The organism is Serratia sp. MF1(2023) (genome assembly GCF_030954545.1).
In the GTDB taxonomy this organism is placed as follows: domain Bacteria; phylum Pseudomonadota; class Gammaproteobacteria; order Enterobacterales; family Enterobacteriaceae; genus Serratia; species Serratia sarumanii.
In genome coordinates, this window is the sequence record NZ_JAVHUX010000035.1 from 1 (window position 1) to 55364 (window position 55364).

58 protein-coding genes (1 of these 58 running past the window's edge) are annotated in these 55364 nt (G+C 61.7%); 39 read left to right on the top strand and 19 right to left on the bottom strand.

All coding sequences use genetic code 11. The features are described from left to right. Positions 1-107, top strand: a 107-nt coding sequence (locus REA38_RS16575; RefSeq protein ID WP_308886054.1) for an IS3 family transposase, incomplete at its 5' end; no start/stop codon positions are given. 53 nt (positions 108-160) lie between these two features. Here the strand turns inward: REA38_RS16575 and cyaY are convergent. Then, a complete protein-coding gene (cyaY, locus tag REA38_RS16580; protein ID WP_197653124.1) occupies positions 161-481 on the bottom strand; it encodes an iron donor protein CyaY in 321 nt (106 codons plus the stop codon). A 78-nt stretch (positions 482-559) separates the two neighbouring features. Here cyaY and REA38_RS16585 point away from each other — a divergent pair, with 78 nt between their 5' ends. The 6 genes from REA38_RS16585 (at position 560) to uvrD (ending at position 6237) form a co-directional block, all read left to right on the top strand. After that, positions 560-766, top strand: a complete 207-nt coding sequence (locus REA38_RS16585; RefSeq protein WP_004934241.1) for a lipoprotein — start codon at positions 560-562, stop codon at positions 764-766. Between the two features lie 71 nt (positions 767-837). Further along, positions 838-1662 (top strand): diaminopimelate epimerase, encoded by an 825-nt coding sequence (dapF, locus tag REA38_RS16590; protein WP_004934244.1) that lies wholly within the window; start codon positions 838-840, stop codon positions 1660-1662. After that, on the top strand, positions 1659-2372 hold the full coding sequence (locus REA38_RS16595; protein WP_308886258.1) for a DUF484 domain-containing protein: 714 nt from the start codon (positions 1659-1661) through the stop codon (positions 2370-2372). The genes dapF and REA38_RS16595 overlap by 4 nt, the downstream gene beginning before the upstream one ends. Further along, positions 2369-3280 (top strand): tyrosine recombinase XerC, encoded by a 912-nt coding sequence (gene xerC / locus REA38_RS16600; RefSeq protein ID WP_016929495.1) that lies wholly within the window; start codon positions 2369-2371, stop codon positions 3278-3280. Before REA38_RS16595 ends, xerC begins: the two co-directional genes overlap by 4 nt. Continuing rightward, positions 3280-3996 carry a 5-amino-6-(5-phospho-D-ribitylamino)uracil phosphatase YigB gene (gene yigB / locus REA38_RS16605; protein ID WP_033649639.1) on the top strand — a complete coding sequence of 239 codons (717 nt, stop codon included), beginning with the start codon at positions 3280-3282 and terminating at the stop codon, positions 3994-3996. The genes xerC and yigB overlap by 1 nt, the downstream gene beginning before the upstream one ends. A gap of 78 nt (positions 3997-4074) precedes the next feature. Then, positions 4075-6237, top strand: a complete 2163-nt coding sequence (uvrD, locus tag REA38_RS16610; RefSeq protein ID WP_033649640.1) for a DNA helicase II — start codon at positions 4075-4077, stop codon at positions 6235-6237. 45 nt (positions 6238-6282) lie between these two features. On the opposite strand, the gene REA38_RS16615 is transcribed toward uvrD, so the two are convergent. Beyond that, on the bottom strand, positions 6283-6756 hold the full coding sequence (locus tag REA38_RS16615; protein ID WP_033636654.1) for a WbuC family cupin fold metalloprotein: 474 nt from the start codon (positions 6754-6756) through the stop codon (positions 6283-6285). A 445-nt stretch (positions 6757-7201) separates the two neighbouring features. On the opposite strand from REA38_RS16615, the gene corA reads away from it, so the two are divergent. Continuing rightward, positions 7202-8152, top strand: coding sequence for a magnesium/cobalt transporter CorA (gene corA, locus REA38_RS16620; RefSeq protein ID WP_004934262.1), 951 nt, complete (start codon positions 7202-7204; stop codon positions 8150-8152). A 16-nt stretch (positions 8153-8168) separates the two neighbouring features. Here the strand turns inward: corA and rarD are convergent, their stop codons facing one another. Both rarD and REA38_RS16630 read right to left on the bottom strand, forming a co-directional pair. Beyond that, positions 8169-9056, bottom strand: coding sequence for an EamA family transporter RarD (gene rarD / locus REA38_RS16625; protein WP_033636655.1), 888 nt, complete (start codon positions 9054-9056; stop codon positions 8169-8171). A 65-nt stretch (positions 9057-9121) separates the two neighbouring features. Then, positions 9122-9592, bottom strand: a complete 471-nt coding sequence (locus tag REA38_RS16630) for a thioesterase family protein (protein WP_033636656.1) — start codon at positions 9590-9592, stop codon at positions 9122-9124. A gap of 203 nt (positions 9593-9795) precedes the next feature. Here REA38_RS16630 and pldA point away from each other — a divergent pair, with 203 nt between their 5' ends. Genes pldA through rhtC form a run of 3 tightly spaced genes read left to right on the top strand, consistent with a single transcriptional unit; the run spans position 9796 to position 13183 of the window. After that, positions 9796-10674, top strand: a complete 879-nt coding sequence (pldA, locus tag REA38_RS16635) for a phospholipase A (RefSeq protein WP_033636657.1) — start codon at positions 9796-9798, stop codon at positions 10672-10674. Positions 10675-10717: 43 nt separating this feature from the next. Continuing rightward, complete coding sequence (gene recQ, locus REA38_RS16640) at positions 10718-12550, top strand: ATP-dependent DNA helicase RecQ (protein WP_033636658.1); 1833 nt, start codon at positions 10718-10720, stop codon at positions 12548-12550. Positions 12551-12562: 12 nt separating this feature from the next. Then, on the top strand, positions 12563-13183 hold the full coding sequence (gene rhtC / locus REA38_RS16645) for a threonine export protein RhtC (RefSeq protein WP_308886261.1): 621 nt from the start codon (positions 12563-12565) through the stop codon (positions 13181-13183). A 47-nt stretch (positions 13184-13230) separates the two neighbouring features. Here the strand turns inward: rhtC and rhtB are convergent, their stop codons facing one another. Then, a complete protein-coding gene (rhtB, locus tag REA38_RS16650; protein WP_025304879.1) occupies positions 13231-13851 on the bottom strand; it encodes a homoserine/homoserine lactone efflux protein in 621 nt (206 codons plus the stop codon). Positions 13852-13999: 148 nt separating this feature from the next. Between rhtB and pldB the strand changes: the two genes are divergently transcribed. Both pldB and yigL read left to right on the top strand, forming a co-directional pair. Then, positions 14000-15043 (top strand): lysophospholipase L2, encoded by a 1044-nt coding sequence (gene pldB / locus REA38_RS16655; protein ID WP_308886262.1) that lies wholly within the window; start codon positions 14000-14002, stop codon positions 15041-15043. Between the two features lie 4 nt (positions 15044-15047). Continuing rightward, positions 15048-15845 (top strand): sugar/pyridoxal phosphate phosphatase YigL, encoded by a 798-nt coding sequence (gene yigL / locus REA38_RS16660; RefSeq protein ID WP_033636660.1) that lies wholly within the window; start codon positions 15048-15050, stop codon positions 15843-15845. 54 nt (positions 15846-15899) lie between these two features. Here the strand turns inward: yigL and glpQ are convergent, their stop codons facing one another. Further along, positions 15900-16979 carry a glycerophosphodiester phosphodiesterase gene (glpQ, locus tag REA38_RS16665; RefSeq protein ID WP_033649644.1) on the bottom strand — a complete coding sequence of 360 codons (1080 nt, stop codon included), beginning with the start codon at positions 16977-16979 and terminating at the stop codon, positions 15900-15902. An 82-nt stretch (positions 16980-17061) separates the two neighbouring features. Beyond that, positions 17062-18417: a glycerol-3-phosphate transporter gene (gene glpT / locus REA38_RS16670; protein WP_033636663.1), complete on the bottom strand. Its 1356-nt coding sequence runs from the start codon at positions 18415-18417 to the stop codon at positions 17062-17064. A 364-nt stretch (positions 18418-18781) separates the two neighbouring features. On the opposite strand from glpT, the gene glpA reads away from it, so the two are divergent. Genes glpA through glpC form a run of 3 tightly spaced genes read left to right on the top strand, consistent with a single transcriptional unit; the run spans position 18782 to position 22885 of the window. After that, complete coding sequence (glpA, locus tag REA38_RS16675; RefSeq protein ID WP_308886263.1) at positions 18782-20431, top strand: anaerobic glycerol-3-phosphate dehydrogenase subunit A; 1650 nt, start codon at positions 18782-18784, stop codon at positions 20429-20431. Continuing rightward, on the top strand, positions 20421-21689 hold the full coding sequence (glpB, locus tag REA38_RS16680) for a glycerol-3-phosphate dehydrogenase subunit GlpB (protein ID WP_033654017.1): 1269 nt from the start codon (positions 20421-20423) through the stop codon (positions 21687-21689). The genes glpA and glpB overlap by 11 nt, the downstream gene beginning before the upstream one ends. After that, on the top strand, positions 21686-22885 hold the full coding sequence (gene glpC, locus REA38_RS16685; RefSeq protein WP_033636667.1) for an anaerobic glycerol-3-phosphate dehydrogenase subunit GlpC: 1200 nt from the start codon (positions 21686-21688) through the stop codon (positions 22883-22885). Before glpB ends, glpC begins: the two co-directional genes overlap by 4 nt. A gap of 35 nt (positions 22886-22920) precedes the next feature. Here the strand turns inward: glpC and REA38_RS16690 are convergent, their stop codons facing one another. The 3 genes from REA38_RS16690 to REA38_RS16700 form a co-directional block, all read right to left on the bottom strand. After that, a complete protein-coding gene (locus REA38_RS16690; protein ID WP_033636670.1) occupies positions 22921-23484 on the bottom strand; it encodes a DcrB family lipoprotein in 564 nt (187 codons plus the stop codon). An 80-nt stretch (positions 23485-23564) separates the two neighbouring features. Continuing rightward, positions 23565-23999 carry a GNAT family N-acetyltransferase gene (locus tag REA38_RS16695; RefSeq protein WP_164105553.1) on the bottom strand — a complete coding sequence of 145 codons (435 nt, stop codon included), beginning with the start codon at positions 23997-23999 and terminating at the stop codon, positions 23565-23567. A 41-nt stretch (positions 24000-24040) separates the two neighbouring features. After that, entirely contained in the window at positions 24041-24700 is a 660-nt protein-coding gene (locus REA38_RS16700; RefSeq protein ID WP_033636672.1) for a 7-cyano-7-deazaguanine/7-aminomethyl-7-deazaguanine transporter, read from the bottom strand. A gap of 219 nt (positions 24701-24919) precedes the next feature. Here REA38_RS16700 and tusA point away from each other — a divergent pair, with 219 nt between their 5' ends. The 3 genes from tusA (at position 24920) to REA38_RS16715 (ending at position 25699) form a co-directional block, all read left to right on the top strand. Beyond that, complete coding sequence (gene tusA, locus REA38_RS16705; RefSeq protein WP_025304890.1) at positions 24920-25165, top strand: sulfurtransferase TusA; 246 nt, start codon at positions 24920-24922, stop codon at positions 25163-25165. A gap of 61 nt (positions 25166-25226) precedes the next feature. Beyond that, on the top strand, positions 25227-25424 hold the full coding sequence (locus REA38_RS16710) for a hypothetical protein (protein ID WP_033649649.1): 198 nt from the start codon (positions 25227-25229) through the stop codon (positions 25422-25424). After that, entirely contained in the window at positions 25424-25699 is a 276-nt protein-coding gene (locus REA38_RS16715) for a type II toxin-antitoxin system RelE/ParE family toxin (protein WP_308886265.1), read from the top strand. The genes REA38_RS16710 and REA38_RS16715 overlap by 1 nt, the downstream gene beginning before the upstream one ends. A gap of 59 nt (positions 25700-25758) precedes the next feature. Here REA38_RS16715 and REA38_RS16720 read toward each other — a convergent pair whose 3' ends face one another. After that, entirely contained in the window at positions 25759-28077 is a 2319-nt protein-coding gene (locus REA38_RS16720; protein ID WP_308886266.1) for a zinc/cadmium/mercury/lead-transporting ATPase, read from the bottom strand. A gap of 681 nt (positions 28078-28758) precedes the next feature. Between REA38_RS16720 and REA38_RS16725 the strand changes: the two genes are divergently transcribed. Together REA38_RS16725 and REA38_RS16730 are read left to right on the top strand one after the other, a co-directional pair. Next, positions 28759-30222 (top strand): serralysin family metalloprotease, encoded by a 1464-nt coding sequence (locus REA38_RS16725; RefSeq protein WP_033636674.1) that lies wholly within the window; start codon positions 28759-28761, stop codon positions 30220-30222. Positions 30223-30277: 55 nt separating this feature from the next. Then, entirely contained in the window at positions 30278-30655 is a 378-nt protein-coding gene (locus REA38_RS16730; RefSeq protein WP_038874139.1) for an AprI/Inh family metalloprotease inhibitor, read from the top strand. 42 nt (positions 30656-30697) lie between these two features. Here REA38_RS16730 and REA38_RS16735 read toward each other — a convergent pair whose 3' ends face one another. Beyond that, positions 30698-31324: a lysoplasmalogenase gene (locus tag REA38_RS16735; protein ID WP_033636676.1), complete on the bottom strand. Its 627-nt coding sequence runs from the start codon at positions 31322-31324 to the stop codon at positions 30698-30700. Between the two features lie 159 nt (positions 31325-31483). Between REA38_RS16735 and REA38_RS16740 the strand changes: the two genes are divergently transcribed. After that, a complete protein-coding gene (locus REA38_RS16740) occupies positions 31484-31840 on the top strand; it encodes a DUF2500 domain-containing protein (RefSeq protein ID WP_308886267.1) in 357 nt (118 codons plus the stop codon). A gap of 3 nt (positions 31841-31843) precedes the next feature. Here REA38_RS16740 and REA38_RS16745 read toward each other — a convergent pair whose 3' ends face one another. Both REA38_RS16745 and rsmD read right to left on the bottom strand, forming a co-directional pair. Next, positions 31844-32116, bottom strand: a complete 273-nt coding sequence (locus REA38_RS16745) for a DUF1145 family protein (protein ID WP_004934327.1) — start codon at positions 32114-32116, stop codon at positions 31844-31846. After that, on the bottom strand, positions 32106-32726 hold the full coding sequence (rsmD, locus tag REA38_RS16750; RefSeq protein WP_308886268.1) for a 16S rRNA (guanine(966)-N(2))-methyltransferase: 621 nt from the start codon (positions 32724-32726) through the stop codon (positions 32106-32108). Before rsmD ends, REA38_RS16745 begins: the two co-directional genes overlap by 11 nt. A gap of 242 nt (positions 32727-32968) precedes the next feature. Between rsmD and ftsY the strand changes: the two genes are divergently transcribed. From ftsY to rpoH, 4 genes are all read left to right on the top strand, one after another. Next, positions 32969-34765 (top strand): signal recognition particle-docking protein FtsY, encoded by a 1797-nt coding sequence (gene ftsY, locus REA38_RS16755; RefSeq protein ID WP_308886269.1) that lies wholly within the window; start codon positions 32969-32971, stop codon positions 34763-34765. Between the two features lie 5 nt (positions 34766-34770). Next, positions 34771-35442, top strand: a complete 672-nt coding sequence (gene ftsE, locus REA38_RS16760) for a cell division ATP-binding protein FtsE (RefSeq protein WP_004934337.1) — start codon at positions 34771-34773, stop codon at positions 35440-35442. Beyond that, positions 35432-36385, top strand: coding sequence for a permease-like cell division protein FtsX (gene ftsX / locus REA38_RS16765; protein WP_033636680.1), 954 nt, complete (start codon positions 35432-35434; stop codon positions 36383-36385). Before ftsE ends, ftsX begins: the two co-directional genes overlap by 11 nt. A 317-nt stretch (positions 36386-36702) precedes the next feature. Next, positions 36703-37560 (top strand): RNA polymerase sigma factor RpoH, encoded by an 858-nt coding sequence (rpoH, locus tag REA38_RS16770; protein ID WP_004934345.1) that lies wholly within the window; start codon positions 36703-36705, stop codon positions 37558-37560. Between the two features lie 63 nt (positions 37561-37623). Here rpoH and REA38_RS16775 read toward each other — a convergent pair whose 3' ends face one another. From REA38_RS16775 to panM, 3 genes are read right to left on the bottom strand one after another with little or no spacing between them, the layout of a single operon-like run. Then, a complete protein-coding gene (locus REA38_RS16775) occupies positions 37624-39639 on the bottom strand; it encodes a hypothetical protein (protein WP_308886277.1) in 2016 nt (671 codons plus the stop codon). 43 nt (positions 39640-39682) lie between these two features. Next, positions 39683-40900, bottom strand: a complete 1218-nt coding sequence (locus REA38_RS16780; RefSeq protein ID WP_308886270.1) for a DUF3142 domain-containing protein — start codon at positions 40898-40900, stop codon at positions 39683-39685. Then, positions 40897-41289, bottom strand: a complete 393-nt coding sequence (panM, locus tag REA38_RS16785) for an aspartate 1-decarboxylase autocleavage activator PanM (RefSeq protein WP_033636683.1) — start codon at positions 41287-41289, stop codon at positions 40897-40899. Before panM ends, REA38_RS16780 begins: the two co-directional genes overlap by 4 nt. A 405-nt stretch (positions 41290-41694) precedes the next feature. On the opposite strand from panM, the gene REA38_RS16790 reads away from it, so the two are divergent. The 12 genes from REA38_RS16790 (at position 41695) to REA38_RS16845 (ending at position 53981) form a co-directional block, all read left to right on the top strand. Then, the gene (locus tag REA38_RS16790) at positions 41695-42810 is read left to right on the top strand and encodes a branched-chain amino acid ABC transporter substrate-binding protein (RefSeq protein ID WP_033636684.1); all 1116 of its coding nucleotides are present in this window, start codon (positions 41695-41697) and stop codon (positions 42808-42810) included. Positions 42811-42927: 117 nt separating this feature from the next. Then, on the top strand, positions 42928-43854 hold the full coding sequence (livH, locus tag REA38_RS16795) for a high-affinity branched-chain amino acid ABC transporter permease LivH (RefSeq protein ID WP_015376290.1): 927 nt from the start codon (positions 42928-42930) through the stop codon (positions 43852-43854). Beyond that, positions 43851-45134 carry a high-affinity branched-chain amino acid ABC transporter permease LivM gene (locus REA38_RS16800; RefSeq protein WP_308886271.1) on the top strand — a complete coding sequence of 428 codons (1284 nt, stop codon included), beginning with the start codon at positions 43851-43853 and terminating at the stop codon, positions 45132-45134. The genes livH and REA38_RS16800 overlap by 4 nt, the downstream gene beginning before the upstream one ends. Then, positions 45131-45901 carry a high-affinity branched-chain amino acid ABC transporter ATP-binding protein LivG gene (gene livG, locus REA38_RS16805; protein WP_043148327.1) on the top strand — a complete coding sequence of 257 codons (771 nt, stop codon included), beginning with the start codon at positions 45131-45133 and terminating at the stop codon, positions 45899-45901. Before REA38_RS16800 ends, livG begins: the two co-directional genes overlap by 4 nt. 1 nt (position 45902) lies before the next feature. Further along, positions 45903-46604: a high-affinity branched-chain amino acid ABC transporter ATP-binding protein LivF gene (livF, locus tag REA38_RS16810; protein WP_308886272.1), complete on the top strand. Its 702-nt coding sequence runs from the start codon at positions 45903-45905 to the stop codon at positions 46602-46604. Between the two features lie 44 nt (positions 46605-46648). Next, positions 46649-47836, top strand: coding sequence for a PLP-dependent aminotransferase family protein (locus REA38_RS16815; RefSeq protein WP_004934394.1), 1188 nt, complete (start codon positions 46649-46651; stop codon positions 47834-47836). A gap of 187 nt (positions 47837-48023) precedes the next feature. Continuing rightward, positions 48024-49343, top strand: a complete 1320-nt coding sequence (gene ugpB / locus REA38_RS16820) for a sn-glycerol-3-phosphate ABC transporter substrate-binding protein UgpB (RefSeq protein ID WP_308886273.1) — start codon at positions 48024-48026, stop codon at positions 49341-49343. Positions 49344-49421: 78 nt separating this feature from the next. Then, positions 49422-50309: a sn-glycerol-3-phosphate ABC transporter permease UgpA gene (gene ugpA, locus REA38_RS16825; protein WP_015376293.1), complete on the top strand. Its 888-nt coding sequence runs from the start codon at positions 49422-49424 to the stop codon at positions 50307-50309. Next, positions 50306-51151, top strand: coding sequence for a sn-glycerol-3-phosphate ABC transporter permease UgpE (ugpE, locus tag REA38_RS16830; RefSeq protein WP_308886274.1), 846 nt, complete (start codon positions 50306-50308; stop codon positions 51149-51151). Before ugpA ends, ugpE begins: the two co-directional genes overlap by 4 nt. Positions 51152-51156: 5 nt before the next feature. Continuing rightward, a complete protein-coding gene (locus tag REA38_RS16835; RefSeq protein WP_060425126.1) occupies positions 51157-52227 on the top strand; it encodes a sn-glycerol-3-phosphate import ATP-binding protein UgpC in 1071 nt (356 codons plus the stop codon). Continuing rightward, positions 52227-52964 (top strand): glycerophosphodiester phosphodiesterase, encoded by a 738-nt coding sequence (ugpQ, locus tag REA38_RS16840; protein ID WP_033649663.1) that lies wholly within the window; start codon positions 52227-52229, stop codon positions 52962-52964. Before REA38_RS16835 ends, ugpQ begins: the two co-directional genes overlap by 1 nt. A 60-nt stretch (positions 52965-53024) precedes the next feature. Continuing rightward, entirely contained in the window at positions 53025-53981 is a 957-nt protein-coding gene (locus REA38_RS16845; RefSeq protein WP_039568078.1) for an AEC family transporter, read from the top strand. Here REA38_RS16845 and REA38_RS16850 read toward each other — a convergent pair. Beyond that, entirely contained in the window at positions 53962-54291 is a 330-nt protein-coding gene (locus REA38_RS16850; RefSeq protein ID WP_033649665.1) for a hypothetical protein, read from the bottom strand. The two genes, REA38_RS16845 and REA38_RS16850, sit on opposite strands and share 20 nt — an antisense overlap. A 151-nt stretch (positions 54292-54442) precedes the next feature. Between REA38_RS16850 and REA38_RS16855 the strand changes: the two genes are divergently transcribed. Further along, positions 54443-55303 carry a carboxylate/amino acid/amine transporter gene (locus REA38_RS16855; protein WP_033649666.1) on the top strand — a complete coding sequence of 287 codons (861 nt, stop codon included), beginning with the start codon at positions 54443-54445 and terminating at the stop codon, positions 55301-55303. A 22-nt stretch (positions 55304-55325) separates the two neighbouring features. Here REA38_RS16855 and metR read toward each other — a convergent pair whose 3' ends face one another. Then, positions 55326-55364: the end of an HTH-type transcriptional regulator MetR gene (metR, locus tag REA38_RS16860; RefSeq protein WP_151265937.1), read on the bottom strand. It continues 906 nt past the right edge of the window; 39 of the gene's 945 nt are visible here — the last part of the coding sequence; the start codon falls outside the window, past its right edge; its stop codon occupies positions 55326-55328.

The following is a 55364-nucleotide window of genomic DNA, read 5'->3' on the forward strand; positions in this document are numbered from 1 at the left end:
AAGAAATAGAGAACTACATTGATTACTATAACCACAGCCGCCTCAGAGAGAAACTAAAAGGCCTGAGTCCGGTAGAGTATCGAACCCAGGCCATGAAGGCCGCCTGAATTTACATCGTCCAACTTCTGGGGGTCAGTTCATTGCCGAGCCCTGCATTGCCTCAGGAAAACTGCAATTCCTCGCCGGCCTGCGCGCTGGCCGCTTCGCTGAGCAGCTGATAAAACGGCTGCCCGCTGCGATCGCATAACCAAGCGCCGTCGCGGTAGTTGAAGTGGTAGCCGCCGGCCTTGGTGGCGAGCCACACCTGGTGCAGCGGCTCCTGGCGGTTGATGACGATTTTGGTGCCGTTTTCGAAGCTCAGCGTCATTACGCCGCCATTGGTTTCGTAATCGATGTCCGCATCGCCGTCAAAATCGTCCAGTGTCTCTTCAATATTCAGCATCAGCTGGTCGGCCAACTGGTGAAACTCGCTGTCGTTCATATTCAATTCCTATTGCTTTTCATGATCCACCTGCGATTATAGAGACCTTGGACGCATGAATTACAGGCATTAATGCAAATGAAAAAACAACTACGCTATGCGCTGATGGCCGTTCTGGTTACCGGCCTCGCCGGCTGTGGTCTGAAAGGCCCGCTTTACTTCCCGCCTGCCGACCCCGCCAGCCAAAAACCGGCCAAGCCGCCGGTGCAAACGGGCGATCAGGTGCAAAAGAACCAGCAGGAGCAGTCTGGCTCTCAGCAAAAACCGTCGATGGTCGACCAGTAACACACTGTTTACGGTGGCGAGCGCCGCCGTAAAATCAAGACGGATAGCGCGTCCAGATAGCGGAGTATGATATGCAGTTCTCCAAAATGCACGGTCTGGGCAACGACTTTATGGTGGTCGATGCCGTTACACAGAATGTCTATTTTTCACCTGAGCTGATCCGCCGGCTGGCCGATCGGCACCTGGGCGTCGGCTTTGACCAGATGCTGGTGGTAGAACCGCCTTACGATCCCGAGCTGGATTTTCACTACCGAATTTTCAACGCCGACGGCAGCGAAGTGGCGCAGTGCGGCAACGGCGCGCGCTGCTTCGCGCGCTTTGTGCGGCTGAAAGGGCTGACCAACAAACGCGACATCCGTGTCAGCACCCAAACCGGGCGCATGGTGCTCAGCGTCACCGACGACGATCTGGTGTGCGTCAACATGGGCGAGCCTAATTTCGATCCGCAGGCGGTGCCGTTCCGCGCCGCCAAGGCGGAAAAGACCTACATCATGCGCGCGGCGGAACACACCGTGCTGTGCGGCGTGGTGTCGATGGGCAACCCGCATTGTGTTTTGCAGGTGGACGATGTAAAAACCGCCAAGGTGGAGCTGCTCGGGCCGGTGCTGGAAGGGCATGAGCGCTTCCCGGAACGAGCCAACATCGGTTTTATGCAGGTGGTCAGCCGCGATCATATCAAGCTGCGCGTTTACGAGCGCGGCGCCGGCGAAACGCAGGCCTGCGGCAGCGGTGCCTGTGCGGCGGTGGCGGTGGGGATCCAACAGGAATTGCTGTCAGAAGAGGTGCATGTAGAACTGCCGGGCGGCAGCCTGCATATTCGCTGGAAAGGGCCGGGCAACCCGCTGTTTATGACCGGCCCGGCAACCCATGTCTATGACGGATTTATTCATCTATGAAAAGCGTAGAAGAACAGAGCGTCGCCGGCCTGGCGCTGGATGACGACACCGTGATGCAGTACCTGCTGCAGAACCCGGATTTCTTTATTCGCAACGCGCGCCAGGTTGAGCAGATGCGCGTGCCGCACCCGGTGCGCGGCACCGTTTCGCTGGTGGAATGGCATCTGGCCCGCCAGCGCAATCACATCGAACGGCTGGAAGAAGAGATCACGCTGCTGATGGAGCAGGCCAGCGCCAACGAAGGGCTGTTCGCCCGGTTGTTGCACCTGCAGGCCGATCTGGCCACCGCCGACAGCCTGCAGGACATGCTCAACCGGCTGCAGCGCTGGGCGCGCGGCTTTGGTTTGGCCGGCGCCACGGTGCGCCTGTTCGCCGAGCGCTGGAAGATCGGCGCGCCTTCCGACTTTACCCACCTGGCGCTGACGCGTTCGGCGTTCGAGCCGTTTCGCATTCAGCGGCTGGGTAGCGAACAACATTACCTCGGCGGCCTGAACGGCCCCGAACTGCTGCTGCTGTTGCCGCAGGCCAAACAGATTGGCCAGATTGGCTCGGTGGCGCTGTCGATGCTGGGCGACGATGGCGAACTGGGCATGGTGATCTTCAGCAGCCGCGATACGCAACACTATCAGCAGGGCATGGGCACGGTGATGCTCAATCAACTGGCGCACATGCTGCCGGCGCTGCTGGAACGCTGGGTCGAACGCGCATGACGCCGATTGCGCCCAGCCTGCAGCAGCCGGTGGACGCTTTTCTGCGTTATCTCAAGGTAGAACGGCAACTCAGCCCGCTGACGCAGCTTAGCTATTCGCGCCAGCTGGCGGCGCTGATGCGCCTGGCGCAGGAGATCGGCGTCACCGACTGGGCGGCGCTGGACGCCGCCCGGGTGCGCATGCTGGCGGCGCGCAGCAAACGCGCCGGCCTGCAGTCCGCCAGCCTGGCGCTGCGGCTCTCTTCGTTGCGCAGTTTCCTCGACTGGCTGGTCAGCCAGGGCGTATTGCACGCCAACCCCGCCAAAGGCATCCGCACGCCGCGCAGCGGCCGCCATCTGCCGAAAAACATCGACGTCGATGAAATGAACCAGCTGCTGGAGATCGATCTCAACGATCCGCTGGCGGTGCGCGATCGCGCCATGCTGGAGGTGATGTACGGCGCTGGCCTGCGCCTCTCCGAACTGGTGGGGCTGGATTGCCGCCATGTCGATATGGCGGCCGGCGAGGTGTGGGTGATGGGGAAAGGCAGCAAAGAGCGCAAATTGCCGATCGGGCGCACCGCCGTCACCTGGCTGGAACACTGGCTGGCGATGCGCGATCTGTTCGGGCCGGAAGATGACGCGATGTTCCTGTCCAATCAGGGGCGGCGCATCTCGACGCGCAACGTGCAAAAGCGCTTCGCCGAATGGGGCGTGAAACAGGGCGTCAACAGCCATATTCACCCGCACAAGCTGCGTCACTCCTTCGCCACTCACATGCTGGAGTCCAGCGGCGATCTGCGCGCGGTGCAGGAGCTGCTCGGCCACGCCAACCTGACCACCACGCAAATTTATACCCACCTCGACTTTCAACATCTGGCGAACGTGTACGATGCCGCGCATCCGCGCGCCAAACGGGGGAAATCCTGATGCATTTTTATCGCCCGCTGCGCCCGCTGGCGGCGCTGACTTTCGATCTGGACGACACGCTGTATGACAATCGCCCGGTGATCCGGCAAACCGAACAACAGTCGGTGGCCTTCCTGCAGAGCTACCATCCCGGTCTGAACAGCTTCCAGTCGGCGGATTTCCACCGCCTGCGCCAGGAGCTGCGCGAACAGGATCCGGAGATCTACCACGACGTCACCCAGTGGCGCTGGCGCGCCATTCATCTGGCGCTGAGCCGGCAGGGGCTGCGCGATGCCGACGCGGCGATCGGGGCCGATGCGGCGATGCAAAACTTCGCGCTGTGGCGCAGCCGCATCGAGGTGCCGCAAGCGACCCACGCCACGCTGAAGGCGCTGGCCGCGCGCTACCCGCTGGTGGCGATCACCAACGGCAACGCCGATCCGGCGCAGTGCGGCCTGGACGGTTATTTCCAGTTCGTGTTGCGCTCCGGGCCGGACGGGCGCGCCAAGCCGTATCAGGACATGTATCACCTGGCCGTCGAGCGGCTGGGCGTGGCGCCCGAGCAGATCCTGCACGTGGGCGACGATCTGACCACCGACGTCGCCGGCGCGCTGCGCGCGGGGCTGCAGGCCTGTTGGATCAACGATCGGCAACGCTGCCTGATGCAGGCCGCCGACAGCCGCCTGCTGCCGCATATTGAGATTTCGCAGTTGGCATCGCTGACAGCATTGTTATAATCCCTGCCAGAACTCTGTATAAATTTCCAGTGAAAAACCCGTCAGCGGCGGGTTTTCCCTTAACCATTAGTGGTGCCTATGGACGTCTCCGATCTGCTCGACAGCCTGAATGAAAAACAACGTGAAGCCGTGGCGGCGCCGCGCAGCAACCTGTTGGTTCTGGCCGGAGCGGGCAGCGGCAAGACGCGGGTGCTGGTGCATCGCATCGCCTGGCTGCTGTCGGTGGAGAACTGCTCGCCGTATTCGATCATGGCGGTGACCTTCACCAACAAGGCGGCGGCGGAAATGCGCCACCGTATCGAACATCTGATCGGCACCAGCCAGGGCGGCATGTGGATCGGCACCTTCCACGGCCTGGCGCACCGTCTGTTGCGCGCCCACCACCTGGAAGCCAACCTGCCGCAGGATTTCCAGATCCTCGACAGCGACGACCAGCTGCGGCTGCTCAAGCGCATCATCAAGGCGCTGAACGTCGACGAGAAGCAGTGGCCGCCGCGTCAGGCGATGTGGTACATCAACGGCAAGAAAGACGAGGGCCTGCGCCCGCAGCACGTCGAGACCTACAACAACCCGGTAGAAGCCACCTGGCTGCGCATCTACCAGGCCTATCAGGAAGCCTGCGATCGCGCGGGGCTGGTGGATTTCGCCGAGCTGCTGCTGCGCGCGCACGAGCTGTGGCTGAACAAGCCGCATATCCTCAACCACTACCGCGAACGTTTCACCAACGTGCTGGTGGACGAATTCCAGGATACCAACAGTATCCAGTACGCCTGGATCCGTTTGCTGGCGGGCGGCAACAGCAACGTGATGATCGTCGGCGACGATGACCAGTCGATCTACGGCTGGCGCGGCGCGCAGGTGGAAAACATCCAGCGCTTCCTGAAAGATTTCCCCGGCGCGGAAACCATCCGCCTGGAGCAGAACTACCGTTCCACCAGCAACATCCTGAAAGCGGCCAACACCCTGATCGCCAACAACGACGGGCGCATGGGCAAAAACCTGTGGACCGAAGGCGGCGAAGGCGAACCGATCTCCATCTACTGCGCCTTCAACGAACTCGACGAAGCGCGCTTCGTGGTCAACCGCATCAAGACCTGGCAGGACAACGGCGGGGCGCTGAACGACTGCGCCATCCTGTACCGCAGCAACGCCCAGTCGCGCGTGCTGGAAGAGGCGCTGCTGCAGACGGCGATGCCGTACCGCATCTACGGCGGCCAGCGCTTCTTCGAACGCCAGGAAATCAAGGATGCGCTGGCTTACCTGCGCCTCATTTCCAACCGCAACGACGACGCAGCCTTCGAGCGCGTGGTCAACACCCCGACGCGCGGCATCGGCGATCGCACCCTCGACGTGGTGCGCCAGGCGGCGCGCGATCGCCAGCTGACGCTGTGGCAGGCGACGCGTGAGCTGATGCAGGACAAGGTGTTGGCCGGCCGCGCCGCGTCGGCGCTGCAGCGCTTTATCGAACTGGTGGAGTCGCTGGCGCACGAAACCGCCGACATGCCGCTGCACGTGCAGACCGACCGGGTGATCCGCGATTCCGGGCTGTTCATCATGTATGAGCAGGAGAAAGGCGAAAAGGGGCAGGCGCGCATCGAAAACCTTGAGGAATTGGTGACGGCGACGCGCCAGTTCAGCTATCAGGACGAAGATCAGGATCTGATGCCGCTGCAGGCGTTCCTGTCGCATGCGGCGCTGGAAGCGGGCGAAGGCCAGGCCGACGCCTATCAGGACGCGGTGCAGCTGATGACCCTGCACTCCGCCAAGGGGCTGGAGTTCCCGCTGGTGTTTATCGTCGGCATGGAAGAGGGCATGTTCCCGAGCCAGATGTCGCTGGATGAAGGCGGCCGTCTGGAGGAGGAGCGCCGCCTGGCCTATGTGGGCGTAACGCGCGCCATGCAGAAGCTGACGCTGACCTATGCCGAAACGCGCCGTCTGTATGGCAAAGAGGTTTACCACCGGCCGTCGCGCTTTATCGGCGAACTGCCGGAAGAGTGCGTGGAAGAAGTGCGCCTGCGCGCCAGCGTATCGCGCCCGGTCAATCACCGCCGCATGGGCACGCCGATCAGCGAGAACGATACCGGCTACAAGCTGGGCCAGCGCGTGCGCCATCCCAAGTTTGGTGAAGGCACCATCGTCAATCTGGAGGGCAGCGGCGAGCACAGCCGGCTGCAGATCGCCTTCCCGGGCGAGGGCATCAAGTGGCTGGTGGCGGCCTACGCTCGCCTGGAAACGGTATAAAAGAGAGGGGCGCGTTGCAGGGGCAGCCCCTGCAATCGTTCAGGATCAGTGAGGGTAGCGATCGCCGACCTGCGCGGTGGCATACCAGCGCATCACCGCTTCGGTGCCTTCACCGCCTTCCTGCGGTGCCCACGGCATGCAGTCCTCTTCGGTCAACGCCTGATACGGGCCCTGCTTTACTTCGAACACCACGCCGCCGGCATCGACCGACAACACCGCATGCCAGGTAAATGCCGGCATCTCCAGCACTTTGGTTTCTTCGCCGAGCAGGGTGCGCTGCGTCACGACGCCGTCATCGTTGAACTGCAAGACGACAAAACGGCCGCGCAGCGGCGTCAGCAGTTCCCAGGTTTGCGGGTGACGGTGCGGGCGGATATAGGTGCCGGGTTCCATGGCGATCGCCAGGCGTTGCACCGGGTCGCTCAACTCTTCGTGTAAGGTGCGGTGCGCGCGCAGGCGGGGCACGCTGGCGGCCTGTTCGCTCATCGCGGTCAGTTCATGGGCGGTAATCTGTTTCATCGTTTAAATCCGCATGCTTGTCGTACCATTAGGGTGATGTCATCTTAGCAACATTCTTGGTGGCGGTAAGCGATCGCCGCGACTTTTTCAGTACGGTTTAGGCGCCATTTTTGCCATTGAACATCGTGATGATTTGTTGCGCAATTATCCCGCCTAACGTGTTGACAGGCTTTTTCTTCTCGGCGTAACATGCGCGCACTATTATCATTGAGGACAGACGCCTTGGACACACCCAGTAGATACTGGCTCACTGACCTGCGCCGCAGGTATAACTTCTAAGGCTCTCCGTTTTTGCTGATAGCCTTCGTGGTTGTCGGCGACCCCGCAAAGCGTCGCTATGAGTCAGATCTCTTCATGGTCTGAAACAAATCGGTGATACGCATCCCCTCTGTTTCTGTGCTTCAACGCGTTGTCCGCACCCGTTACCTTCACGGAGTTTTGGCACATGCTGAGCGCTTTTAAATTAGATAACCGCCGCTTGTCCCGTCTGGAGCTGGACGACTCGGATGATCTCACGTCATCGCTGTGGGTTGATCTGGTCGAGCCGGAAGAGGGCGAGCGTGAGCGCGTGCAGAATGAGCTGGGACAAAGCCTGGCGACGCGTCCCGAACTGGACGACATCGAAGCCTCCGCCCGTTTCTTCGAAGATGAAGACGGTCTGCATATCCACTCCTTCTTCTACTTTGAAGATGCGGAAGATCACGCCGGCAACTCCACGGTGGCGTTCACCATCCGCGACGGCCGCCTGTATACCCTGCGCGAGCGTGAACTGCCGGCGTTTCGCCTGTACCGCATGCGCGCCCGCAACCAGACCATGCTCGAAGGCAACGCCTACGAACTGCTGCTGGATCTGTTCGAAACCAAGATTGAACAGCTGGCGGACGAGATAGAGAACATCTACAGCGATCTGGAACAGCTCAGCCGGGTGATCATGGAAGGGCATCAGGGCGATGAATACGACGCCGCGCTATCGACGCTGGCGGAGCTGGAAGATATCGGCTGGAAGGTGCGTTTGTGTCTGATGGATACCCAGCGCGCGCTCAACTTCCTGGTGCGCAAGGCGCGTTTGCCGACCGGCCAGCTGGAGCAGGCGCGTGAAGTGCTGCGCGACATCGAATCCCTGCTGCCGCACAACGAATCGCTGTTCCAGAAGGTGAACTTCCTGATGCAGGCGGCGATGGGCTTCATCAACATCGAACAGAACCGCATCATCAAGATCTTCTCGGTGGTGTCGGTGGTGTTCCTGCCGCCGACGCTGGTGGCCTCCAGCTACGGCATGAACTTCGAATTCATGCCGGAGCTGAAATGGTCGTTCGGCTACCCGGGCGCCATCACCTTGATGATCCTGGCCGGTCTGGCCCCTTACCTGTACTTCAAGCGCAAGAACTGGCTGTAACCCGGCGGCGCCGGGCTCAGCGCAGCTTGCGTTGGGTGTAGAGCGCGTCGAGGGTGAACAGGATCAGCGCCGCCCAGATAAAGCCGAAGGTCACCAGTTTGTCCTGGCCGACGGTTTCGCCGTAGAAGGTGATCGCCAGCAGGAACATCAGCGTCGGGCCGAGATACTGGAAGAAACCGAGCGTCGACAGGCGCAGCCGGGTGGCCGCCGCGGTGAAGCACAGCAGCGGCACGGTGGTGACGATGCCGGCGGCGACCAGCAGCAGGTTCAGCGACCACGGGTTGGCGCTCAGGTGGCTGGTGGGGCTGTCGGCGAACAGGAACAGATAGGCCGCCGCCACCGGCAGCAGCCACAGCGTTTCGATCAGCATGCCGGTCTGGGCGTCGATGGCGATTTTCTTGCGCAGCAGGCCGTAGAAGGCGAAGCTGAACGCCAGCCCCAGACCGATGATCGGCAACGAACCGAACTGCCAGAGCTGCACCAGCACCCCGGTGAACGCCAGCGCCACCGCCACCCACTGCATGCGGCGAAAGCGCTCGCCGAGAAACAGCATCCCCAACAGCACGTTAACCAGCGGGTTGATGAAGTAGCCCAGGCTGGCTTCCAGCATATGGTGGTTGTTCACCGCCCAGATGAACAGCAGCCAGTTGCCGCCGATCAACAGCGCGGTGACCGCCAGCAGCAGCAGCCGTTTGCGATTTTGGCAGGCGGCGCGCACTTTCGGCCAGTTGCGGCCCAGCGTGATCAGCGCCAGCATGAAGAAAAACGACCAGATGATCCGGTGGGTAAGGATCTCGTCCGCGGATACTTGCTGAATCAGTTTGAAATAGGCCGGGGCGATGCCCCACATAAAATAGGCGGCCAGGGCGAAGAAAATGCCCTGACGCGTTTGCTTTGCGTCCATGACGTCACTCGGTGGGGAACGTAAGATGCGGTGAGTGTACTGAAGACGCCCACCGCACACAATCATCAGCCGACCAGATAGGTGGCGGTCGCGGTCGCGATATGCAGGCCGTCGTGGTTATGCAGTTCTACGCGCGCGACGGCGACCTTATTGCCGCTGCGCAGCACGCTGGCGGAGGCGACGAAGTGTTCGCCGCGGCCGGGGCGCAGGTAGTCGACGCGCAGATCGATGGTGCCCATGCGCGACAGTTTGGCGGCGATCTCTTCTTCGATCAGCGGCTCCATGCGCGTCAGCACCCCGCCGGCGCAGGCCAGCCCGGCGGCGACGTCGAGCACCGCGGCGATCACGCCGCCGTGCAGAATTTCCTGTGCGGCGTTGCCCACCAGCTTGCGCTGGTTGGTGAAGCTCAGCTCGACGTAATCATCGTCGAAGCGGCGCAGCTCCAGGCCAAGCTCGCGGTTGAACGGCATGTGGTAGACAAAGATTTCGCCGATCTTGCGGCGGGCGGCTTCCAGGGTCAGTGGTGTGGTCGACATAGCGGGTTTCCGTTTTTCTTTTGCGTTTTAAGGGAGCTAACTGGTCAGTCCAGGTTAATGGAATGTTGATTTTATGCTTAACCATTGTTGCTTTCCAGACTATTCCAATAAAACCGGCCTGCGCTGCGGTAAAGCCTCCTTTGTGTGTAAAATGGCCTGATTTTTTCCGGGATTGCCCTTTTTCGTTGGAGTGAGGAGAGGTTATGCGCATTTTGTCAGGGATCGTTTCCGCCACGCTGCTGATGCCGGCGCTGGCATTGGCTGAGGAAGCCAAAGAGCAGCAGATTCACGATAAGCCGGCGGTGCGCGGCAGCATTATCGCCAACCTGCTGCAGGAGCACGATAATCCGTTCACGCTGTACCCTTACGATCCCAATTACCTGCTGTATACCGACACCAGCGATATCAACCAAGAGGCCATCAAGACATACAACTGGGCCGACAAGGCGCGCAAGGACGAGGTGAAATACCAGCTTAGCCTGGCGTTTCCGCTGTGGCGGGGCATTGCCGGCGACAACTCGGTGCTCGGCGCGTCTTATACTCAGCGCTCCTGGTGGCAATTGTCCAACCGCGGCGAGTCTTCGCCGTTCCGCGAGACCAACTACGAGCCGCAGCTGTTCGTGGGGTGGGCGACCGATTACCGCTTTGCCGGTTGGACGCTGCGCGATGTTGAAATCGGCGTTAACCATCAATCCAACGGCCGCTCGGACCCGACGTCGCGCAGCTGGAATCGTGGCTATGCGCGGCTGATGGCGCAAAACGGCAACTGGCAGGTGGATCTCAAGCCCTGGTTCCGCTTCTCGGAGAGCTCGAGCAACGACGACAACCCGGACATCACCAAATACATGGGATACTACCGGCTGAAGGTCGGTTACGCCTGGGGCGACAGCGTGTTCAGCGTCGACAGCCACTACAACTGGAACAGCGGCTACGGCGGCGCGGAACTGGGCTGGAGCTATCCGATCACCCGCAACGTGCGATTCTATACCCAGGTGTTCAGCGGCTACGGCGAATCGCTGATCGACTACAACTTCCGGCAGACACGGGTGGGCGTTGGTGTCATGCTGAACGATATTATGTAATCATACCCGGTGGGTGTGTACCGATGAAAAAATGGGGAAGTGTGTGTCAACCGCAGCAGTGATTAACAGAGAGTTGCTGGCCGAGCAGGTATTGCGCGATACCTTCGGCTACCAGCAATTCCGTCCGGGCCAACAAACGATTATCAACGCCGCGATCGGCGGGCAGGATTGCCTGGTGGTGATGCCGACCGGCGGCGGCAAGTCGCTGTGTTACCAAATCCCGGCGCTGGTGATGGACGGCCTGACCCTGGTGGTTTCCCCGCTGATCTCGCTGATGAAGGACCAGGTCGACCAACTGTTGGCTTACGGCGTTTCCGCCGCCTGCTACAACTCGACGCAAACCCGCGAGGAGCAGCTGGACGTCATGGCCGGCTGCCGCAACGGCACCATTAAGATGCTGTACATCGCGCCGGAACGGCTGATGATGGAAAGCTTCCTCAACCTGCTCGACCACTGCCCGCCGGCGATGCTGGCGGTGGATGAGGCGCACTGTATTTCGCAGTGGGGCCATGACTTCCGGCCGGAATATCGCGCGCTGGGTCAGCTGAAACAGCGCTTCCCGTCGATGCCGGTGATCGCGCTGACCGCCACCGCCGACGAGTCCACCCGCGGCGATATCGTGCGCCTGCTGTCGTTGCAGGATCCGCTGGTGCAGGTCAGCAGCTTCGACCGGCCGAACATCCGCTACACGCTGGTGGAAAAATTCAAGCCGCTCGATCAGCTGTGGCGCTTCGTGCAGGATCAGCGCGGCAAGAGCGGCATTATCTATTGCAACAGCCGCGCCAAGGTGGAAGACACCGCCGCGCGTCTGCAGAGCCGCGGGCTGAGCGTCGGCGCCTACCACGCCGGGCTGGACAACGATCGCCGTGCGCAGGTGCAGGAAGCGTTCCAGCGCGACGATCTGCAGGTGGTGGTGGCCACCGTCGCCTTCGGCATGGGCATCAACAAACCCAACGTGCGCTTCGTGGTGCATTTCGACATTCCGCGCAATATCGAATCCTATTATCAGGAGACCGGCCGCGCCGGGCGCGACGGTCTGCCGGCCGAAGCCATCCTGCTGTACGATCCGGCCGACATGGCCTGGCTGCGCCGCTGTCTGGAGGAAAAACCCGCCGGACAGCAGCTGGATATCGAACGCCACAAGCTGAACGCCATGGGCGCGTTCGCCGAGGCGCAAACCTGCCGCCGTCTGGTGCTGCTCAACTACTTCGGCGAAGGCAAGCACGAGAACTGCGGCAACTGCGACATCTGCCTCGATCCGCCCAAGCGCTACGACGGGCTGGAGGATGCGCGCAAGGCGCTGTCCTGCGTGTACCGCGTCGGCCAGCGCTTCGGCCTCGGGTACATCGTGGAAGTGCTGCGCGGTTCCAACAACCAACGCATTCGCGAATACGGTCACGACAAGCTGCCGGTGTACGGCATCGGCCGCGATCAAACCACCGAACACTGGACCAGCGTGCTGCGTCAGCTGATCCACCTGGGCTTTATCACCCAGAACATTGCCATGCACTCGGCGCTGCAATTGACCGAGGCGGCGCGCCCGGTATTGCGCGGCGAGGTGGCGCTGCAGCTGGCGGTGCCGCGCATCCAGAGCCTGAAGTCGCGCGGTAGCGCCAACCAGAAATCCTACGGCGGCAATTACGATCGCAAGCTGTTCGCCAAGCTGCGAAAACTGCGCAAATCGATTGCCGATGAAGAGAACATTCCGCCGTATGTGGTGTTCAACGACGCCACGCTGCTGGAAATGGCCGAACAGATGCCGATCAAGGCCGGCGATCTGCTGAGCGTCAACGGCGTCGGCCAGCGCAAACTGGAGCGTTTCGGCGCGCCCTTTATGGCGATGATCCGCGACCATCTCGACAATGACGAAGACTGAGGGCAATAAATCATGCTGATGCTGTTTCTCACCGTGGCGCTGGTGCATCTGATTGCGCTGATGAGCCCGGGGCCGGACTTCTTTTTCGTGTCGCAAACCGCCGCCAGCCGCTCGCGCCGCGAGGCGATGATGGGGGTGGTCGGCATTTCGCTCGGCATCGTGGTGTGGGCCGGCGTGGCGTTGATGGGGCTGCATCTGATCCTGCAGAAGATGGCCTGGCTGCATCAGATCATCATGGTTGGCGGCGGCATTTACCTGTGCTGGATGGGGTGGCAACTGCTGCGTTCCGCGCGGGCGCAGCAAGCGCAGCCGGCGGCGGAGGCCCAAGTAGCGTTGCCGAAGGCCGGGCGCAGCTTTATTAGCGGTTTCCTGACCAATCTGTCCAACCCGAAGGAGGTGATCTATTTCGGCAGCGTGTTCTCGCTGTTCGTCGGCGACAGCGTCGGCGCCGGGGCGCGCTGGGGACTGTTCCTGCTGATCGTCGCCGAGACCTTCGTCTGGTTCAGCCTGGTGGCGGTGGTGTTCGCGCTGCCGGCGATGCGCCGCGGCTACCAGCGGTTGGCCAAGTGGATCGACGGGGTGGCGGGGGTGCTGTTCACCGGCTTCGGGTTACACCTGATCTTTACCCGCTGATCGGCAGTGACATGCCCAAGGCCGAGCAGCGATGCCCGGCCTTTTTTTCAGGCCTTGCGGGCGGTCGCCAGCAGCCCCGCCACCAGAATGAACAGCGAACCGAATACTCGGTTGAGCAGCTGCATTTGGCGCGGCGTTCTCAGCCAGCCGGCGATGCGCGTCGCCAGGGTGGCGTAACCGATCATCACCAGAATATCCACCACCACGGTGGTGACGCCGAGCACCAAATACTGCTCGGCCTGCGGCTGATTGGGCAAAATGAACTGCGGGAACAGCGCGGCGAGGAACACGATGCTTTTCGGGTTGGTCAGGTTGACCAGCACCGCGCGGCGGAACAGACGGCGGCGCGGCATGCTGCCCGCCAGCGCATGCAGATCCAGCGCCCCGGCGGCGCGCCATTGCTGGATGCCGAGCCACACCAGGTAGGCGGCGCCCAGCCATTTCAGCAGCTCGAACGCCAGCAGCGATTGCGATATCAGCGCACCGAGGCCGATGCCTACCAGCACGATGTGCGCGCTCAGCCCGACCTGTAGCCCGGCGATCGACGCGGCGGCGCCGCGATAGCCGTGGCTGATGCCGGTGCTCATGGTGTTGATGGCGCCTGAGCCGGGGGACAGGCTGAGGATAAGCGTGGTCAGCAGATAGGTTAACCACCAGTCCAAGGTCATGGTTCTTCGGCTCCCTGAAAGTGTCGTTTTGTGCCACAATGCGCCGAGGCGGCGCCGTTTTTTGTAAGAATTGAATCACAATACGCTAGTATGATTTCTTGTGCCAGCGGTCACATTTTCCGCCGGCCCCACAGGGAAAACGCTCTCGATGACCTCGTTCACTCTCAGCTCCGATGACTGGTTAACGCGTGAAACGCAGTTCGCTGCCTTCGCCACCGGGCCGCTGCTGGACTTCTGGCGGCTGCGGGAAGAGGGCGAGTTCAGCGGCGTGGACGGCGTGCCGATCCGCTTTGTACGTTTTCGCTCCGCGCGACATCAGCGGGTGGTGGTGGTCAGCCCCGGCCGCATCGAAAGCTACGTGAAATACCCCGAGGTGGCCTACGATCTGTTCCACTGCGGTTACGACGTGGTGATCGTCGATCATCGCGGCCAGGGGCGCTCCGGCCGTTTACTGGCGGATACGCACCGCGGTCATGTGGTAAACTTCGCCGACTACGTGGACGATTTCGAGCAGCTTTGGCAGCGCGAGGTCGAATCGCGCGGTTATCGGCAGCGCTTCGCGCTGGCGCATTCGATGGGCGGCGCGATCCTGGCGCAGTTCCTGCAGCGCCGGCCGCAGGCGTTCGACGCGGCGGCGTTTTGCGCGCCGATGTTCGGCATCCAGTTGCCGATGCCGGATTGGCTGGCCGACCGCATTCTCGACTGGGCGGAGGCCCACCCGGCGATCCGCGACTATTACGCGGTGGGCACCGGCCAGTGGCGGCCGCTGCCGTATGTGGTCAACGTGTTGACCCACAGCCGCGAACGCTACCGGCGCAGCCTGCGCTATTACGCCGATTACCCCGAGCTGCAGGTGGGCGGGCCGACCTACCATTGGGTGCGGGAGAGCATCCGCGCCGGCCGGCAGATTATCGCTCGGGCCGGGGCGATCACAACGCCGCTGTTGCTTTTGCAAGCCGGTGAAGAACGAGTCGTCGACAACCGTTCGCACCAGGCTTTTTGTCAGGCTCTGTCAGACGCGGGGCGCCCTTGCGAAGGGCGGCTTCCGTGGGTTATCAACGGCGCACGCCATGAGATCCTGTTCGAGCGGGACGCGATGCGCGCCGAAGCACTGAACGCAATCCTGCGCTTCTTTGCTCAACACTTAGGCGGCGCGCTGCCGCCGACAACTCCATCAGAGGTTAGAACATAACGCTATGTATCACGTCGTCGCTTCCGATTTAGATGGCACGCTGCTGTCTCCCGACCATACCCTGTCGCCGTACGCCAAAGAAACGCTGAAGTTGCTGACCCAGCGCGGCGTGCATTTCGTATTCGCCACCGGCCGCCACCATATCGACGTGGCGCAGATCCGCGACAGCCTGGAGATCAGCGCCTTTATGATCACCTCCAACGGCGCGCGGGTGCACAACACCGCCGGCGAGCTGATTTTCAGTCACAACCTGGACGAGGATATCGCCCGCGATCTGTACGGCATGCTGCACGACGATCCGGAGATCACCACCAACGTCTACCGCAACGACGATTGGTTTACCAACCGCGAAAGCCCGGAGCAGGAAGAATTCTTCCAGGAGTCGGTGTTCAAATATCAGCTGTTCGAACCGGGCCTGCTGGAAACCGACGGCGTCTGCAAGGTTTACTTCACCTGCGAAGATCACGAGCGGCTGCTGCAGGTGGAAGACGCCATCAACGCGCGCTGGGGCGATCGGGTCAACGTCAGCTTCTCGTTCCCGACCTGCCTGGAAGTGATGGCGGGCGGCGTGTCGAAAGGGCATGCGCTGGAAGAAGTGGCCAAGATCATCGGCTATACGCTGCAAGAGTGCATCGCCTTCGGCGACGGCATGAACGATCTGGAGATGCTGTCGATGGCCGGCAAGGGCTGCATCATGCGCGACGCGCATCAGCGCTTGAAGGATATGTTGCCGGAGCTGGAAGTGATCGGCTCCAACGTCGATAACGCGGTGCCGCACTATCTGCGCAAGATGTTCCTCTGACATAACCCGGGCGTTTCTCGGAAATAACAAGGGCGCCTTGCGGCGCCCTTGGCATTACTTGTGCTGGCCCTGCTTCTGCAGGAACTGCACGCCCTTGTCCGGGAAGTCGGTGAACACGCCGTCGACGCCGGCCTGGTTGTAAATCACGTCATACAGCTGGTTCACGTCGGTCACGTACTTCGGCAGCGCATCGGCGCGGATGGTGAACGGATGTACCGCCAGCTTGCTGGCGTGCGCTTCTTTCACCATGTCGGTCAGCACGATGTGGCCCGGCTTGGATTTATCCGCCACCACCAGCATGTGGTAGTCCGGCCCGATGCCGTCGGCATACTGAGCGATTTTCTGCATCGCGCCCGGCTTGAACATCCAGTCGTAGTCGTATTCTACCCACTTGCCGTCGGCTTTCTGCTCGTAGGTTTCCTGCCAGTCGTTATAGGCGATCAGCTGCACCAGCTTCAGATCCATGCCCAGCTTCGGCTCCAGCTCGTTCTTGATGCGTTTGAGCTCGTTGGCGTCGAAGCACTGCAGGTAGACGTTGTCGTTTTTGCCGGTGTAGCCGTATTGCTTGAGCACCGCCAGCACTTTGCTGGAGATGTCCTTGCCTTCCTGTTTGTGGAACCACGGCGCCTTGATTTCAGGGTAGATGCCGATGTTCTTGCCGGTCGAATGGTTCAGACCCTGCACGAACTCGATCTCTTCCTGGAAGGTGTGTACGCGGAAGTCGGATTTGCCCATCGGGAAGCGGCCAGGGTAGCCCTGCACCTTCTTGCCGTTTTCGATTTCAAAGCCTTCGGTGAACTTCAGCGATTTGATCTCCGCCAGCGTAAAGTCGATGGCGTAATAACGGCCGTCCTTGCGCGCGCGATCCGGGAAGCGTTCGGCGACGTCGGTGACGCGATCGAGGTAATGGTCGTGCAGCACCACCAGCTCGTTGTCTTTGGTCATCACCAGATCTTGTTCGAGGTAATCGGCGCCCTGCGCGTAGGCCATCGCCTTCGCCGGCAGGGTGTGTTCCGGCAGGTAGCCGCTGGCGCCGCGGTGGGCGATCACTACTTTGTCCGCCGCCTGCGCGGCGCTGACCATTGAGGTAGCGAGAATGATCCCTGTCAGCAGGGCTTTGACTTGAGTCCGCATTCCGTTTTCTCCTTGTTGTTGGGGGCAGGGTAGTAAAAAGGCCGCAGGGCGGCCTTTAAATCATGCAAAAGTCGTGTGACGGTTAGCCGCGCTTGCCGGCAGCGATTTCCGCGTGGTGTTTCTTTTCGTTCAGCATGGTCAGCAGCAGCAGGATAACCGCCAGCACGCCGCCGCCGATCATCACCATGAAGCCGCCGTCCCAACCGAAGAAGTCTACGGTGTAGCCGACGATGGCGCTGGCCGCGACCGAGCCGCCCAGGTAGCCGAACAGGCCGGTGAAGCCCGCGGCGGTGCCGGCGGCTTTCTTCGGCGCCAGCTCCAGCGCGTGCAGGCCGATCAGCATCACCGGGCCGTAGATCAGGAAGCCGATGACCAGCATACAGATCATGTCCACGGTCGGGTTGCCCGGCGGGTTCATCCAGAACACCACGGTGGCGATGGTCACCAGCGTCATGAAGAACACGCCGGTGGCGCCGCGGTTGCCTTTGAACACTTTGTCCGACATCCAGCCGCACAGCAGGGTGCCCGGGATACCGGCGTATTCATACAGGAAGTAGGCCCAGGAAGACTTGTCCAGCGCGAAGTGCTTCACTTCTTTCAGGTAGGTCGGCGACCAGTCCAGAATGCCGTAACGCAGCAGATAGACGAACACGTTGGCGACCGCGATGTACCACAGCAGCTTGTTCGGCAGGATGTACTGCATGAAGATCTGCTTGGCGGTCAGCTCTTCTTCGTCTTTTTCGCTGTAGTCGTCCGGGTAGTCGTTTTTGTACTCTTCAATCGGCGGCAGGCCGCAGGATTGCGGGGTGTCGCGCATCAGGCCGAAGGCGATCAGGGCCACCAGGATGGCGCCGAAGGCCGGCATGTACAGCGCCGCGTGCCAGTCGTTGAACCAGGCCATACCCAGCAGGAACAGCAGCGGCGGCAGGCCGCCACCCACGTTGTGGGCGCAGTTCCAGATGGAGACGATGCCGCCGCGTTCTTTCTGCGACCACCAGTGCACCATGGTGCGGCCGCACGGCGGCCAACCCATGCCCTGGAACCAGCCGCACAGGAACAGCAGGACGAACATGATGGCGATGCTGGAGGTGGCCCACGGCACGAAGCCCATGAACAACATCACCGCCGCCGCCAGGATCAGGCCGGCAGGCAGGAACACTCGCGGGTTGGAACGGTCGGAGACCGAACCCATGATGAATTTGGAGAAGCCGTAGGCGATGGAAATGCCCGACAGCGCGAAGCCGAGGTCACCGCGGCTGAAGCCTTGTTCGATCAGGTAAGGCATGGCCAGGGTGAAGTTCTTACGCACCAGATAGTAAGCGGCGTAACCGAAGAAGATCCCCAGGAAAATTTGCCAGCGCAGCTTACGGTAGAGCGGGTCTACCTTATCGCTCGGCACACGGGCGATGTGTGCGGCCGGCTTAAAAATACTCAACATGAGCGCCTCCGATGGCTTTATCTGTTATCACATCAATATGACCTTTTACGTTCATTTGATGATTGAGCGGATATCGAATGTGGTGTTTTTGTGTTCCATAACGAGCGCCATTGTCGTCAAATACGCCTGGTGTCGCTGTGACGAATGGCGCAATTGTTACACTTTTATGAAACCACGGCGGATTTTGAGCGATTCGTTAACGTTATGAAATAGAAAAACGTCCAAAAATCGTGATTATGATCACATTGATGGTTTTTTGTGGACATTTTTATTTCGTTTGATGTTCGTTCTTGTTCCTTATCAAACAAAGACCCTTATAACCGTGGCTCAATAGGCTCATAACTACCGATCCTGAGGGAGCGACATGAGCAGCTATTTTGACGGCGGCGAAACGGATGTGATCATCATCGGCGGCGGCGCCACCGGCGCAGGCATCGCCCGCGACTGCGCGCGGCGCGGCTTGCGCTGCATTTTGCTGGAGCGCCACGACATCGCCACCGGCGCCACCGGCCGCAACCACGGTTTGCTGCACAGCGGCGCGCGCTATGCGGTGACCGACGGCGAGTCGGCGCGCGAGTGCATCGAAGAAAACCGCATCCTGAAACGCATCGCCCACCACTGCATCGAGCGCACCGATGGGCTGTTCATCACCCTGCCGCAGGACTCGCTGGACTATCAGCAACAGTTTATCGCCGCCTGTCGCCAGGCCGACATCGGCGCCGAAGCGATCGACCCGCAGCTGGCGCTGCGGCTGGAGCCGGCGGCTAACCCGGCGCTGATCGGCGCGGTGCGCGTGCCGGACGGCACCGTCGATCCCTTCCGGCTGACCGCCGCCAACATGTTGGACGCGCGCGAACATGGCGCGCAGATCCTGACCTATCACCAGGTGGTGGGATTGTTGCGCAGCGGCGATCGGGTGACGGGCGTGCGCGTTTACGACCATCAGAATCAGCGGCGCTATGCGCTGCATGCGCCGGTGGTGGTCAACGCCGCCGGCATCTGGGGCCAGCAGATCGCCGAATACGCCGATTTGCGCATCCGCATGTTCCCGGCCAAGGGGGCGCTGCTGATCCTCGGCCACCGCATCAACAACATGGTGATCAACCGCTGCCGCAAACCGGCGGACGCCGACATCCTGGTGCCGGGCGACACCATCTCGCTGATCGGCACCACCTCGACCCATATCGACTACGACCAAATTGACAACATGCTGGTGACCCCGCAGGAAGTGGACATTCTGATCCGCGAGGGGGCGCTGTTGGCGCCCACCCTGGCGCAGACCCGCATTCTGCGCGCCTACGCCGGGGTACGGCCGCTGGTGGCCAGCGACGACGACCCCAGCGGGCGCAACGTCAGCCGCGGCATCGTGCTGCTCGATCACGCCGCCCGCGACGGGCTGGAAGGGTTTATCACCATCACCGGCGGCAAGCTGATGACCTACCGCCTGATGGCGGAGTGGGCCACCGACAAGGTGTGCGAAAAGCTTGGCGTAAACCGCCCGTGCACCACCGCGCAGGATGCGTTGCCCGGCTCCCGCCAGTCGGCGGAGGAGACGGTGCGCAGCGTGGTTTCTCTGCCCGCCAGCATTCGCGGCTCGGCAATTTACCGCCACGGCGATCGCGCCAGCCAGGTGCCGGCGGCCGATCGGCTCGACACCAGCCTGGTGTGCGAATGCGAGGCGGTGACCGCCGGGGAAGTGCGTTATGCGGTCAACTCGCTGACCGTCAATAACCTGGTGGATCTGCGCCGCCGCACCCGCGTCGGCATGGGCACCTGCCAGGGCGAACTCTGTGCCTGCCGCGCCGCCGGGCTGTTGACGCGCTTTAACGTCAGCACGTCGCAGCAGTCCATCGCGCAGCTGTCGCAGTTCCTCAACGAACGGTGGAAAGGCGTACGGCCGATCGCCTGGGGCGACGCGCTGCGCGAGAGTGAATTTACCAGCTGGGTTTACCAGGGGCTATGCGGGCTTGAGGCCCAGGCCGACAAGGAGCAGGAGGCGGATGATGCGATTTGACGTAGTGGTGATTGGCGGTGGCCTGGCGGGCCTGAGCTGCGCCATTGCCGTGGCCGAACAGGGCAAGCGCTGTGCGGTGGTCAGTTCCGGCCAGAGCGCGCTCTACTTCTCCTCCGGCTCGCTCGACCTGCTGGCGAGATTGCCGGACGGCACGCCGGTCGAAATGCCGCTGGCGGCGCTACCGCAGCTGGCGCAGCAGGCGCCGCAGCATCCGTATGCCCTGATCGGGCCCGGCCGGGTGGCGGCGCTGTCCGCCGCCGCGCAGCGGTTGTTGGAGCGCTGCGGGCTGAACCTGCAGGGCGAGGGCGCCAACAACCATCTGCGCATTACGCCGCTTGGCACGCGTCGCGCCACCTGGCTCAGCCCGCAGGCGATCCCGACGCTGCCGCTGACCGGCCAACTGCCGTGGCGGCGCATTGCGGTGATCGGCATCGAAGGCTTCCTCGACTTCCAGCCGCAGATGGCCGCCGACTCTCTGAGCCGGGAGCTCGGCGTAGAGACGGAGGTGGCCTATCTGCACATGCCGGCGCTGGACAGATTGCGCAATAACCCCAGCGAGTTCCGCGCGGTAAACATCGCCCGGGTGCTGGATTTGATGGAAAGTCTGCCGCCGATGGCCGAGGAACTGCGGCGGTTGGCGGGGGCAGCCGACGCGCTCTTTCTGCCGGCCTGTTTGGGATTGGAGGACGACGCGTCGCTGGCGGTGCTGCAGGATGCGGTCGGCAAGCCGATCCGGCTGCTGCCGACGCTACCGCCTTCGGTGCCCGGCATGCGCTTGCATCAGGCGCTGCGGCGGCGTTTTCAACAGCTGGGCGGCGTTTTCATGCCCGGCGACAGCGTGCTGCGCGCCGAGTGCGAAGCCGGCCGCGTCACGGGCCTGTATACCCGCAACCACGGTGATATTCCGCTGCGGGCGCAGCAGGTGGTGTTGGCCAGCGGCAGCTTCTTCAGCAACGGGCTGGTGGCGGATTTCGACGGGGTGCGCGAGCCGATCTTCGGGCTGGACGTACACAGCCGCGCGGATCGCGCCGACTGGAGCCGGCGCGAGCTGTTCGCGCCGCAGCCTTATCTGCAATTTGGCGTGCGCACCGACGGCAGGCTGCGGGCGATGAAGCAGGGCATGCCGTTCGACAATCTGTACGCCATCGGCGCGGTTGCCGGCGGCTACGATCCGCTGCAGCAAGGCTGCGGCGCCGGCGTGTCATTGATCGGTGCGCTGCACGTCGCGCAGCAGATCGCCGCGGAGGAAAACGCATGAGCCTGCATCAGGACCACAGCTTTGAAAGCTGCATCAAATGCACCGTCTGCACCACCTATTGCCCGGTCGCCAAAGTGAACCCGCTCTATCCGGGGCCAAAACAGGCGGGGCCGGACGGCGAGCGGCTGCGGCTGAAAGATCCGGCGCTGTACGACGAAGCGCTGAAATACTGCACCAACTGCAAACGTTGTGAAGTGGCCTGCCCGTCCGACGTCAAAATCGGCGATATCATTCAGCGCGCCCGTGCCGACTTCGCCCAGAGCAAGCCGACGCTGCGCGACGCCATCCTCAGCCACACCGACATCATGGGCTCGCTGTCGACGCCGTTCGCGCCGATCGTCAACGCCGCTACCGGGCTGAAACCGGTGCGCAAGCTGCTGGACAAGGCGCTGAAGATCGATCACCGGCGAGAACTGCCGAAATACTCGTTCGGCACTTTCCGCCGCTGGTACCGGCAACAGGCGCAGGCTCAGCGGCGCTATGCCGAGCAGGTGGCGTTTTTCCACGGCTGCTTCGTCAACTATAACCATCCGCAGCTGGGCAAGGATTTGATCCGGGTATTCAACGCGCTGGATATCGGCGTGCAGCTGCTGAAGCGCGAGAAATGCTGCGGCGTGCCGCTGATCGCCAACGGGTTTATCGAGCAGGCCAAAAAGCAGGCCAGGGTTAACGCCGAGTCGCTGCATGAAGCGGTGCTGGAGCGCGGCATCCCGGTGGTGGCGACCTCATCGAGCTGCACCTTCACCCTGCGCGACGAATATCCTCATCTGCTGGACGTGGACACCACCCCGGTGCGCGACCGGGTGGAGCTGGCGACGCGCTATCTCTATCGCCTGATCAATCAGGGGCGCAGCCTGCCGCTGAAGCGCACGCCGCTGCGGGTGGCTTATCACACGCCTTGCCATATGGAGAAGATGGGCTGGACCGCCTACACGCTGGAGCTGCTGCGGCAGATACCGGGGCTGGAGCTGGTGGTGCTGGATTCGCAGTGCTGCGGCATCGCCGGCACCTACGGGTTCAAATCGGAGAACTACGCCACTTCGCAAGGCATCGGCGCGCCGCTGTTCCGGCAGATCGAAGAGAGCGGAGTGGATCTGGTGGTGACCGACTGCGAGACCTGCAAATGGCAGATAGAAATGTCCACCAGCAAGCACTGTGAGCATCCGATCACCCTGCTGGCGCAGGCGCTGGCATAAAAACGAAAGGGCCGGCAAGCCGGCCCTCTGTGGGATTACTGCTTCAGCTTCAGGGTGGAGATGATGCCTTCGGCTTCGGCCTGCGCCTGCTGCTGATTGTCCGCCGGCAGCGTCACCTGAATGGTCAGCATGTTGTTGTTCAGCGAGCCGATCAGGACGGAGGAATAGGCTTTTTCGCCGCCGCTGGTGATGATGCTGTCCAGCTGACGCAGCGGCACGCCGTTGACGTCGAGCGCTTTGTTGGTGATCACCTGCAGGTTGGCGTCACGCGCGCGCTGGGTATTCTCCAGGCGCTTGGCCAGAGTCTCCAGGCTGTCGGCGGTCTTGTCGCCCAGGATCACGATCACCGCGCGCTGGCCGGTGCTGTCTGCGTAAACATGCATGTTGTTGGCCTGGTTGCCCAGCTTGCCGCTCTGATCCGCCATGCCGACCGGCAGGGTGAACGCCAGTTTACCGTCCAGCAGGCTGACCTGCTGCCCGGCCGGCGCGCTGGCCGCCGCGCCGTCAGACGCTGCCTTGGTGTCTTTGGTGTCGCCGTCGCAGGCCGCGAGGCCAAGCGCCAGCAGGCTGATACCCATCAATTTCGCTACTTTACGCATCGGGCTTCCTTCTTCCTTTCCGGTAGGGATTCACTGTCGTATCGCAACCTATTCCAGGCTGAAATGCAAGGCAGATGTTGTCACAAGTTTTTCTCCAGTAATAGCCGATAATCAGCCACTTCGCCTTTCTTTTCCAGCTGAACAATCTGATAGTGGTGGGCGAGCAGCATCGTCAGCATGGCGCGGAACCGGTTACGGGTTTTGACCGTCAGCCGGCGATAGCCCTGCGCCCGCGCCCAGCGCTCCTGTTCGGCCAACAAGGCCTGCGCCACGCCGTGGCGACGAAATGCCGGCAGCACGCCGCCCAGCCAGCTGTAAAACACCGTTTCCCGCTGTTGATAACCGAGTTTGAAACCGGCCGGCTGGCCGTCGATGTCGGCGATCAACAGGCTGGCGGAGGCACCGCCGATGCGCCGCTGCAGATCGGCCAGGCTATGCAGGCCGCCGAATTCGGGGATGCGCTGGTAAAGGCGGTGGATTTCTTCGAGCGTGGCGGTGCGGACGATTGGGGTCATGGGCGGCCTCCAAAGGATAGGGCCGCCCAGAATAACACGGCTCAGCCCGGCTGCAGGCTGCCGCTGCGCGCCGCGATGCGTTTGAGCAGCATGTTCAGCAACACGCCGTACATCGGCAGGAAGAACAGCAGGCAGATCATTACCTTGAAGCTGTAATCCACCAGCGCGATCTCCACCCAGTTGTTGGCCATGAAGGGATCGCTGCTCTTGTAGAAGGCGATGAAGAAGAACGCCAGCGTATCGCTGATATTGCCGAAGAACATCGCCGCCGCCGGCGCCACCCACCAGGCGCTGCGTTGGCGCAGGCGATTGAAGACGTGAACGTCGAGGATCTGGCCGAGCACGTAGGCCATAAAGCTGGCGACGGCGATACGCGCCACGAACAGGTTAAAACTGCCCAGCGCCGCGAAGCCCTGCCATTCTCCCTGATAGGTGACGGTGGAGATCACGTAGGAGATGAACAGCGCCGGCACCATCACCGCCAGGATAATCCGCCGCGCCAGCGGCGCGCCGAAGATGCGCACGGTCAGATCGGTCGCGAGGAAGATAAACGGGAAGGTAAAGGCGCCCCAGGTGGTATGGAAGCCGAAAACGGTGATCGGCAGCTGCACCAGGTAGTTGCTGGAGGTAATGATGGCGATATGAAACAGCGAAAGCCAGACCAACGCCGTGAAGCGCTGCTGTGCGGTAAACGAATACATATTGTAGCCTTTTTAGCAGTGGGGTGAGGGAACCCAGTGTGTCTTGTCAAAACAGCAAAAAACGCTGCGCGGCGGCATGATACGCGTTTGCGCAACCAATGCAATGGTTAAATTTAACGCAAACGTTAACGCATCTTGCACAGAAAAACTACCGGCGTAAACTAGGCGCTAATGAGATGCGGCGAGCGTTCGCCGATCGTTTTGAACGAGAAAAATTGCATGACTGACTTATTTGCCCAGGCAGACCAGACGCTCGACGCGCTGGGCCTGCGTTGCCCGGAACCGGTGATGATGGTGCGCAAAACCGTGCGCCATATGGACAACGGCGAAACGCTGCTGATTATCGCCGACGATCCGGCCACCACCCGCGATATTCCGGGGTTCTGCCGCTTTATGGAGCATACGCTGGTGGCGCAGGAGACCGAGCAGGCGCCATACCGTTATCTGTTACGTAAAGGTGTATAGTTTTTAATCGCCTCGTGAGATAAGCTCCCTGCGATCGGGGAGCGTTCGAAGGGGACAAACGATGAGTATTTTACTACTGCCTACGGTTGCCAAGATGGAAAATGAGGAACGTACACAGGGCTATGAGCGCTGGTTTCTTGAAAGAGTTCAGGAAGCCATGGATGAGCCGCGGCCCGGCATTCCTCATGATGACGTGATGGCTGAAATGGATGCTGTTATCGCTGCTGCAGAAGCCAGGATCAAAGCGAAGCAGGCATAATGCTCAACATCGAATGGACTCGAGCCGCACGTCAGGATCTGGTGGAGATTGTGGGATTCATCGCCAATGATAACCCTCTGGCGGCCAGAAAAATGAAGGTTCTCATCATGGAGGCCGTCATTCCCGCCGCCAGACATCCTCGAATTTTCCGGCGCGGCAGAGTGGACGGCACGCATGAAATCCCCCTACATCCCCGTTATCTCCTGGTTTACCAGGTGCTGGAAACTCACATCCGGGTGTTGCGGGTTTTACATACGCGCCGACAATATCCTTAATACTGCCGCTGCAATCGATAATGCCGGGTTCCCATTGAGGAACCAGGCCTGGCGCCGCGTTATTGGCGCTTTCTCAACAACCGCAGCGCGTTGGCGGTGACCAGCGCGGTGGCGCCGGAGTCCGCCAGCACCGCCAGCCACAAACCGGTCAGCCCCAGCAGGCTGGTGATCAGGAAGATCCCTTTCAACCCCAGCGCGATGGTGATGTTTTGCCGGATATTGGCGTGGGTGGCGCGCGAGATGCGAATCATCTCCGCGACGCCCAGCAGCCGGTTGTGGGTCAGGGCGGCGTCGGCGGTTTCCAATGCCACGTCGGTGCCGCTGCCCATGGCGATGCCGATGCTGGAGGCTTTCATCGCCGGGGCGTCGTTGATGCCGTCGCCGATCATCGCCGTCGGACGCAGTTCGCTCAGCTCGGTGACCGCGTTGACCTTATCTTCCGGCAACAGACTAGCGCGATAGTCGAGGCCCAGCTCGCCGGCGATCGCCGCGGCGGCGCGCGGGTTGTCGCCGGTCAGCATCACGCCGCGAATACCCAGCGCGTTCAGTTCGGCTATCGCCTGTTTGGCGTCGCTGCGCAGCGTGTCGCGCAGCGCCAGCAAGCCGATGGGCGCGCCGTCTTCCAGCACCACCACCGCCGTTTTACCGGCGTTTTCCAGCTTGTCTACCTTGCTCTGCCATTGAACGGCGAGCAGGCCCGGCGCCAGCTTGCCCGGCGCGCTGATCAGCACGGTCTTGCCGTCCACGATCCCTTCCACGCCGACGCCGGCCAGCGCGCGGCGCGCCTGCGCCAGCGGCAGCTCGGCCCCGCTTGCGGCGGCGCGGTTGATGATCGCCTGCGCCAGCGGGTGATGTGAACCGGCCTCCACCGCGGCGGCAAGCTGCAGCAGCCGCTGTTCGGTGAGCGCGCCGATCGGCAGCACGTCGGTCACCGTCGGCTTGCCTTCGGTCAGGGTGCCGGTTTTATCGAAGGCGATGGTTTGTATCTGGCCCAGTTGCTCCAGCGCCGCGCCGCCTTTAATCAGCGCGCCGCGCCGCGTGGCGGCCGCCAGCCCGGATGTAATGGCCGCCGGGGTCGAGATCACCAGCGCGCACGGACAGCCGATCAGCAGCAGCGTCAGGCCGCGATAGATCCAGGTATCCCACGGCTGCGAGAACAGCAGCGGCGGCACCAGGATCACCGCGACGGCCAGCAGCATAATGGCCGGGGTGTAGTAACGGCTGAACCGATCGAGGAAGCGTTCGATCGGCGCGCGGCGCTCTTCGGCTTCTTCAATCAGCTGCAGAATGCGGTCGATGGCGTTTTTGCCGGGCTCGGAGATCACCTTCATCTGCGCCGCCTGATCGACGGACAGGCTGCCGGCGGCCACTTTCTCGCCCTGCTGGCGCTCGACCGGCACCGATTCGCCGGTCAGGGCGCTTTCGTCGAAGCTGGCGAACGGATTGAGCAGCTCGGCGTCGGCCGGCAGGCGCCCGCCGGGCGCGATTTCAATCACGTCGCCAGGGCGCAGGCTGGCGACCGGCACGCGTTTGCGTTCCGTGCCTTGCAGCAGCAGCGCGTCTTCCGGCACCAGCTCCATCAGCGCCGTCACGCCGCGTCGCGCGCGGTTGGCGGCGTAGGATTCCAGCAGTTCGCCGACCATAAACAACAGCAGCACCATCGCCGCTTCGGCGGTGGCGCCGATGAACAGCGCGCCGATGGCCGCCACGCTCATCAGCGTTTCGATGGCGAATGGCGTGCCGGAGCGGATCAAACGCAGCGCCTTGGCGGCGACCGGCGCCAATCCGACCAGCGTGGTGGCGATAAAGGCGATGCGCCCCAGCTCCGGGTTAACCCGATCCAGCACCCAACTGACGACCATCAGGGTAGTTAACAGCAGCAGCGGTGCGAATTCGCCGAAGCGTGAGGTTTTCGGCGCGGCGGCTTTGGCGTTCTGAGTGCCGAGCAGGGTAAAGCCGGCCTGGGCGACCGCGTCCTGGATCCGCAGGCTGATGTCGGACTGTGCGTCGACCACCAGCTTTTCGGTGGCGAACAACACGCGCGCGCTGTCGACGCCGGGGAGTGCGGTGACGGCATTTTCGATTTTCTTGGCGCAGCTGGGGCAGTCCATGCCGGTGACTTTCCAGCTGAAACGTTGGCTACCGGAAGGGGGAGCGGCGGCCAGCCTGTCGCTTTCCTCGTCCGGATCGTCGGGCGTGGCGGCGCAGCAGCCGCTATCGCCATGATCGTGATGATGGTGGGCCTGTTCGGCCTGTGCGGCGGCGTTTTTCGGTTCGCTGCTGCAGCCATGCTGCGTTTTGCTGTGGCTGTGGTTGCAGCCGCATCCGCCTTCGGCGTGGTGATGTTCCTGATGATTATGGTTTTGCTGATTGTGCATAACGTCCCCCTTCGGGCTGTTAAACGGGTTTGCTCAACTGACTCTACACCCTGGAGTCCACTCCAGAGTCAAGCGCCCGATGAGAATTATTGCTAACGGCGTTTAAGCGTAGAAAGGGGGATTCATTCAATAATGAATAATGCGAATTTTAATCTATCGGCTTTTCTTATCCCCTATTTGGGGAAACAGGCTCGCCGCCGATAGTTTAAATAAGAAAATAATATTCCTATAGAAACTAAAAAATCGCCCGACCTAATAATAAAGAGTTATTAATCTATAACGCTTTAGCAAAATTTACCTTTTACCCTAGGGAAAGCCAGCATGATTCGCTTGAGTCTGCAGGCCGCATTGCTATTGAAGTTTGGTGCCAACTTCTCCTCATCAAGTTTCATTTGTTTTGTAAAGAAGCCAGAAAAGCAGCATAACAAACTTTCGTTGCGATAATAAATGGTTGATTATTTTATGTGCAGTTTTGCGACCCTGCCTATAATTGGAATCGATTACCATTTTTAATGGTGATCTTATTTGCTGATATATATGCATTAATTCTACCTAACACACTGCCGGCAACGGCGCATAAGCCCCTTCCAGCAGGCCTGAGGTTCATTAACCGTGGCTTACGGGGAGGTTATGTCTATCTGTCTGATTGATATCAATCAGGTAATGAGTGGAATCGAACCAATGCAATCTACTAAAAAGGCAATTGAAATTACTGAATCCAGCCTTGCGGCCGCGACAACCGGCTACGATGCTGTAGACGACCTGCTGCATTATCATGAGCGGGGCAACGGGATTCAGATTAATGGCAAGGATTCATTTTCTAACGAGCAAGCTGGGCTGTTTATTACCCGTGAGAACCAAACCTGGAACGGTTACAAGGTATTTGGCCAGCCGGTCAAATTAACCTTCTCCTTCCCGGACTATAAGTTCTCTTCCACCAACGTCGCCGGCGACACCGGGCTGAGCAAGTTCAGCGCGGAACAGCAGCAGCAGGCTAAGCTGTCGCTGCAGTCCTGGGCGGACGTCGCCAATATCACCTTCACCGAAGTGGCGGCCGGACAAAAGGCCAACATCACCTTCGGCAACTACAGCCAGGATCGTCCCGGCCACTATGATTACGGCACCCAGGCCTACGCCTTCCTGCCGAACACCATTTGGCAGGGCCAGGATCTGGGCGGCCAGACCTGGTACAACGTCAACCAATCCAACGTGAAGCATCCGGCGACCGAAGACTACGGCCGTCAGACGTTCACCCATGAGATTGGCCATGCGCTGGGCCTGAGCCACCCGGGCGACTACAACGCCGGTGAGGGTAACCCGACCTATCGCGACGTCACCTATGCGGAGGATACCCGCCAGTTCAGCCTGATGAGCTACTGGAGTGAAACCAACACCGGTGGCGACAACGGCGGCCACTATGCCGCGGCTCCGCTGCTGGATGACATCGCCGCCATTCAGCATCTGTATGGCGCCAACCTGTCGACCCGCACCGGCGACACCGTGTACGGCTTTAACTCCAACACCGGTCGCGACTTCCTCAGCACCACCAGCAACTCGCAGAAAGTGATCTTTGCGGCCTGGGATGCGGGCGGTAACGATACCTTCGACTTCTCCGGTTACACCGCTAACCAGCGCATCAACCTGAACGAGAAATCGTTCTCCGATGTGGGTGGCCTGAAGGGCAACGTCTCGATCGCTGCCGGTGTGACCATCGAGAACGCCATTGGCGGTTCCGGCAACGACGTGATTGTCGGCAACGCGGCCAACAACGTGCTGAAAGGCGGCGCGGGTAACGACGTGCTGTTCGGCGGCGGCGGGGCGGATGAGCTGTGGGGCGGTGCCGGCAAAGACATCTTCGTGTTCTCTGCCGCCGGCGATTCCGCACCGGGCGCTTCAGACTGGATCCGCGACTTCCAGAAAGGGATCGACAAAATTGACCTGTCGTTCTTCAACAAAGAGGCGCAGAGCAGCGATTTCATTCACTTCGTCGATCACTTCAGCGGCACGGCCGGCGAAGCGCTGCTGAGCTACAACGCTTCCAACAACGTGACCGATTTGTCGGTGAATATCGGTGGCCATCAGGCGCCGGACTTCCTGGTGAAAATCGTCGGCCAGGTTGACGTCGCCACTGACTTTATCGTGTAACACAGCAACGGAACGCCCGGCGCAGTCTCGGCCGGGCGTGATGCGGGAGCCCGGTATGAAAGGTACTTTAACGCGCACCGCTTTGGCGGCGGGCGGCATGATGGTGACAAGTGCGGTCATGGCCGGCAGCCTGGCGCTGCCGACCGCGCAGTCGCTGGCGGGGCAATGGCAGGTGGCCGACAGCGAGCGGCAATGCCAAATCGAGTTTTTGGCGAATGAGCAAAGTGAAACCAACGGCTATCAGCTGGTGGATCGGCAACGGTGTTTGCAAAGCGTGTTTGCGGCGGAAGTCGTGGGCTGGCGCCCGGCGCCGGACGGCATCGCTCTGCTGCGGGCGGATGGCAGCACGCTGGCGTTCTTCTCGCGCGACGGCGATCTGTATCGCAATCAGCTGGGCGCCGATGATGCCCTGACGTTGAAAGCGCTGGCTTGATAATGAAAAACGGGTTCGGCGCGCCGAACCCGCGGCAGAGAGTTACAGGTAGAGCGAACGCACGATCAGGAAGTGGCCGGAGAAGTAACAGAAAGCCACGATGGCGTCCGCCGCACGGAAGGTGAAACGGTAGCGGTTGAGCAGCCAAACCACGTTGGCCAGCAGCAGCAGCGAGGTGCCGGTCAGCAGCGAGAAGCCGAAATCGGTGCTGCGCAGGAAATATTGCTCGCCCGCCAGCCAGACCATCAGCAGCGTCATCGCCACGTAGGTGACGATCGGCCAGCGCATCTCTTCCAGCCGGGTCCAAAGGGTGGCCAGCAGCAACGCGCCGATCGCCAGCAGCGCCAGCGGCAGCGGCCAGAACAGGCTGAACGTCATCTGGCTGGCGAAGCTCAGGGTATACAGCAGATGGGACAGGAAAAAGGCGCCGATGGCGTACAGCACCCGCTCGCGCGGCAACAGGAGCAGCGCGTCGCCGATCAGCGTCGCCAGCAGGCCGAGCACGATCAGATAACCCGCGGCGCCGAGCACCGGCGCCTGCCAGGCCAACAGCAACAGCAGCAGCAGCGTGACGGGTTTGAACACCCAGCGCTGCCAGCGCGGGCCACGGTATGAGGCGTCGACGAACAGCCAACCGGAAAAGAATACGGCAAGGAACGGCCAACTCATTTATGTCTTCCTTATGCATGAGGGAGCCGCAACAACCGGCTCCAAACTGTCACCAATGTCACTTCTTATTTCAGTGTAGGTAGCCTGCCGACGATCGACAATGCTTTCTTGAGAATGCTATGTTTACGCCGATTTGGCCGTGAAGGAAATGGGAAACCGATGAGCAAACCACCGTTATTTTTTGTCGCCGTGATTGCGCTGATCGCCGTGCTGGCCACGCAACGCTACTTCAAACAGCGCCAGCGGGAGGCGGAAAACGATCGCGCGCCGATGCGCAGTCTGCAGGTGACGGTGAGCGACAAGCGCAGCTTCCCGGTCGCCAGGACCCGCGCGCCGCAGCGCGAACCGCTGGTCAATGAGCCAATGTATTACGAGGTGGTGTTCAGCCCGAACCAGGGCGGTGAAGACATCACGCTTCGGCTGAAACAGTGGCAATACAACCCGATAGAAAAAGGCGAGCAGGGCACGTTGAACATGCAGGGCACGCGCTTCGTCTCTTTCAGCGTTCAGCCGTAGCGGTCATTTCTTCTTGATGGGCGGCTGTTTCTTTTGCCAGGCCAGCAGCTCGAACACGCCAAAGATAAAGATCTTGGCTTCTTGCCAGTAGCTGATTGGCTGATCCTTCGGCTGGGTGGATTTCAACAGCACCAGCTGCAGGCCGTGCATCACCACCATAAAGAACAGCGCCACGTCGATGAAATACTTCAGCGGCTTGGGAAAAGGATGGAACAGGTTAGAGAGCAGGAAGCCCCACACGCACAGCATCAGCAGGCGGCCCAGATTAATCAGCATGGTCGGTTTTCTCTTGCGAACGAATATAAAGGCGATAGGCCACCTGGCCGGCGACCTTCTCCCGGTGCAGCTGCCAGCTGGCAGGCACGTCCGCCGCGGCGCTTTCCGCCTCGGCTTCTACATAGATCCAGGCCTCGTCGGCCAGCCAGCCACGCTGCTCCAGCAGCCAGGCGGTCTCCGCCAGCAGGCCTTTGCGAAACGGCGGATCGAGGAACACCACGTCAAACGGTTGGCCCTCGCCCGCCAGCCAGCTCAGCGCGTTGGTGTTGATAACCACCCCCTTGCCCTGCAGCAGCGCCAGATTTTTTTCCAGCTGCTGCGCCACCGGCCGTTCGAATTCCAACAGCGTGGCGCTGCCGGCGTAGCGCGACAGCGCTTCCAGCCCTAATGCGCCGCTGCCGGCGAAACAGTCCAGGCAGCGCGCACCCTGAATCACCGGCGCCAGCCAGTTGAACAGGGTTTCGCGCACCCGATCGGTGGTGGGGCGCAGCCCCGGGCTGTTCGGCACCGGAAGCTTGCGACCGCGCCATTGGCCGCCGATGATGCGGATCTGTCCGGCTGCGGCCTGGGGCGGTTTTTTGGCCGCCGCCCGTGGCGAGAGTCTTGTCATAAGCGTTGTTTGATTTCTTTTGCGGCGCGGAGCCGTAGAGGTTAACGAAAAGTTGCCCCTATTCTACCGGTGACGGGCTTCGGGGGGAACGGTAAAACTTTGTTGTCTGATTTCACACCGGAAAGCGTGCCGGATGCGTGTTGCTGCGCGAGGGAAAGTGATAGACTCGGCGGATTATTGTCAGCATATATCCTTCAGGTATGTAGGGTAAGCGAGCCTTCGGTACGGAGTAGAGTCATAACATGGCAAAAGATAAGAAACGTGGGTTTTTCTCCTGGCTGGGGTTTGGCCAGAAGGAAAAGGAAGAAGAGCAACAGCAACCTGAGCAGCCGGTAGAGCAGGCGGAGCCTCAGGCCGCGGAGACGCCGGCTGAACCGGCCACCGCCAAGCTGGATGACAAGCTCCCCGCCCAGGAATCTGAACCTGCCGCCTCCGTCGACACCCCGGGAGAGTGGGATAGCGGCCAGGCCGGCGAACCCATCGCGGAAAACCTGCCGGCGGCGGCCGAACACCCGACGGCGCAAGCGTTGGCCGAAGAGATTGTCAGCGTGACCGAGCAGGTAGTGGCGCAGCAGCAGCCGGTTGTCGAGCCCGAGCCAGTTGTTGAGCCTGAGCCGGTCGTTGAGCCTGAGCCGGTCGTTGAACCCGAGCCGGTTGTCGAGCCCGAGCCGGTTGTCGAGCCCGAGCCGGTCGTTGAGCCTGAGCCGGTCGTTGAACCCGAGCCGGTTGTCGAGCCCGAGCCGGTCGTCGAGCCCGAGCCGGTGGTCGAACCTGAGCCGGGCGTCGAGCCCGATCCGCAGGGAGAACCTGAGCCGCACGACGAGCCCGAGCCGCACGTCGATCCCGAGCCGGTGGTGGAGCCTGAGCCGGTCGTAGAACCCGAGCCTGTTGTCGAGCCCGAGCCGGTCGTCGAGCCCGAGCCGGTTGTCGAACCTGAGCCGGTCGTCGAGCCCGAGCCGGTTGTCGAACCTGAGCCGGTCGTCGAGCCCGAGCCGGTTGTTGAGCCTGAGCCGGTCGTTGAGCCCGAGCCGGTCGTCGAACCAGAACCGGAACCGGAAGAAGAAGCGCCGCTTGAACCTGTGGTGCCGGCCGCTGCGCAAGAGCAGGAGCGGCCGACCAAAGAGGGCTTCTTCGCTCGCCTGAAGCGCAGCCTGCTGAAAACCAAGCAAAACCTCGGCTCCGGCTTTATGGGGCTGTTCCGCGGTAAAAAGATCGACGACGACCTGTTCGACGAGTTGGAAGAACAGCTGCTGATCGCCGATGTCGGCGTGGAGACCACGCGCAAGATCATCACCTCCCTGACCCAGCACGCCAGCCGCAAGCAGCTGAAAGACGCCGAAGCGCTGTACGGCAAGCTGAAGGAGGAAATGTCCGAAATTCTGGCCAAGGTCGATCAGCCGCTGGATGTCAGCGGGAAAACCCCGTATGTCATTCTGATGGTCGGCGTGAACGGCGTGGGTAAAACCACCACCATCGGCAAGCTGGCGCGCCAATTCCAGGCGGAAGGCAAGTCGGTGATGCTGGCGGCGGGGGATACTTTCCGCGCCGCGGCGGTGGAGCAGCTGCAGGTGTGGGGCGAACGCAACCGCATTCCGGTGGTGGCGCAGCATACCGGGGCGGATTCCGCTTCGGTGATCTTCGATGCGGTGCAGGCCGCCAAGGCGCGCGGCATCGATGTCTTGATCGCCGATACCGCCGGCCGTCTGCAGAACAAATCGCACCTGATGGAAGAGCTGAAGAAGATCGTCCGCGTCATGAAAAAACTGGACGACCAGGCCCCCCATGAGGTTATGCTGACGCTCGATGCCAGCACCGGCCAGAATGCGGTCAGCCAGGCGAAATTATTTAATGAGGCCGTGGGCTTAACCGGCATCACGCTGACTAAACTGGACGGTACCGCCAAGGGCGGGGTGATCTTCGCCATCGCCGATCAGTTCGGTATCCCGATTCGCTATATCGGCGTCGGGGAAGGCATCGAAGATTTGCGGCCGTTTAAGGCTGACGATTTTATTGAGGCACTTTTTGCCCGAGAGGATTAATACGGATGATTCGCTTTGAACAGGTCAGTAAAGCTTATCTGGGCGGACGGCAAGCGCTGCAGGGGGTCGATTTCCATCTGCGCCCGGCGGAAATGGCGTTTCTGACCGGCCATTCCGGCGCGGGGAAAAGTACCCTGCTGAAACTGATTTGTGGTATCGAACGGCCCAGCGCCGGCCACATCTGGTTTGGCGGCCACGACATCAGTCGTTTGAAAAACCGCGAGGTGCCGTTCCTGCGTCGGCAGATCGGCATGATCTTCCAGGATCACCACCTGCTGCTGGATCGCACGGTGTATGACAATGTGGCGATGCCGCTGATCATCGCCGGCGCCAGTACCGAAGACATCCGCCGCCGCGTCTCCGCCGCGCTGGACAAGGTCGGTTTGCTGGATAAAGCGAAGAACTTCCCGATTCAACTGTCCGGCGGTGAGCAGCAGCGCGTGGGCATCGCCCGTGCGGTGGTGAACAAGCCGGCGGTGTTGCTGGCGGATGAACCGACCGGCAACCTGGACGACGCGCTGTCGGAAGGCATTCTGCGCCTGTTTGAAGAATTCAACCGCGTCGGCGTCACCGTATTAATGGCGACGCACGACACCGGGCTTATCGCCCGCCGCAATTACCGCATCCTGACGCTGAGCCAGGGCCGCATGCAAGGGGGCGCTCACCATGGCCAATAACGCAAAAACCGCCAAGAGCAAGGCGCTGCGCGGCGGCTGGCGCGAGCAGTGGCGTTACGCCTGGATGAACGCCATCAAAGACATGCTGCGCCAGCCGTTGGCGACGCTGTTGACGGTGATGGTGATCGCCATCTCCCTGACGCTGCCGAGCGTGTGCTACATCGTGTGGAAAAACGTCAGCACCGCGGCCAGCCAGTGGTACCCGACGCCGCAGCTGACGGTCTACCTGGATAAATCGCTCGACGACGACGCGGCGCTGAAAGTGCTCGACGCCATCAAGGCGGAAGCCGGCGTGGAGAAGGTGAATTACCTGTCGCGTGAAGAAGCGCGCGGCGAGTTCCGCAACTGGTCGGGCTTTGGCGGCGCGTTGGACATGCTGGAAGAGAACCCGTTGCCGGCGGTGGCGATCGTTACGCCGAAGATGAGCTTCCAGAGTTCGGATACCCTCAACACCCTGCGCGATCGCGTGGCGGCGGTGCAGGGCGTGGAAGAAGTGCGTATGGATGACAGCTGGTTTGCCCGCCTGGCGGCGCTGACCGGGTTGGCGGGCCAGATCGCGGCGATCATCGGCGTGCTGATGATCGTGGCGGTGTTCCTAGTGATCGGCAACAGCGTACGTCTGAGCATCTTCAGCCGCCGCGACACCATCAACGTGATGAAGCTGATCGGCGCCACCGACGGTTTTATCCTGCGGCCGTTCCTTAACGGCGGGGCGATGCTCGGCTTTGCCGGCGCGCTGCTGTCGCTGGTGCTGTCCGGCGCGCTGGTGTGGCAGCTGGAGTCGGTGGTCGCCGGGGTGGCCAAGGTGTTCGGCACCACCTTCACCCTGCACGGGCTGGGCTGGGACGAGGCGCTGTTGCTGCTGATCATCTCCGCGATGATCGGTTGGATCGCCGCCTGGCTGGCGACGGTGCAACATTTACGCCGATTTACACCACAGTAAGATTTTTTTGGTATACTCTTCTCCTGCTGCTTTTGATCGCGTTGCGGGAGAAGAGTGACCTCAAGCGAAGTCAGCAAAACACCTCTCTTCTTAGCGCACAAATTCCCTATCGGCCTGCACTCTCGTCACGTATTGTCAGCAACAATGCTTGCAAAAAAGGGTGAACTTTTAGGGCGGAGTACGGTCAAAAATTGCAGCAAATGTTAAGGTGCCCGGCGTGTGGAACCGCTTTTGCTTCAGCAACTGCCGTAGAATCAATCATTTCCCCGCTGTAATAATCACCTGCATGATTTTGTATTCTCATAGAGAGGGTTTGAATGACCAAAGAAATGCAAACTTTAGCCTTAGTACCCCAAGGTAGCTTGGAAGCCTATATCCGGGCAGCCAACGCCTATCCGATGCTGACGGCAGAGGAAGAGCGGGAGCTGGCTGAACGGCTGCATTATCAGGGCGATCTGGATGCCGCTAAGCAGCTCATCCTGTCTCACCTGCGCTTTGTCGCTCATATTGCCCGCAACTATTCAGGCTATGGTCTGCCACAGGCGGATCTGATTCAGGAAGGCAATATCGGCCTGATGAAAGCCGTTCGCCGCTTCAACCCTGAAGTCGGCGTGCGTCTGGTTTCCTTTGCGGTGCATTGGATTAAGGCGGAAATCCACGAGTACGTATTGCGCAACTGGCGCATCGTGAAAGTGGCGACCACCAAAGCGCAGCGCAAGCTGTTCTTTAACCTGCGCAAAACCAAACAGCGTTTGGGCTGGTTCAACCAGGACGAAGTGGAACTGGTGGCCCGCGAGCTGGGCGTAACCAGCAAAGACGTGCGCGAGATGGAATCTCGCATGGCGGCGCAGGACATGACGTTCGATCCGACTCCGGACGACGAAGCCCGCGATGGCCAGTCGATGGCGCCGGTGCTGTACCTGCAGGACAAGAGCTCAGACTTCGCTGAAGGCATCGAGGAAGATAACTGGGAAAGCAACGCCGCAGACAAACTGGCCTATGCGCTGGAAGGTCTGGATGAGCGCAGCCAGCATATCATCCGCGCCCGCTGGCTGGACGACGACAACAAGTCGACGCTGCAGGAGCTGGCCGATCAGTACGGCGTTTCCGCCGAACGCGTGCGCCAGCTGGAAAAGAACGCCATGAAGAAATTGAAAATGGCGATCGAAGCCTGAGTCGATGCGATATTCGAAAAAAAAGCCCGGCAAGCCGGGCTTTTTCATGCCTGAAATTCGGCGTTATGGCGCCACGGCGGTAAAGTCCGGCGCCGGGCAGTCGTAGCCGAATTTCGCCGCCCACGGGTAGCGAGTGCCGGTGTTAATGTAGCGTTGATAAAGCGCCCGGCCGGTCTTGGCGTCGCGCTTGATAACCCAGCTGGCGGCGTTACACAGCACGGCGGCATAGGCCTGGCTTTTCGGCGGCAGCAGATCGGCAGCCTGTTGTGCCAGCCCCACTGCCTGCCAGCGATAGTGCAGGAAACGGTTGTCCTGCGCCGGCAGCGCCGCCTTGGCGCGCGCCGCTTCTGCGCTGTCGATCCAGCTTTTATGCTTCAGCTCGCGAGTATCGAACGCATCCCCCAGATAGGAATAGCCGGCGCCATAGATGGCGTAATCCGGCGTCATCTCATAGCCGGTAAACTCCAGCCCCTGGGCGCGCAGCAGGTTGGCCGCACGATAGTAAGCCTGCGCGCGCGCCAGCGGCGCGGCGGATTTGTCCTTGGCGGCCTTCAGCTCATCGGCGTACTGCTGCGCCGCTTGCCGGTAGTTAGGGATATCGAAATAGGCCTGCGCTTCCGCGGCACGCCCGGCGCGCATCAAGCGCCGCGCCAGCAGTTCGCGCAGCTGCACTTCCGGCGTGATTTGCTGGCCGCCACCGTAGTCGTCCGGGTTAACCGGCTTGAGCGGCGTCGTCGGCGCCGGGGCGTGCTTATCGACAAAGTCTTTCAACTCATCGACGGTCAGCACGCGCTCTGCCACATCGGCCACGTCGGCCCAGTAGATCGCCTTGCCGCGATACAGCAGGTCCATCGCCTGCAGATAGTCGCCGCGGTTCAGCGCCAGAATAGCCTGTTCGCCGGCCACCCGGCACTCGGGGACGATGGTTTCCGCGACAAAGTCGGCGTTACGCTGTTCGCCCCAGCTTTCGTCGGTGGGGAACGCGCTTGCCGCCTTGGCGTAGGCGGCGGTGGCGGCTTTCACTTCACCGTCGCGCAGCGCCATTTTGGCGCGCAGCCACCACGCCAGGCCGCTGTCGCCGGCGTTTTTCAGCAGGCTCGCCGCCATCGGGTACTGCCCGGAACGGTAGGCCAATGCCGCCAGCCGATCGCTGCCGGCGAAGCCGCTTTTTACCGTGCCGTCCAGCAGCGTCAGGATCTGGCTGATGATCTGGGCAGAGCGGCCGTTGCCGTCGGTATCCGCCATTTGCAGATTGCCGCTGCGGGCGAACAGCTCAATGGTCACCAGCTGCTGGATCAACGGATCGCCGATCACCTGCTTCAGCGTTTCCAGATGGTCGGGATTGACCAGGTAGCTGGAGACGTACTGCAGCGACTGCCCGCCGCTCGGATCGCCCTGCGCCGCCTGCTGTGCGTACAGGTGGGCAGCGGGGGCGACGTCACCCAGCCACAGGTGGATGCGCGCCTGCTGCCCGAGGCTGCTTAGCGCCAGCTGGTCGGGATCGGCGGCGCCGCTTTTCACCCGATCGATCACCTGCTGGAACGCCGCCAGCGCCTGTTCAAGTTCGGCTTTAGGCGGATGCTCGGCGGCGGGGGCCGCTTCACCCGATTCATTCACCGGCGTACCGTGGTCAGCCATCAACACCCGCCCAAGTGAATACTGCGCCCGCAGCCCCCAGTCGCCCTGTTCGGCGGCCGGGAGCTTCAGCACCTGCTGGAAATAGTCTGTGGCGCGCGGATCGTGGCTGGCGAAAGCGACGGCGCCCAGTTGATAAAGGCGTGCGGCGTTGGACAATCCCTGAGTATTGACGGCGTCAGCCTCTTCCACCGTTTTGGCGGCGCGCATTTTGCCGATCGCCACCGTTTCCGGCGACTGCGGCATCGGTTTCGGCGGCATCGGCGGCGGGGGGGCTTGCCAGTGCGGCAGCTGTCTATCCGCCGGCACCAGCCGGCCGGCTTCGAAGGCGAAATTGCCCTCCGGCATATACAGCAGGGTGCCGTTGCGGTCGATCAGCAGCCGGTTAGGGAAATCCGGGCCGCAGGCATAGCCGCTCAGCGGCAGCGCGGCGCCGATCAGCATGGCCAGCGGAAGAAGGCGGCGGGTGTTCCGTGCCGCGCGCGTATCAAGGTGTGACAAGGGTGCCTCCTGGCGTCAGTTGTTGGCAGCGTAGCCAGCCCAGCGGCCGGGATTGCCCGGCGCGCAGCTGATCGCCGCTGATGCGAATAAAGCGTTGCCGCTGCGGTGCGGATTCCAGCCGGTAGTTGCCGACCGCGTCCGCCGCCAGGCAGTCGTCGGCGCGGATGGCCACCTCTTGCGGCAGCGGGGCGTCCACCGGCCCGTTGTTATGAATTATCAGATCATACAGCCCGTTTTGCTGTGGCTGAGGCCTAAATTTTACCTGCCAGTCGACGTTCAGCGGCCGCCGTTCGATCACCGCTCGCAGCGTGGCGAGCGACCAGGCGCGCCGATCGTCCGCCAGCGGCAAGCGGAACCAGATAATGCCGCGCAGCCGGGGCGGCGTTTGCTGCGCCAGCGTCTGCAGAAAATCGGCGATCTGCTGCGGCGCGACCGTCAGCTCGCGGCCGTTGCCCGCCACGCGCAGCGAGGACTCGCTCTCCACCTGCGCGCCCTGCGCATCAAACCCCAGCAGCGCCATGCCGTAGGCCGGCAGCGCGACGCGAAACGGCTTCGGTGTGACGGAGGCGTACTGCCGCACCCAGCGCAGCGCCAAGGAGCCGTCAAACAGCCCCTGCTGCGGCGAGAGCACCGCATGTACCTGCAGGACGGAGCTGTCGGCCTGTTGCAGTACGCCGGGCAGGTCGGGCGAGCCGATCCAGGCCGGCAGGGCGGTGATGCCGAGCTGCAAAGCGGCGGGCAGCCGTTGGCGCAGTTGCTGCAGAAAGCGTTGGTAGTCCGGCAGGCGGGCGGTGGCGGCGTCATGATCGATCTCGACGCCGGTGACGGGCAACCCGGCCGCCTGCCAGCGCTGGGTGAGCGCCTGCAGGCGCTGGATAATGGCCTCTTGGTCCAGCTGCGGCAGCTGGCCGTCGAGGCGCGCCACCAGCCAGAGCGGGCGGCCGTCCTGCCGCAGCAGGCTGAGATCGGCCGGGATCTCCCGCCAGCCCTCGCGTGGATGCACCTGCAGCGCCAGCACGCGCAGCCCACTGAACAGATCGCGGCTGTGTGCCAGCGCATCGGCGTGCTGCGGCGTCCAGACCCGCTGCCAGATATAAACCTGCTGATCCCAGCCTGAGGCCAGGCGCAGCGCCTGCTGGCGCCCGAGGAGCGCGGCCGCCAGCCCCAGCGCAATCAAGACCAGCGCCGCCAGCCGGCGTTTCATTTTTGCCAGAGATCGCCCTGCGGTGCGAAGCCGCAGGCGCGCATGAAGTTATCGACTTCCCCGCGTTCGCGCGGCGCCAGGCCGGCGGTCGACAGCTGCCAGTGGGCGATCTGCGGCAGCTGACGCTGCGCATCCTGCACCAGGTAAAGACCGACGCCGCGGCGGCGCGTCACTTCGCGTACCAGCAGGTCCTGCAGCTCGGCGCGGTCGTTCTGCAGCGCGATTTTCACCGCCCCCAGCAGCCGCTCGTTGAAGCGGGCGGCGAACAGCGCCTTGCCGTCGCTCAGCCAGCTCTGCCACTGTTCCGGCTGCTGGTGCGGCCAAATTTTGCCGAGGTCGATAAGGTCTTGCGGGGACAGCGCGGTCAGGCGCTCGATGGTCAGTTTCATGCAGAATTTCCGCGCAGCTAAATGATGCCGACAGTGTAATAGATCTTGTGCAGAGCGTTGTGTAAGTTTTTCTGTACGATTACTGTGCAATATGTTTTTTGCACGGGGCATTTTCCGAGTAAATAGTTAGTAAACGGATTGTTAACCAGCACAACGCACTACGCCTCAAGGTAAAGAGCGCAGATTTAATTCGAATTTTATCCTGTTTACACCGCTTGTTTCTGCCTGATGAAGTTGATTTGCAGAAGAAAATTCCTGTTTAATGGCATGAAAAATAAAGTCTTATTAGAAAATAATGCCGACAAGGCGCCTAAATCATTATTACTTATAACAAAAGCGGTCAATAACGATCGGGCGCAGGCAAACACAACAGGTACGTTCACAACGACAGATGGGGATTTGCGGATGAAATTAACAACAGGTAAGGCATTGCTGGCGGGTTGTATTGCGATGGCCATGAGCCAGGCGGCCATGGCGAAAGACATCAAGGTGGCGATCGTCGGGGCGATGTCCGGCCCGGTCGCGCAGTATGGCGACATGGAGTTTACCGGCGCGCGCCAGGCGATTGCCGACATCAACGCCAAGGGCGGCATCAAGGGCGACAAGCTGGTCGGCGTGGAATACGACGACGCCTGCGACCCGAAACAGGCGGTTGCGGTCGCCAACAAGGTGATCAACGACGGCATTCGCTACGTGATCGGCCACCTGTGCTCCTCGTCCACCCAGCCGGCGTCCGATATTTATGAAGACGAAGGCGTGATCATGATTACCCCGGCGGCCACCAACGCCGATCTGACCACCCGCGGCTACAAGATGATCATGCGCACCACCGGCCTGGACTCGGATCAGGGCCCGACCGCCGCCAAATACATCCTCAGCGACATCAAGCCGAAGCGCATCGCCGTGGTGCACGACAAGCAGCAATATGGCGAAGGCCTGGCGCGCTCGGTGCGCGACAGCCTGAAAAAACAGGGCACCGAAGTGGCGATGTTCGAAGGCATCACCGCCGGCGACAAAGACTTCTCCACCCTGGTGGCGCGCCTGAAGAAAGAAAATATCGACTTCGTGTATTTCGGCGGTTACTACCCGGAAATGGGCCAGATCCTGCGCCAGGCCAAGCAGGCCGGGTTGACCACCCGCTTCATGGGGCCGGAAGGCGTGGGCAACTCCTCGCTGTCCAACATCGCCGGGGCCGCTTCGGAAGGCATGCTGGTGACGCTGCCGAAGCGCTACGATCAGGTGCCTGCCAACCAGCCGATCGTCGATGCGTTGAAAGCCAAGAAGCTGGATCCGACCGGCCCGTTCGTCTGGACCACCTATGCCGCGCTGCAGTCGCTGACCACCGGCATGGAGCGCAGCGGCAGCCAGGAGCCGGCGGACATCGTCAAGGATCTGAAAACCGGCAAGCCGGTGGAGACCGTGATGGGGCCGCTGAGCTGGGATGACAAGGGCGATCTGAAAGGCTTCGAGTTCGGCGTGTTCGAGTGGCATGCCAACGGCACGTCCACACCGATCAAATAAGCCATAATGATTAGGGTGGGGCGCGGCTCGCTGCGCCCGGCGGGTCGGCTTGCCGGCCCCGTCTCCCTTTACCCGCCGGTTCTCCGCCGGCGGGTTTCGCAGCCAAGGGTTCAGAGTATGTCAGAGCAACTCCTCTATTTTCTGCAGCAGATGTTCAACGGCTTAACGTTGGGCAGCACCTATGCATTGATCGCCATCGGTTACACCATGGTTTACGGCATCATCGGCATGATCAACTTCGCCCACGGCGAGGTGTACATGATCGGCAGCTATGTCTCCTTTATCGTTATCGCCGCCCTGATGATGCTCGGCATCGACGTCGGCTGGTTGCTGATCGGCGCCGCGTTTCTGGTCTCGATCGTCATCGCCAGCGCCTACGGCTGGAGCATCGAGCGGGTGGCCTACAAGCCGGTGCGCAACTCCAAGCGCCTGATTGCGCTGATCTCGGCCATCGGCATGTCGATATTCCTGCAAAACTACGTCAGCCTGACGCAGGGCTCACGCGATCTGGCGCTGCCCAGCCTGGTGACCGGCCAGTGGGTGCTGGGGGAAAGCAACGGCTTCGCCGCCACCATCAGCACCATGCAGCTGACCATCTGGCTCGTGACCTTCCTGGCGATGCTGGCGCTGACGCTGTTTATCCGCTATTCGCGCATGGGCCGCGCCTGCCGCGCCTGTGCGGAAGACCTGAAGATGGCCAGCCTGCTGGGCATCAACACTGACCGGGTGATCTCGCTGACCTTCGTCATCGGGGCGGTGATGGCGGCGGTGGCCGGGGTGTTGCTCGGCCAGTTCTACGGCGTCATCAACCCCTACATCGGCTTTATGGCCGGCATGAAAGCCTTCACCGCCGCGGTCTTGGGCGGCATCGGCAGCATTCCCGGCGCGATGATCGGCGGCCTGGTGCTGGGCGTGGCGGAAGCGCTGACCTCCGCCTACCTGAGCACCGAATACAAAGACGTGGTGTCGTTCGCGTTGCTGATCGTGGTGCTGCTGATCATGCCGACCGGCATCCTCGGGCGTCCGGAGGTTGAGAAAGTATGAAACTCAATCTGCTCAATGCGCTGATCGCCACGGCGGTGCTGTTCGTGATGGCGTCGTTCCTGATGGGCATGCAGCTTAGCCTGGACGGCACCAAGCTGGTGGTGCACGGCGCGGCGGAAGTGCGCTGGATGTGGATCGGCATCGGCTGCGTCATCGTCTTTTTCTTCCAGCTGTTGCGCCCGCTGCTGCAGCAGGGATTGAAAAAAGTCTCCGGCCCGGCGTTCGTGCTGCCGAGCTTCGACGGCACCACGCCGCGGCAAAAGCTGCTGGCGGCTCTGCTCATCGTTGTGGCGGTCGCCTGGCCGTTCCTGGTATCGCGCGGCACGGTGGATATCGCCACCCTGACGCTGATCTACGTGATGCTGGGCCTCGGCCTCAACGTGGTGGTGGGCTTGTCCGGCTTGCTGGTGCTCGGCTACGGTGGTTTCTACGCCATCGGCGCTTACACCTACGCGCTGCTGAATCACTATTACGGCCTCGGCTTCTGGGAGAGCCTGCCGCTGGCGGGCATCGTCACCGCCGCCTTCGGCTTCCTGCTCGGTTTCCCGGTGCTGCGGCTGCGCGGCGACTATCTGGCGATCGTGACGCTCGGCTTCGGTGAGATCGTGCGCATCCTGCTACTGAACAATACCGAGATCACCGGCGGGCCGAACGGCATCAGCCAGATCCCGAAACCGACCTTTTTCGGCCTGGAGTTCAACCGCAGCGTGCGCGACGGCGGTTGGGATACCTTCCATAACTTCTTCGGCCTGAAATACGATCCGAGCGATCGCATCATATTCCTGTATCTGGTGGCGCTGCTGCTGGTGGTGCTGACGCTGTTCGTCATCAACCGCCTGCTGCGCATGCCGCTGGGGCGCGCCTGGGAAGCGCTGCGCGAAGACGAGATCGCCTGCCGCTCGCTGGGCCTCAGCCCGACGCGCATCAAGCTGACCGCCTTTACCATCAGCGCCGCTTTCGCCGGGTTTGCCGGCACGCTGTTCGCCGCGCGCCAGGGCTTCGTCAGCCCGGAATCTTTCACCTTCGTCGAATCGGCCTTCGTGTTGGCGATCGTCGTACTGGGGGGCATGGGCTCGCAGTTCGCGGTCATTCTGGCGGCGATCCTGCTGGTGGTGTCGCGCGAACTGATGCGCGATCTGAATGAATACAGCATGTTGCTGCTGGGTGCGCTGATGGTGTTGATGATGATTTGGCGGCCGCAGGGGCTGCTGCCGATGAAACGGCCGCAGCTGAAGCTGCAGGCGGCGGACATTCACGCGGGCAAGGGGGAGCAGGCATGAGCGTTCAACCTTTACTGCAGGTGGAGGGCCTGTCGATGCGTTTCGGCGGGCTGCTGGCGGTCAACAACGTGGCGTTGACGCTGAACGAAGGCGAAATCGTGTCGCTGATCGGCCCCAACGGCGCCGGTAAGACCACGGTGTTCAACTGCCTGACCGGTTTTTACCGCCCGACCGGCGGCACCATCAAATTGCGCGATCGCCACCTGGAAGGGCTGGCGGGGCAGGCCATCGCCCGCATGGGCGTGGTGCGCACTTTCCAGCACGTGCGGCTGTTCCGTGAAATGACGGTGATCGAGAACCTGCTGGTGGCGCAGCATCAGCACCTGAAAAGCGGCGTGTTTGCCGGGCTGTTGAAAACCCCGGCCTTCCGCCGCGCCGAAGCCGAGGCGCTGACGCACGCGGCGGAGTGGCTGGAGCGCGTCGGCCTGCTGGAGATGGCCAACCGTTCGGCGGGCAACCTGGCCTACGGGCAGCAGCGGCGGCTGGAGATCGCCCGCTGCATGGTGACCCGGCCGGAGCTGCTGATGCTGGACGAACCGGCCGCCGGCCTCAACCCGAAAGAGACCGACGAGCTGGACCACCTGATCGTCGAGCTGCGCGATCGGCATAAGGTATCGGTGCTGCTGATCGAGCACGACATGAAGCTGGTGATGGGCATCTCCGACCGCATTTACGTGGTGAATCAGGGCACGCCGCTGGCGCAGGGCACACCGGCGGAGATCCGCAGCAACCCGGACGTGATCCGGGCTTATTTGGGCGAAGAATAATATGTTGTCATTCAATCAGGTATCCGCCCATTACGGCAAAATTCAGGCGCTGCATCAGGTCAGTCTCACGATAAGCCAGGGCGAAATCGTGACGTTAATCGGCGCCAACGGCGCCGGTAAAACCACGCTGCTCGGCACCCTGTGCGGTGAGCAGCGCGCCAGCGAAGGCAGCATCGTCTTTCAGGATCAGGACATCACCCAGTGGCAAACCTCGCGCATCATGCGCGAAGCGGTGGCGATCGTGCCGGAAGGGCGGCGCGTCTTCTCGCGCATGACGGTGGAAGAAAACCTGGCGATGGGCGGCTTCTTCGCCGATCGCCGGCAGTATCAACAGCGCATCGAACGGGTGTTCACTCTGTTCCCGCGCCTGCTGGAGCGCCGAAGCCAGCGTGCCGGCACCATGTCCGGCGGCGAACAGCAGATGTTGGCCATCGGCCGCGCGCTGATGAGCCAGCCGAAGCTGCTGCTGCTCGACGAGCCCTCGCTCGGGCTGGCGCCGATCATCATCCAGCAGATCTTCGACATCATTCAGCAGCTGCGGGAAGAGGGCATGACCATCTTCCTGGTGGAGCAAAACGCCAATCAGGCGCTGAAATTGGCGGACCGCGGTTATGTGCTGGAAAACGGCCGCGTGGTGTTGGAAGATACGGGGGCTGCATTGTTAGCCAACGAAGCAGTGAGGTCGGCGTATCTGGGCGGTTAATCCGCCCCCCTACGAATTAAAATAATCAGGTACGAGAAGAAGAAATGAAGACAGAAGGGTTACTCGCGCAGCGCATCGTTAACGTAAAAAGTTCGGCCATCCGTGAATTGCTTAAACACAGCAAGATGGAACACGTCATTTCGCTGGCGGGCGGCATCCCCTCTGATGCGCTGTTCGATTTCGAAGGATTGAGCATCGCCACCCAGCAGGCGATCACCGAACAGCCGAAAAGCGCGTTCCAGTATGGCCTGACCGAGGGCAGCCCGCTGCTGCGTGAGCGCATTTGCGCGCTGTGCGCCGAGCGCGGCGTCACCGCGCGCGCGGAAGAGGTGATGGTCACCGCCGGCTCGCAGCAGGCATTGGATTTGGTGATGCGCGCCATCGTCAACCCCGGCGACGTGTTCGTGGTGGAGCGCCCGACCTACCTGGCGGCGCTGCAAACGCTGGAGCTGGCGGAAGCCAACATCATGTCGGTCTCGTCAGACAGCGACGGTATGGTGGTGGAAGAGCTGGCCGAGCTGCTGAAAACCCAGCGCATCAAGGGCGTGTACGTGGTGCCGAACTTCGGCAACCCCAGCGGCATCACCCTGAGCGCCGCGCGCCGCGAACTGCTGGTGAAACTGGCCGCCGAACATAACTTCCTGATCATCGAAGACGATCCGTACGGCGAGCTGCGTTTCACCGAAGAGCGCCACCCGACGCTGCATCAGGTGTCGCAGCGGGTGCTGGGCAACACCGACCACATCATTTATACCTCGACCTTCTCCAAGATCCTGGCGCCGGGTCTGCGGTTGGGCTGGGCGATCCTGCCGCCGTTCCTGCTGCATAAAGTGGCGATCATCAAACAGGCGGCGGATCTGCACGCCAGCGCGCTGTCGCAGAGCATCGTCGAATGCTACCTCGGCCTGGATCGCCTGCCGGCGCAGATCGACAAGATCCGCGCCGCCTACAAGCAAAAGGGCGAGATCCTGGCCGGTTTGGTGGAGCAGGAGCTGGGCGACTACATCACCTTCGATAAGCCGAAGGGCGGCATGTTCCTGTGGGCGCGTTTCCGCCAGCCGTTCAACGCCACCGAATGGCTGAATACCACGCTGCAGCAGGGCGTGGTGTTCGTGCCGGGGGAATACTTTTTCTCCGACAACCCGGATCGTTCGACCTTCCGCCTGTCGTTCGCCACCGCCACCGAGCAACAAATGCAGGAAGCGGTGGCGCGCCTGCGCCGTTCGCTGTAATCACCGCGGCGGCGGAGCGCATGCCCGCCGCCGACATCAAACTGCCATCTTCACTTCACTCTCCTGTCACATGGCTGTCACTTTTTAGTTATTTTTCTGTCATCCGCGCATGGCATGTTAGCTTCCGAACAAAAAACTGATTCTTTTCGCTCACGCGCTTTTACACCAGCTTTTTCAGGAGTTAGGCATGCTCACCTACGCTATTCGCAAAACCACGCTGTGCGTCGCATTGACCCTGGCGGTCAGCACTCAGGCGCTGGCGGCGACCGAGATCCCGTTCTGGCATTCGATGGAAGGCGAACTGGGTAAGGAAGTGGACTCCCTGGCGGCTCGCTTCAACCAGTCGCACAGCGACGTCAAGATTGTGCCGGTTTACAAAGGCAACTACGAACAGAGCCTGGCGGCGGGCATCGCCGCTTACCGCTCCGGCAAGGCGCCGGCGATCCTGCAGGTTTACGAGGTGGGCACCGCCACCATGATGGCCAGCAAGGCCATCAAACCGGTCTACGAAGTGTTTAAAGAGGCCGGCATCAACTTCGACGAATCGGTGTTCGTGCCGACCGTGGCCGGCTATTACACCGACAACAAGAGCGGCCATCTGCTGTCGCAGCCGTTCAACAGCTCCACGCCGGTGCTGTACTACAATAAAGACGCCTTCAAGAAGGCCGGCCTGAACCCGGACCAGCCGCCGAAAACCTGGCAGGAGCTGGCAGCGGATACCGCCAAACTGCGTGAGGCCGGCATGAAGTGCGGCTACGCCAGCGGCTGGCAGGGCTGGATCCAGCTGGAGAACTTCAGCGCCTGGCACGGCGTGCCGTTCGCCAGCGAAAACAACGGTTTCGGCGGCACCAACGCCAAGCTGGAGTTCAACAAGCCGCTGCAGGTCAAGCATATCGCGCTGCTCGAAGCGATGAACAAGAAGGGCGATTTCACCTACTTCGGCCGCAAAGACGAATCCACCGAGAAGTTTTATAACGGCGACTGCGCCATCACCACCGCGTCATCCGGTTCGCTGGCGGACATCAAGCACTACGCCAAATTCAACTACGGCGTCGGCATGATGCCGTACGACGCCGACGCGAAAAACGCGCCGCAGAACGCCATCATCGGCGGGGCCAGCCTGTGGGTGATGAACGGCAAAGACGCCGCCACCTACAAGGGTGTGGCCGAGTTCCTGCAGTACCTGGCGCAGCCGGAAATCGCCGCCGAATGGCACCAGAAGACCGGCTATCTGCCGATCACCACCGCGGCTTACGATCTGACCAAGCAGCAGGGCTTCTACGACAAGAACCCGGGCGCCGACGTCGCCACTCGCCAGATGCTGAACAAGCCGCCGTTGCCGTTCACCAAGGGCCTGCGCCTCGGCAACATGCCGCAGATCCGCAGCGTGGTGGATGAGGAGCTGGAAGGCGTATGGACCGGCAAGAAAACGCCTCAGCAGGCGTTGGACGCCGCCGTGCAGCGCGGTGATGTATTGCTGCGCCGTTTCGAAGCATCGACCAAGTAACCCTGCGTCGCGGGCCCGTCCGATCGGGCTCGCGTCTTCACGCCGATCCTTGCGTACCCGATTAATGGTTTAACTGCTATGTCATCTTCCCGTCCCGGTTTCGGCTGCAGCTGGTTGCCCTATGCGTTGGTGCTGCCGCAGCTGCTGATTACCGCCGTCTTCTTTTTATGGCCCGCCGGCGAGGCGCTGTGGTATTCGGTGCAGAGCCTCGATCCGTTCGGCCTGTCCAGCCAGTTTGTCGGGCTGGATAACTTTAAGCAGCTGTTTCAGGATCCTTACTACCTCGACTCGTTCTACACCACGCTGATCTTCAGCTTCCTGGTGGCGGGCATTGGGCTGGCGGTTTCGCTGTTCTTCGCCGCGCTGGTGGACTACGTGCTGCGCGGCAGCCGGCTCTATCGCACGCTGATGATCCTGCCCTATGCGGTGGCGCCGGCGGTGGCGGCGGTGCTGTGGATCTTTCTGTTCAACCCCGGCCTGGGGTTGATCACCCATTTCCTCAACGGGCTGGGCTATAACTGGAACCATGCGCAAAACAGCGGCCAGGCGATGTTCCTGGTGGTGCTGGCCTCGGTATGGCAGCAGATAAGCTATAACTTCCTGTTTTTCCTCGCGGCGCTGCAGTCGATCCCGCGCTCGCTGGTGGAGGCGGCGGCCATCGACGGCGCTGGCCCGGTGCGGCGTTTCTTCCATCTGGTGCTGCCGCTGATCGCGCCGGTGAGCTTCTTCCTGCTGGTGGTCAATCTGGTGTACGCCTTCTTCGATACCTTCCCGGTGATCGACGCCGCCACCGGCGGCGGGCCGGTGCAGTCCACCACCACGTTGATCTACAAGATCTACCGCGAAGGCTTCGCCGGATTGGATCTCTCCAGCTCTGCCGCGCAGTCGGTGATCCTGATGCTGCTGGTGATCGGCCTGACGGTGATCCAGTTCCGCTTCGTTGAACGTAAGGTGCGCTATCAATGATTGAGAATCGACGCGGGCTGGATATCTTCAGCCATGTGATGCTGATTATCGGCGTGCTGGTGGTGCTGTTCCCGCTGTACGTGGCCTTTGTCGCCGCCACGCTGGACGACAAGCAGGTGTTTCAGGTGCCGATGACGCTGGTGCCCGGCGGCCACCTGTGGGAAAACATCCGCAATATCTGGCAGGGCGGCGTGGGCAACCTCAAGGTGCCGTTCTCGCTGCTGCTGCTGAACAGCGTGATCATGGCGCTGGCGATCACCTTCGGCAAGATCGCGGTGTCGGTGCTGTCGGCTTACGCCATCGTGTACTTCCGCTTCCCGCTGCGCAGCCTGTTCTTCTGGCTGATTTTCCTCACCCTGATGCTGCCGGTGGAGGTGCGTATCTTCCCGACGGTGGAGGTGATCTCCAACCTCAACCTGCTGGACAGCTACACCGGCCTGACGCTGCCGCTGATGGCCTCGGCCACCGCGACCTTCCTGCTGCGCCAGTTCTTCATGACGCTGCCGGATGAGCTGCTGGAGGCGGCGCGCATCGACGGCGCCGGGCCGATGCGTTTCTTTTGGGACATCGTGCTGCCGCTGTCGAAAACCAATCTGGCGGCGCTGTTCGTCATCACCTTTATCTACGGCTGGAACCAATACCTGTGGCCGATCCTGATCACCAGCGACGCCTCGATGGGCACCGCGGTGGCGGGCATCAAGAGCATGATCTCCACCTCCGGCACGCCGACCCAGTGGAACCAGGTGATGGCGGCGATGATTCTGACTTTATTGCCACCGCTGGCGGTGGTGCTTCTGATGCAGCGCTGGTTTGTGCGCGGTCTGGTTGATAGCGAGAAATAACGACGATGGCAGGATTAAAACTACAGGCGGTCACCAAGTCTTACGACGGTAAAACGCCGGTGATCAAACAGATCGACCTCGACGTGGCGGACGGCGAATTCATCGTGATGGTCGGCCCGTCCGGCTGCGGCAAATCCACGCTGCTGCGGATGGTGGCCGGGCTGGAACGCACCACCAGCGGCGATATCTATATCGATACCCGGCGCGTGACCGATCTGGAGCCCAAGGATCGCGGCATCGCGATGGTGTTCCAGAACTACGCGCTCTATCCGCACATGAGCGTGTACGACAACATGGCCTACGGCCTCAAGATCCGCGGTTTCGGCAAGGATCATATCCGCCAGCGGGTGGAAGAAGCGGCACGCATCCTGGAGCTGGAGCCGCTGCTCAAACGCAAACCGCGCGAGCTTTCCGGCGGCCAGCGCCAGCGCGTGGCGATGGGGCGCGCCATCGTGCGCGAACCGGCGGTATTCCTGTTCGATGAGCCGCTGTCCAACCTGGACGCCAAGCTACGGGTGCAGATGCGCCTGGAGCTGCAACAGCTGCATCGTCGTCTGAAAACCACCAGCCTGTACGTGACCCACGATCAGGTGGAGGCGATGACGTTGGCGCAGCGGGTGATCGTAATGAACAAGGGCGTGGCGGAGCAGATCGGCACCCCGAGCGAAGTGTATCAGCGGCCGGCTTCGCTGTTCGTCGCCGGCTTTATCGGATCGCCGGCGATGAACCTGCTGCCAGGCACCCTGAGCGCCGACGGCGGCCAGCTGCTGCTGGCGGACGGCATGGCGCTGCCGTTGCCGGCGGCCAAACCGCAGTGGGCGGGGCGGCCGTTGACGTTGGGCATTCGGCCGGAGCATATTCAGTTGGTGGCGCAAGGCCAGGGCGTGCCGCTGCAGCTGCAGACGCTGGAGCTGCTGGGGGCCGATAATCTGGCGCACGGCCAGTGGGGCGGCCACGGGGTGATCGTGCGGCTATCGCATGAAACCTTGCCGGCGGCGGGCAGTACGCTATATTTGCAGCTGCCTGCTCAGGCGCTGCACTTCTTTGACACCGACAGCGGATTACGGATGGATTGATGACCAGACATTGGCCTTACCCTCATATCGTCGCCCACCGCGGCGGCGGTTCTCTGGCGCCGGAAAACACCCTGGCGGCGATTGACGTCGGCGCGCGCCACGGCCACAAGATGATCGAGTTCGACGCCAAGCTGGCGCAGGACGGGCAAATTTTCCTGCTGCACGACGACACGCTGGATCGCACCAGCAACGGCTGGGGCGTGGCGGGCGAGCTGCCGTGGGACAAACTGGTGCAGCTGGACGCCGGCAACTGGTACAGCTCGGCCTTTAAGGGCGAGCGGCTGCCGCTGCTGTCGGAGGTGGCGGAACGCTGCCAGGAACACGGCCTGATGGCCAATATCGAGATCAAGCCGACCACCGGCAGCGACGATGAAACCGGCCGGGTGGTGGCGCTGGCGGCGCGGCTGCTGTGGCAAGGGCAGACCGATCCGCTGCTTTCTTCCTTCTCGGTGGACGCGCTGGCGGCGGCGCAGCGCACCGTGCCGGATTTGCCGCGCGGCCTGCTGCTGGAGGACTGGGACGACAACTGGCGCGAGCTGACCGAACGCCTGGATTGCGTCTCGCTGCATATCGATCACAAAGCGCTGACCGCCGAGCGGGTAAAAGCGTTGAAAGACGCCGGGCTGCGCATTCTGGTGTATACCGTCAACCAGCCGGATCGCGCGCGCCTGCTGCTCGACTGGGGCGTTGACTGCATTTGCACCGACCGGATAGATTTAATCGGCCCGGATTTTTAATCCGGCGCCGATGAATCCCGCGACGACAAGCCTTGCCGCCGCACCACCGGAAGGAATGCGATGCCTGGCTTTATGATGTCACTGTGGCACCAGATCGTGCTGTCTTTACCGCTGTTTGTGCTGATCGCGTTGGGTTATGGGCTGATTCGCTGGGGGAAATGGCCTGCCGGCATCACCGATGGCCTGACGCGCTTCGTGTTTTCCCTCGCCTTGCCCGCCATGCTGTTTCGCATGATGTGCGACTTCTCGCAGCGCCCGGCGGTCGACGCCCGGCTGCTGATCGCGTTTTTCGGCAGTTGCCTGATCGTATTCGTGCTCGGCCGTCTCGTCGCCCGGCACCTCTTTCGGCTGGATGGCGTCGCCGGATCGGTGTTTGCGCTGGGCGGCATTTTCTCCAATAACGTGATGCTCGGCTTGCCGATCGCCGGCGTAATGCTGGGGGAGGCGGCGATCCCGTCGGTGGCGCTGGTGCTGGTGTTCAACGGCCTGATCCTGTGGACGCTGGTGACGGTGTCGATCGAATGGGCGCGCAACGGCTCGCCGACGCTGAGCGGTTTCGTTAAAACCGCGCGCAGCGTGCTGACCAATCCGCTGATCGTCGGCATTCTGTCCGGCACCCTGTTCAGCCTGACCGGCCTGCCGCTGCCGGCCTTCGTCGATCGGCCGATCAGCATGCTCGGCCAGGTGGCAGCGCCGCTGTCGCTGGTGGTGCTGGGCATGGGGCTTGCCGAGTACCGCATCGGCGAAGGCTGGCGGCTGAGCAGCGCCATCTGCGTGCTGAAACTGCTGGTGCAGCCATTAGTGATTTGGCTGCTGGCCTGGATGATGGATCTGCCGCCGATGGAAACCCGCGTTGTGGTGCTGCTGGGCTCGATGGCGGTGGGGGTGAACGTCTACCTGATGTCGCGCCAGTTCAATACGCTCACCGGCCCGGCCGCCACCAGCCTGGTGATGTCCACCGTGCTGGCGGCGATCACTACGCCGCTGATCCTCACCGTTATGGGCGTGCGGGCGTAGCCGGCATCGGCGCCTGCGGCACCGCCGGCGCGGTGCGATTGAACGGATCGCGCGGCTGGTTGCCGTTGGGCAGCAGCTGCCCGCCGTTCGGCGTGGTTTGCAACAGCTGCTGCCGTTGATTGTCGAACTGCCGTTGCTGCTGCAGGCGGCGTTGATCCATCTGCCGATTGTTCAACAGGCGCTGTTGCTGAGCCTGTTGGCTGTTTTGGTTGAGCAACTGCTGCTGTGAGCGCAGGTCGGTTACGCCGTTGGCCGCCGCAGCCAGGCCGGGCAGCCACAGCAGAACAAACAGGATGTGAGAAGTTTTCATGATGGTTACCTCGCCTTTTTATTAAGCCTAACCCAACGGTGAAATTTTGCCGGTAGTTTGTCTTTTGTTCAGATGTAAACCGCCTTTTCGCCAACGCGGCGCGCATCTTCCGTTACAATCGCCCTTTCGGTCTTTTTAGGGTGAACCCATCGTGCTGCTTTTGGTTATAACCACCATCCTGTGGGCGTTTTCTTTCAGCCTGATTGGCGAGTACCTGGCGGGCCAGGTCGACAGCGGGTTCTCGGCGCTGGTGCGCATCGGGCTGGCGGCGTTGGTGTTCCTGCCGTTTCTGCGCTGGCGCAATATCAAGCCCAGGGTGATCCTGCTGTATATGCTGGTGGGCGCTTTCCAACTGGGCATCATGTACCTGTTCAGCTTCCGCGCCTATCTCTACCTGACGGTGCCCGAATTCCTGCTGTTCACCGTGCTGACGCCGCTGTACATCACCTTGATCTACGATTTGCTGAGCGGCCGACGCCTGCGTTGGGGCTACGTATTCAGCGCGCTGCTGGCGGTGCTGGGCGCGGCGATCATCCGCTATCACCAGCTGAGCGAACACTTTTGGTGGGGGCTGCTGTTGGTGCAGGCGGCGAATATCAGCTTCGCCATCGGCATGGTCGGCTATAAGCGCCTGATGGAGGTGCACCCCTTGCCGCAGCACACCGCATTTTCCTGGTTCTACCTGGGGGCGGCGGTGGTGGCGGTGGTGGCCTGGTTCCTGTGGGGCAATCCGCAGCAGCTGCCGACCACCAATCTGCAGTGGGGCGTGTTGATCTGGCTGGGCGTGGTGGCATCGGGGCTGGGCTACTTTATGTGGAACTATGGTGCGACGCAGGTGGATGCCGGCACGCTCGGCATCATGAACAACATGCATGTGCCGGCCGGTTTGTTGGTCAACCTGGCCATCTGGCAACAGCAGCCGCATTGGCCGAGCTTTATCATTGGCGGGGCGGTGATCGTCGCTTCGCTGTGGGTGCACCGGCGCTGGGTGGCGCCGAAACGGCTCGGCTAAGCGGGCGGGCCACCCGGCACGTTTATACGTCGGCCGTCAACGCTTTGGCGCCGGCGGCGCC

Coding starts and splice junctions, on each gene's coding strand:
- cyaY (WP_197653124.1), bottom strand. CDS start 481: ATGAACGACAGCGAGTTTCACCAGTTGGCCGACCAGCTGATGCTGAAT.
- REA38_RS16585 (WP_004934241.1), top strand. CDS start 560: ATGAAAAAACAACTACGCTATGCGCTGATGGCCGTTCTGGTTACCGGC.
- dapF (WP_004934244.1), top strand. CDS start 838: ATGCAGTTCTCCAAAATGCACGGTCTGGGCAACGACTTTATGGTGGTC.
- REA38_RS16595 (WP_308886258.1), top strand. CDS start 1,659: ATGAAAAGCGTAGAAGAACAGAGCGTCGCCGGCCTGGCGCTGGATGAC.
- xerC (WP_016929495.1), top strand. CDS start 2,369: ATGACGCCGATTGCGCCCAGCCTGCAGCAGCCGGTGGACGCTTTTCTG.
- yigB (WP_033649639.1), top strand. CDS start 3,280: ATGCATTTTTATCGCCCGCTGCGCCCGCTGGCGGCGCTGACTTTCGAT.
- uvrD (WP_033649640.1), top strand. CDS start 4,075: ATGGACGTCTCCGATCTGCTCGACAGCCTGAATGAAAAACAACGTGAA.
- REA38_RS16615 (WP_033636654.1), bottom strand. CDS start 6,756: ATGAAACAGATTACCGCCCATGAACTGACCGCGATGAGCGAACAGGCC.
- corA (WP_004934262.1), top strand. CDS start 7,202: ATGCTGAGCGCTTTTAAATTAGATAACCGCCGCTTGTCCCGTCTGGAG.
- rarD (WP_033636655.1), bottom strand. CDS start 9,056: ATGGACGCAAAGCAAACGCGTCAGGGCATTTTCTTCGCCCTGGCCGCC.
- REA38_RS16630 (WP_033636656.1), bottom strand. CDS start 9,592: ATGTCGACCACACCACTGACCCTGGAAGCCGCCCGCCGCAAGATCGGC.
- pldA (WP_033636657.1), top strand. CDS start 9,796: ATGCGCATTTTGTCAGGGATCGTTTCCGCCACGCTGCTGATGCCGGCG.
- rhtC (WP_308886261.1), top strand. CDS start 12,563: ATGCTGATGCTGTTTCTCACCGTGGCGCTGGTGCATCTGATTGCGCTG.
- rhtB (WP_025304879.1), bottom strand. CDS start 13,851: ATGACCTTGGACTGGTGGTTAACCTATCTGCTGACCACGCTTATCCTC.
- pldB (WP_308886262.1), top strand. CDS start 14,000: ATGACCTCGTTCACTCTCAGCTCCGATGACTGGTTAACGCGTGAAACG.
- yigL (WP_033636660.1), top strand. CDS start 15,048: ATGTATCACGTCGTCGCTTCCGATTTAGATGGCACGCTGCTGTCTCCC.
- glpQ (WP_033649644.1), bottom strand. CDS start 16,979: ATGCGGACTCAAGTCAAAGCCCTGCTGACAGGGATCATTCTCGCTACC.
- glpT (WP_033636663.1), bottom strand. CDS start 18,417: ATGTTGAGTATTTTTAAGCCGGCCGCACACATCGCCCGTGTGCCGAGC.
- glpA (WP_308886263.1), top strand. CDS start 18,782: ATGAGCAGCTATTTTGACGGCGGCGAAACGGATGTGATCATCATCGGC.
- glpB (WP_033654017.1), top strand. CDS start 20,421: ATGCGATTTGACGTAGTGGTGATTGGCGGTGGCCTGGCGGGCCTGAGC.
- glpC (WP_033636667.1), top strand. CDS start 21,686: ATGAGCCTGCATCAGGACCACAGCTTTGAAAGCTGCATCAAATGCACC.
- REA38_RS16690 (WP_033636670.1), bottom strand. CDS start 23,484: ATGCGTAAAGTAGCGAAATTGATGGGTATCAGCCTGCTGGCGCTTGGC.
- REA38_RS16695 (WP_164105553.1), bottom strand. CDS start 23,999: ATGACCCCAATCGTCCGCACCGCCACGCTCGAAGAAATCCACCGCCTT.
- REA38_RS16700 (WP_033636672.1), bottom strand. CDS start 24,700: ATGTATTCGTTTACCGCACAGCAGCGCTTCACGGCGTTGGTCTGGCTT.
- tusA (WP_025304890.1), top strand. CDS start 24,920: ATGACTGACTTATTTGCCCAGGCAGACCAGACGCTCGACGCGCTGGGC.
- REA38_RS16710 (WP_033649649.1), top strand. CDS start 25,227: ATGAGTATTTTACTACTGCCTACGGTTGCCAAGATGGAAAATGAGGAA.
- REA38_RS16715 (WP_308886265.1), top strand. CDS start 25,424: ATGCTCAACATCGAATGGACTCGAGCCGCACGTCAGGATCTGGTGGAG.
- REA38_RS16720 (WP_308886266.1), bottom strand. CDS start 28,077: ATGCACAATCAGCAAAACCATAATCATCAGGAACATCACCACGCCGAA.
- REA38_RS16725 (WP_033636674.1), top strand. CDS start 28,759: ATGCAATCTACTAAAAAGGCAATTGAAATTACTGAATCCAGCCTTGCG.
- REA38_RS16730 (WP_038874139.1), top strand. CDS start 30,278: ATGAAAGGTACTTTAACGCGCACCGCTTTGGCGGCGGGCGGCATGATG.
- REA38_RS16735 (WP_033636676.1), bottom strand. CDS start 31,324: ATGAGTTGGCCGTTCCTTGCCGTATTCTTTTCCGGTTGGCTGTTCGTC.
- REA38_RS16740 (WP_308886267.1), top strand. CDS start 31,484: ATGAGCAAACCACCGTTATTTTTTGTCGCCGTGATTGCGCTGATCGCC.
- REA38_RS16745 (WP_004934327.1), bottom strand. CDS start 32,116: ATGCTGATTAATCTGGGCCGCCTGCTGATGCTGTGCGTGTGGGGCTTC.
- rsmD (WP_308886268.1), bottom strand. CDS start 32,726: ATGACAAGACTCTCGCCACGGGCGGCGGCCAAAAAACCGCCCCAGGCC.
- ftsY (WP_308886269.1), top strand. CDS start 32,969: ATGGCAAAAGATAAGAAACGTGGGTTTTTCTCCTGGCTGGGGTTTGGC.
- ftsE (WP_004934337.1), top strand. CDS start 34,771: ATGATTCGCTTTGAACAGGTCAGTAAAGCTTATCTGGGCGGACGGCAA.
- ftsX (WP_033636680.1), top strand. CDS start 35,432: ATGGCCAATAACGCAAAAACCGCCAAGAGCAAGGCGCTGCGCGGCGGC.
- rpoH (WP_004934345.1), top strand. CDS start 36,703: ATGACCAAAGAAATGCAAACTTTAGCCTTAGTACCCCAAGGTAGCTTG.
- REA38_RS16775 (WP_308886277.1), bottom strand. CDS start 39,639: ATGCTGATCGGCGCCGCGCTGCCGCTGAGCGGCTATGCCTGCGGCCCG.
- REA38_RS16780 (WP_308886270.1), bottom strand. CDS start 40,900: ATGAAACGCCGGCTGGCGGCGCTGGTCTTGATTGCGCTGGGGCTGGCG.
- panM (WP_033636683.1), bottom strand. CDS start 41,289: ATGAAACTGACCATCGAGCGCCTGACCGCGCTGTCCCCGCAAGACCTT.
- REA38_RS16790 (WP_033636684.1), top strand. CDS start 41,695: ATGAAATTAACAACAGGTAAGGCATTGCTGGCGGGTTGTATTGCGATG.
- livH (WP_015376290.1), top strand. CDS start 42,928: ATGTCAGAGCAACTCCTCTATTTTCTGCAGCAGATGTTCAACGGCTTA.
- REA38_RS16800 (WP_308886271.1), top strand. CDS start 43,851: ATGAAACTCAATCTGCTCAATGCGCTGATCGCCACGGCGGTGCTGTTC.
- livG (WP_043148327.1), top strand. CDS start 45,131: ATGAGCGTTCAACCTTTACTGCAGGTGGAGGGCCTGTCGATGCGTTTC.
- livF (WP_308886272.1), top strand. CDS start 45,903: ATGTTGTCATTCAATCAGGTATCCGCCCATTACGGCAAAATTCAGGCG.
- REA38_RS16815 (WP_004934394.1), top strand. CDS start 46,649: ATGAAGACAGAAGGGTTACTCGCGCAGCGCATCGTTAACGTAAAAAGT.
- ugpB (WP_308886273.1), top strand. CDS start 48,024: ATGCTCACCTACGCTATTCGCAAAACCACGCTGTGCGTCGCATTGACC.
- ugpA (WP_015376293.1), top strand. CDS start 49,422: ATGTCATCTTCCCGTCCCGGTTTCGGCTGCAGCTGGTTGCCCTATGCG.
- ugpE (WP_308886274.1), top strand. CDS start 50,306: ATGATTGAGAATCGACGCGGGCTGGATATCTTCAGCCATGTGATGCTG.
- REA38_RS16835 (WP_060425126.1), top strand. CDS start 51,157: ATGGCAGGATTAAAACTACAGGCGGTCACCAAGTCTTACGACGGTAAA.
- ugpQ (WP_033649663.1), top strand. CDS start 52,227: ATGACCAGACATTGGCCTTACCCTCATATCGTCGCCCACCGCGGCGGC.
- REA38_RS16845 (WP_039568078.1), top strand. CDS start 53,025: ATGCCTGGCTTTATGATGTCACTGTGGCACCAGATCGTGCTGTCTTTA.
- REA38_RS16850 (WP_033649665.1), bottom strand. CDS start 54,291: ATGAAAACTTCTCACATCCTGTTTGTTCTGCTGTGGCTGCCCGGCCTG.